Genomic DNA, 49,046 nt, shown 5'->3' with positions numbered 1-49,046 from the left:
CAGAGATCGATACGAACGAAATCACGCATCGGCTCACTCTCGTAAATCGCATCCTCAACGCCTTCATCAGCCAGGCCGTACCACTGCTGGAGGAAGTAGATTCGCAGGATCCGGTCTAGCGGAGTCGGTGGACGGTCACCCTTGCCGGCACCCTCTGGGTAATATGAGGGCCACAGGGCATCCAGCAGGCGCTGCCAGGACACCACTACATTCATCTCAGCCAGGAAGCGTTCCCGGCGGCTAACCTTTTTCTTGTTCTGATGCTCGGCTTGGGCGAAGTGATCTGCTTCATCGGGTGGCTTGGCTGAGGTAGTGGCAGTGTCTGGTGATTATACTCAGGGCTGCGTAATCAGGCAGAGGGCTGATTTGTGCAGCGTTTCCTTAGGCTTTTCGTATGGAGCTAAACCAAATATCCGTTCCGTCACTTGAAGATAGCCCTGTTCAGGGGATATCAAGAGGGTTAGTGTACTACGTCCATACGGGACGAAATGCTTGGCATAGTACATGGGTAACGCAGTATTACCCCGGGTGTATGCATTCGACATTAGAGTCAGCAAAGAACTACGCAGAAAAGCGAAGAACAAGAGGTACTGTTTTCTATATCAGACAACTGCCTTGCCTGATATTCCGAAGCCGCAAACAGACTATTTTGGTGACAGAAATTAACAATAGAAATCCTCTGTCTGGGTATTCCGTAAATGCAACAACAGAAGAAGTTGCTTATGGATATAAAAAAATTGAGGGTGCCTTAAATAATTATTTAAAAGTAGGCTCCCCCTTAAATGGAGTGGCAATGTCATTCTTACCCAATAGTCGTTTCTGGAATGTGAGACCTAGCCCTAGAGACTCTATCATAATCTTAGGTTCAACTGATCCGTCTATTCCCATAGAGAAGGTGAGTTCAGATAATCTGCATGCTTACAAGTCGTTCTCACATGGGGGTAATTACTATTTAGGTTGGTCATCAATCGAATCAGAGATAAAAAGACTGGCCGTTTTACAGCTCTACCGAATGGCCAAGCCTAACAAATCAAGCAAGAAGGACGCGCAAAAAGTGCGCGCCTCTTCTTGAGGCGTTATACAGACAATTTGTCGTTCAAAACTTATACAGATCACCTACTCACCTGACACCCGCCCCACCGGCTGGTGAATTCATCCACCTTAGCGCGCGGGTGCACCATGGCCGTTACGCTTCATCTTATTGCTGCACTCTGGGCGTTGCTCGCCGGGGGCTTTCAGTTGCTGACCCGCAAGGGGACGCGGTTGCATAGGGTTGTGGGCTGGTCGTGGATGACGGCGATGGTGATTGTGGCCGTGTCTTCGTTCTGGCTGACCGGCTTTATGGATGTGTTCCATGGTTACAGCCCTATCCATCTGCTGTCGGTCTGGGTGCTGGTGTGTGTGGCGGTGTCGGTGTACTCAGCCCGAGCCGGCCATATCAGGCGGCATCGCGCCTTTGCGGTCGGTGCCTTTATCGGCGTTATCGGAGCCGGGCTGGGTGCATTGGCGCCGGGGCGGCTGATTTATCAGTGGCTGGTCGGTTGATCTGTGAGCCTTCGCCGACTAGCGCCAGCTCACTGCGTTGGCGACAGGCTTTCCCTTGCGATGCAGGCGCGCAGGTCGTCGAGAGCGAGTGGTCTGGCGAACAGGTAGCCCTGGAAATGGTCGCAGCCGCAGGTGATCAGGCACTGCAGCTGCTCCTCGGTTTCAACGCCTTCTGCCAGCACGGTCATGCCGTAGTTCTGGCCGATGGCAATGATGTTCTGCACCATGGCCAGGGCGGTCTTGTCGTCGGTGACGTGATCGACAAAGCTTTTGTCGATCTTGACCTCGTGAAACGGCAGCGAGCGTAGGGTGCTCAGCGAGGAATAGCCGGTACCAAAGTCATCGAGTGACATCCGCACGCCGGCGTCCTTGGCGCGGGTCAGGATATGGTGGATCTGCTCGATGTCTTCAATCAGCAGATTTTCCGTGACTTCGATACATATCTGCTCAAAGCCCAGCAGGCTGCTGTCGATTCGTTCCAGCAGCTGATCGATAAAGCCGTTTTCCATCAACTGCCGGGCGGAGACGTTGATCGACAGGCTGAAGGTCTGGCCGGTTTGCTGTTGCAGCCCTGCGATGTCGGCCAGCGCCCGGTCAATGATGTGGTAACCAAGGGTGGTGATCAGCCCAGAGTGCTCGGCAATCGGGATGAAGGCGTCCGGCGGCACACTGCCCAGAACCGGGCTTTGCCAGCGTACCAGTGCTTCCACTCCATACATGCGGCCATGCTGGTCAGCCTGAGGCTGATAGACCAGGAAGATCTCGCCGCGGGTTTCGGCGCCACGCAGATGTTGTTCGATCCTGACCCGGTACAGGTATTGCTCTTCCAGATCGGTACGGAAGAAGCGCAGGGTGTTGCGCTCCTTCTTGGCCTCATACATGGCCACATCCGCCGCGCGCAGCAGCTCGTCGAGGGTGGTGCCATGCTCCGGGTAGCGCGCCACACCGATACTGCAGCCGGGGGAGAAGGTCATATTGGAGAAGGGAATATTGGCGCAAATGGCGTTAATTTGCCGGCCGACTCGCTCCTCGGCGGCGGTACTGTCGGCATGGGTGGCAATCAACAGCACAAACTCGTCACCGCCATGCCGCACCAGCAGGGTGTCTTCACGCAGGGCCTGCTCGAAGCGGCGTGCCAGCTCTACCAGGATCTGATCACCAATGCTGTGGCCGAAATGGTCGTTGATGCCCTTGAAGTGGTCGAGGTCGATGAACAGCTGTGAGAAGTTCTGTTTTCCTGTCTGCCACTGGTCAAAGGCCTCCAGCAGAAAGTTGCGATTGGGCAGGCCGGTCAGAGTGTCGTGATCGGCCTGATATTGCAGCTGCTGGCGGCGGTGCTGCTGCTCCCGGTCGATAAAGCGAAACAGGTAGAACATGCTGATCAGAAACGCCGCGGCCAACGCAATATAAAGCGTTGCAGTCTTGAGGAATTGATTGATCAGATAGCCTTCTTCAACTTCAGACAGCAGCCAGAATTCGTAGCGGGGGTTGTAGAGTGCGACGCCACGGACGTGCTCTCTGTCCGAATTGGTATCCCATCTGAAGGTGATGGTGGCCTGACGCTCTGAGGGATGCTCAGGTTCGCGCTGGCCCTGTTGAAGGGCCTGCATGAGCTGCCGATACTGCGTTTCCGGCAGGGGCTGGACGAAGAAGTCAGGGATCAGCTCCCCGTTAGTCGCGTACTGGATATAGCGATCACGGGTGCGAAGAATGGTGATGCGGTTATGTGGACCGAGGACGGCCGCATGGGCGAAATGACCGCTGTCCGCCTGGATTTTCAGTGCGCCGGTCATGATGCCCAGCAACTGCCCGTCAGTATCGCGAATGGCCTTTCTGGCCGGGATTACCAGTCTGGGAGCGTTGTAGGTTCGCCCGAGGACCATTTTGTCGCTTTCGATGGCGTATACGAAGGATTCTTTCGATTCGGGCTGTTGCAGCAGGTTTGGCGGGTCGGGCCTGACCAGATTGGAGGTTGTGTCCAGCACCTCGCCTGCGGTGGAAAACAGGGCAAAGCCGGCAAAGAATTCCGGATTGATGTTCATCAGCCGGTCCAGCTCGGATCGAATATCCGGGTTGCCTTCGCGCTGGCGCAGGAGGATGTCCTGACCAATCAGGGTGATGATGGTTTCCTGCTGCTCCAGCAGCGATGAAAAACTGCCGAACCACTGCTTGACCAGGCTGCGTTGGGAGGCCTCGGTCTGCGCAGTCAGATACTGCCAGTGGGTATACGTAAGGCCGGCCAGCGCAATGACCGCAGTAGCACACAGCAGCTTGTACAGTAGCCAGATATTGCGCCTGATAGACAGCGGTCTGAATCCGATTCAGCTTCTCTTTGTTGAGCGCGGTTTAACTCGATTACGACATAATAGTTCTGATAATCCAGTCAGGGAGCCAGCTAGCGTTCAGGCCGTGGATAACTTCAATACTAGTTGAGTTATCGGCAGAGCTCGCTTCAGGGTGGACAGTGATATACGCGCCTGTCGCTACATACAATGCCACATTTTTTTTATGGTCTTTACCGCTAAATGGCATTAGGCCATGTTGGCGTGCGACTGGCAATGGGGGCTGGTCGGGCTGGGGGAGAGGCGGGGTTGGCAGGCAGCCCGAATAGTCTCATTCGGGCGGGGGCGCGCGATCTGGTGGCTGACCGCGGTGCTGTCAGTTGGCGAACTTGTCTTTCATCAGATAGGCGAATGCGGTGTTGAAGGCGGGTTCCTGATAGGCCTTCAGCCCGGTTTCAGAGAACAGGACCGGAATGGGGTTGCGCTTGATCGACTCCTTGATATCGGTCGGTGACATGATCACCACGTCCAGATCGGCAATCAGCTCGATCGCGGCTTCCAGTTTGAAGCCCACGGCACCGCCGGCAAACTTGCCCTTCATCGGCCGCTGGCGGATAACGACCTTGTCGACCTTGTAGTCGTGCATCAGCTTGGCAAAAGTCTGCTGAAAATGGCGCAGCGCGCCGGTGCTGTTGCTATCGGTCAGGCTGATCCGGCGTGCGCGGAAATCAGGCAGCTGGAACAGCTCGTCATCGAGTGCCAGCAGGCAGACATTGGCATCGTTACTGTTGAGGTCAACACCACACACTTTCATAAAAAATCCAATCCCGTTCGTTCGGCGCAGTATAGCGCACGACAGGTTGCTCGCGTGTGTTCGCGCAGCAGTCCGGGAGTCAGCCCCGCAGATGTTTGTCGGGACGGGCCCTGCTATAGTGCCGGCCTCTCCCGGGGGCTGCCGGCGTTCTGCCGGGGCGCGCCCCTGCTGTTGCCCAGGATGTGATGTGATGAGCCATTTGGTAGTGATTTCGGCTATGCCGCTTGCCCTGTCGCTGCACGCTGTTGCTTGGCAGGTGGAGTTCAGCTGACATGCTTCAACCCGTGATTCAGCAGGAATCCACCGGCTGCGGGATTGCCTCGGCCGCCGTTTTGCTCGGCTGCAGCTATCCGCAGATGAAGGCCGTTGCCAATGCGATGGGCATTTATGCCGATGACAAGGCACTCTGGTCGGACACCCAATACGTGCGTCGATTGCTGGAAAACGGCGGCTTGCAGGTGTCGGCCACCGAGGAGCCTTTCGTTTCCTGGCAGGCGCTGCCTGATCTGGCGTTGCTGGCGATCAAATATCACTGGGACGGTGAGCGGCCGTTCTGGCATTGGGTGGTGTTTGAACGTTTTGCGGGCGCAATGCGGGTACTGGACTCGGCCAGCTATCTGCCCGCGAACGTGCGCACCGACTTCGAGGCCATGACGCCGCGCTGGTCGATCGCGGTCAGTAGGCCTGAGGCTGCGTCCTGATCGTTGCGCTGCTGTGACGGGGTTCTAACCTCTCGTCCCGGCTGCTTGTTCGCCCCCTTGGTATTGCTAGCCTGTGGCGGCGCACGCGATGCCGGCGGCTGTGCGCTTTCTGCCCGACTGTCTGCCGGTCTTACCTGCAACAGGGAGGTTGCCGTGTTCGTCTGGATACGCCGAGCGTTGCTCTTTTGCGCCTTGCTGCACCTGCCGGCGAGCGCCGACAGCGGTTTGATGCTTGCCGAGGTTTATCGTGGTGAAGGGGCGGTTGCGGACTACTGGGTCAGCGAGAAGCTCGACGGCGTTCGCGCGCGCTGGGACGGTCGGCAGTTGCTGAGTCGTGGCGGTTACCGCATCAATGCGCCGGCGGAGTTCACCCTCGGTTGGCCGGCACTGCCGATGGATGGTGAGTTGTGGCTCGGACGTGGGCGGTTTGATGAGGTCAGCGCACTGGCTCGCCGCCAGCAGGCGAGCGTCGCTGACTGGCAGGGGGTGCGCTTTATGGTGTTTGACCTGCCCGAGCACGGCGGTGACTTCAGCGCCCGGGTGCTGGCGATGCGCGAGCTGGCCGGTTTGCAGCTCGCTTCACTGCAGCCGGTGGCGCAGCAGCGGCTGGGAAGCGCCGACGAACTGGATGCGCTGCTTGAGCGTACGGTGGCTGGTGGCGGCGAGGGGTTGATGCTCCACCACGCCAGCGCGCGCTACCGCGCCGGGCGTCATCCGCTGTTGCTCAAATACAAGCCGTTCGAGGATGCCGAGGCACGTGTTGTCGGTTATACCGCTGGCCTCGGCAAATACCGGGGACAGGTGGGGGCGCTGCTGGTCGCTGATGGGGTCGGGCGGCGATTTCGGCTGGGCAGCGGCCTGAGTGATGCGCAGCGCCAGTCGCCACCGGCCATTGGTACGCTGGTGACCTATCGCTTTAATGGCCTGACCTCTGGCGGTCTGCCGCGTTTTGCCCGCTTTCTGCGGGTCAGGACGGATGCCGGGTTGAATGAGCCTGCCGCAACGCCCTGACCGGGTGTGATGCCGTGCGCACGTCAGTGCCGGTTATCGGGCGCATGCTCTTGCCGTGAACCCGACGCTGATAGCGCGGTCTATCCGACCACCGCCTCCGCCCCGGAGGTACTGGCTTCGTATTGCAAAAGGTGTGTCGTATTGAACGGACGTGTTCTGTTTCTGGGTCTGATTATGCTGGCGCTGGCCGGTTGCAGTCATCTGGGCGGCGGCAAGCTCGGAGGCGCGGCCGAGACCGGGCAGGCGTCTTATTACGCGGACAAGTTCGAGCAGCGCAAGACCGCCAATGGCGAGCGCTATCGTCACGATGCGCTGACCGCAGCCCATCGCACCTTACCCTTCGGCACCCGGGTGCAGGTGACCAATCTGGATAACGGCCGATCGGTTGTGGTGCGCATCAATGACCGAGGCCCCTTCGTTCGTGGCCGGGTGATTGACCTGTCGAAGTCGGCGTTTACCCGCATCGGCCAGGTTTCGAGCGGGCTGTTGCCGGTGAAAGTGGTCGTGCTGAGCCTGCCTCCACGCTAGGCCGTCCGGCCTCGGGATGCCCTAGCCCTGCAGCGGGCGTGGGTGGGGCATGTGCAGGGACGCGACAGGTCGCGTCCGCAATGGGGGCGGCAGGTGCACGACGCCCTGGCCGGGTCGCTGGCTTAGTCGAGGACGACTGCGTGGCCATCCTTGGGATCGATACGCCCGCCGACCAGATCCTCTACCAGTGTCTTTGCCTGCTCCAGACCGGCGTGCTCGATGACGTTCAGCCACGGTGCAGCCGGGTTCTGTACTCGCTCGATAAACGCCAGCTGGGCGGCGTTGAAGCGGCGGGTCACTTCTGCCGCGCCCCAGTCGGCGTTACGCTTCTTGATCTGGTAGGGCGCAAAGTACGGCTGCGGTGCCGGGCCGTGCACAGGCGTTTCGGCGGCGCTGAGGTGTTCGTGGTTCTGTGCTGATCCTGCGTAGCAGTCGTAGGCCAGGCTGTCCTTGAAGTGCTCGTGAATGCGGTTGCGCAGCGCCACGTTGCCTGAGAAGTCGACATACAGCGTGGGGATGCTGGCATCGAGTTGTTCAACGTCTTCGTAGGCGACAGCCTGCTGGTAGCAGCCGAGCTGGGCGACGAAGTCGGTGTTGCCGCCAGAGGTCAGGCCAATCAGCGCCACGCTGTCGTTCTGCTCCAGGCAGAAGGCGGTGCCGTAGGCGGTCTTGCTGGAGGCGCTGGAGACGATGATCTGGCGGGCGCCGAAGAAGTTGTTGTCTTCCAGGAAGTCGGCCAGCATGAACGAGGTGATAAACAGCGGGCGCAGCAGCATCTGATAGTTCTCATCAGCGGCGCGGTAGGCGGCATCGGTGCTGATGCGCTGGTACTGGTTATAGGCCGACGTCAGCTCCAGACGGTGCGGGATGCCGTCGTAAAAGCCGCGTTCGGAAACACGTACCGGATTCATGACCACGTGCGACGCAATCGGCCAGTAGCCGTAGAAGCGTTCACCCACCGCCAGACCCTCAACTGTACTCTCGACGATCTCGGCAAAGCCCCAGGCCGGCATGTGGAACCACTCGGCCGCACCGGTGGGGAAAAAGTCCCAGTAGCGCAGGTGCGGGGTTTCGCCGAAGGCGGCGTAGGTAATGTTGTTGGTGGTCAGCGCCAGGCGGCTGATGCGCAGCAGTGCTTCGCCCGGCTTCAGCTCCGGCATCGGCTGGGTGACGACGCGAACCTGATTAAGGTCCTTCTTGTTATTTTGCAGTTGGCTGATCACAGTCATGGGCGCTCCTGAAAAGGGGTGATTCGACAGTAGGATGACTGTAGCCTGTCAGCGTGTTTACCGGGTTCGGATTCCATGACCAGCAAGAACAGCCCCGCTCAGTCTCGCAACAAGCCGCTCAAGCGCCCGACCCAGGGGCGCGCCAAGATGACGGTGCAGGCGATTTTCGATACCTATGTTCGGATTTGGCAGCGCGATGGCTGGGAGCGCGTGACGACCCGCGCGGTGGCGCTGGAGGCCGGGGTCGCGGTGGGCACCCTGTACGATTACTTTCCCAGCAAGCAGGCGCTGCACTCGGGGTATGTGCGCCACTGCATCGAGCGCCTGTTGCAGGCAATTGAACAGCAGGCCATCGAGCCCGTCGGGCTGGTGTGGCAGGAGCGTGTCGGTCGGCTGGTGCGATTGCTTGGCGGCGTGGCTGGTGAGGCGGCCTGGTTTCATCCGCAGATGCTGGAGCTGGAGCCGGTGATTGCCGAGCAGAAGCACCAGCAGCGTGCCTATACCGAGCTGATGAGTATCTGGCAGCGGGTGCTGGAGGCCTGCCCGGACCTGCCGGTCAAGCCTTCGGTGTCACGCCTTGAGGCGCTGCATCTGATGGTCTGGGGCGCCCGGCGCTACGGGTTGCTGGTGCAGCTGTCGGGCGAGCGGCTGGCCGAGCTGGTCGCCGAGCAGGAACAGCTGTGCCTGCAGGTGCTGGCGTCGCTCAGCGCCGGCTCGGAATGACGTCCAGATAGTCGCGCTGGATGGCCGTTTCCAGTGCGTTGGCGGCGCTGACCAGCTCTTCGTAGGTCATTCGGAGTTTGCGCAGCGTCTCGACCTGCTCATCGGACGGCGCGCGTCCGCCGGCTTTGCCTGCGATATCAAGCAGACCGCACAGATAGGCCTTGCGGGCCTGGGCGACCATGTTGAGCATGGGGGTCAGCGCATCCAGACTGAGCTGCGGAATAGCCGGGTTGATGATATTGCGGTTGACTTCGCGGCGCTGCTTTTCCAGCTCAAGCAGCAGGCGGTTGCTGTCGATTGTCATGGCGTCGTGATCCTTGTTGCGGACTTTTTGTGATTCTAATGTGCCGTCATTTGATGGCCGGGTGCTAGAGGACAATAGCATGTACAAGTTATGTTTCTTTGTGCCTGCCAGCCATGTCGAGCAGGTCAAGCAGGCAGTCTTTGCCGCGGGTGCCGGCCGGCTTGGCAATTATGACAGCTGCAGCTGGCAGGTGCTGGGGCAGGGCCAGTTCAGGCCGCTGTCGGGAAGTGAGCCCTATCTCGGCCAGACCGGCGTCGTTGAGCAGGTATCAGAGTACCGCGTGGAAACCCTGTGCGCCGGTGATTGTATCGAGGCGGTCATCGAGGCGCTGCGCCATGCTCATCCCTACGAGGAGCCGGCGTTTGACGTCTGGCGCCTGGAGGCCCATCTGATGCAGCGGCGCTAGTTGCTGTTCAGGGCACGATCTCGACCAGCGTACCGTCGGGCACCAGCTCCCATAGTTCGCGCATTTCAGCGTTGCCAAGGGCGATGCAGCCGTTGGTCCAGTCCAGGCCCTTGAAGAACCACTCCGGGTATTCCTCGTCGATTGGCGTGCCATGAATCATGATCATGCTGCCGGGGTCGTCTATACCGGCCTCAAAGGCTGCCATGCGGTCCTTGAGGTTGGGGTAGTCCAGATGCAGGCTGAGATTGTATTGCGGGCTCTCATGGCGCCAGTCGATCGTATAGATGCCCTCCGGCGTGCGCTGGTCGCCCTGCTGGCGCTTGGGGCCCACCGGCTGGCGGCCAAGGGAGATGCGGTATTCATGCAGCACGCGGCCGTCGCTGATGATCTGCAGGCTGCGCTCGGCCTTCCTGATCAGTATCCGGTCGATCGGTGGCTGGCCGGCCCAGGCGCAGGAGGCAGCCAGCAGAATGCAGCCGAGGAACAGGGTGCTCAGCTTCATCGGCGGTGCTGTCCCGGGCGGTAGAGGATGTCGCGGATGCGTACCGGAAAGGCCTGCTCCTGGCGGTCAAGGAAGTACTGCTTGAGGGTCTTGCCCACGGTCGGAAAGGCCAGTTTGTCCCAGGGAATCTCGTGCTCGTGGAACAGGCGCACTTCCAGGCTTTCTTCGCCGGCGCTGAACTCCAGATCGGCCAGCTCGCCGCGGAAGAACATGTAGACCTGATTGATATGCGGCAGGTTGAACAGCATATACAACTCTTGTTGCTGAAGTCTGGCGCGGGCCTCTTCCCAGGTTTCGCGCAGGGCTGCCTCTTCGGTGGTTTCGCCGTTTTCCATGAAGCCTGCGGGCAGGGTCCAGAAACCGCGACGCGGCTCGATGGCCCGGCGACAGAGTAGTACCTGCTGGCCGTGCACCGCGAGACAGCCAGCGACGATGCGCGGGTTCTGATAATGGATGGTCTGGCAATGGTCGCAGACGAACCGTGAACGGGTGTCCCCGTCGGGGACGCGTGCGGTGACGCCTTGACCGCACTCGCTACAGAACTTCATGACTGGCTTCCGGCTGGCTGCTGGGTAATTGGGCTCTATCTTGCTGATCGTGCGGCCTGCGGGCAAGAGCTCAGGTGGAGAAATCAGCTTGTCGATCAGCTACCTATCGCATGGTATTTACGCCATGGTGCGGCTGGTTCTGCCCTGGTGATCATGCCATCATTGACGAAATAAACGAGGATGTATGCATGCTAGACGAAATGCGCATGCGGGTGATGCAGCACACCCCTCGACAGATAACAGCGCCCGGACTGCCCGAGGCTGGTGTGCTGATTGCAATCACCTCGCAACCGCAGCCGGAAATTATTCTGACCCTGCGTTCGCAGCGCCTGTCGACCCATTCAGGCGAAGTTGCCTTCCCCGGCGGACGGCGTGACCCGGGCGATGTGGACCTGTGCTATACCGCTTTGCGCGAGGCGCATGAGGAAATCGGCCTGCTGCCGGAGCTGGTGGATGTGGTCGGCCCCATGGATTCGCTGGTCTCGCGTTTTGGTATCAAGGTCACGCCCTATGTGGGCGTCGTGCCCGACCAGTTCGAGATCATTCCCAACGCCAGTGAGATTGAAGAGGTGTTTCGCGTGCCGGTCGAGTTCTTTATGTCTGATCCGCGCGAAATGACCCACCGTATCGACTATGAAGGGCGTAGCTGGTACGTCCCCAGCTACCGTTTCAACGGCTTCAAGATCTGGGGGCTGACGGCGCTGATGCTGGTTGAATTGATGAATACCGGCTTTGACGCGGGTATCACCTTGCATACGCCCTACGACGGGCACAACAAGAATTAGGAGCACGAAGCATGAAGTACAGCCTGGGCAGGGATCGGGTAGAAATGGCGGCTGACGCCTGGATTGCCGACACCGCAGCGGTCATCGGCAAGGTCAAGCTGGAGGCTGGCGCCAACGTCTGGTTTGGCGCGGTGATTCGCGGTGATGTCGAGCAGATTACCGTCGGCGAACACAGCAATGTGCAGGACGGCGCGGTAATGCATGCCGATAGTGGCGTGCCGCTGACCCTCGGCAAAGGCATCACAGTCGGCCATAATGCGATGCTGCACGGGTGCACGGTCGGTGATTACAGCCTGATCGGCATCAACGCGGTGGTGCTCAATGGCGCGAAGATCGGTAAACATTGCATCATCGGCGCCAACAGCCTGATTCCTGAAGGCAAGGAGATCCCGGACGGTTCACTGGTCATGGGCTCCCCCGGCAAGGTGGTCAAGACGCTGAGCGATCAGCAGAAGAAGATGCTGGAACTGAGCGCCGCCCATTACGTGCAGAACGCCAAACGCTTCCGTGACGAACTCAAGATACAGGAAGACTGATGACCCGCTCTGCCCCCGTTCGCTCGCCTTGTGTCAGCATTTGTGCGCTGGACGATAACGACATCTGCACCGGGTGTCAGCGCACCGGCATGGAAATAGCCCGCTGGGGCCGGATGACCGACGAGCAGCGTCTTGAGGTGCTGGCGCGCTGCGAGGAGCGTGCGCGCGGGCAGGGGCTGTGGATCGGCACGGCGACTCAATCAACTATCCAAGGTAGACAGGCATGACGGTAATCGGGACCCCCTACGCAGAAAGCGCGACGCGGGTATTGCTGCTGGGCTCGGGCGAACTGGGCAAGGAAGTGGCCATTGAGCTGCAGCGGCTGGGCTGTGAGGTTATCGCGGTAGACCGCTATGAGCACGCCCCGGCGATGCAGGTCGCGCACCGCAGCCATGTGATCAGCATGCTGGACGGTCAGGCGCTGCGCGAGGTTATCGAAGCCGAGCAGCCCGATTACATCGTGCCGGAAATTGAAGCCATTGCGACCGCGACGCTGGTCGAGCTGGAAGCGGAAGGCTACAACGTCGTGCCGACCGCCGAGGCAGCGCGCCTGACCATGGATCGCGAGGGCATCCGCCGTCTGGCTGCGGAAACGCTGGGCCTGCCGACCTCTGCCTACCGGTTCGCGGACACGCTGGATGAATACCGTGCCGCGGTCGCTGCCATTGGCATGCCCTGCGTAGTCAAGCCGGTGATGAGTTCATCGGGCAAGGGGCAGAGTCTGGTGCGCGAGCAGGCCGATATCGACAAGGCCTGGGAGTATGCCCAGTCCGGCGGTCGTGCCGGTCAGGGCCGGGTGATCGTCGAGGGGTTTGTCGACTTTGATTATGAAATTACCTTGCTGACCGTGCGGCACATTGACGGCACCTCCTTCTGCGAACCTATCGGCCACCGTCAGGAGGCCGGCGATTACCGCGAGTCCTGGCAGCCGCAGGTGATGAGCGAAGGGGCGCTGGCTGAGGCCAAACGGGTTGCCTCAACCATCACCGAGGCGCTTGGTGGCCGTGGTGTGTTTGGTGTGGAGCTGTTCGTCAAGGGCGATCAGGTGTGGTTCAGCGAAGTCTCTCCGCGCCCGCACGACACCGGGCTGGTAACCCTGATTTCGCAGGACCTGTCCGAGTTTGCATTGCATGCGCGGGCCATTCTGGGACTGCCGATTCCGGTAATCCGTCAAGTCGGTCCATCGGCATCCGCCGTCGTGCTGGTGCAGGGGCAATCAGCCAATGTCAGCTTCGGCAATCTGGGCGCGGCACTCAAGGAACCGGACACCCAGCTGCGGCTGTTCGGCAAGCCCGAGGTTGATGGGCAGCGTCGTATGGGGGTCGCGCTGGCGCGTGATGAGTCCATTGAGGCGGCTGTTGCCAAGGCGGTGCGCGCGGCATCGGCGGTTGAGGTCACGCTCTGAGCCGGTGGTGGTATCTGGCGGCACCGGCCTTGCCGCTGTTGCTGCCTCAGGCAATGTGGGTCAAGCGCACGGCGCTGCGCCTGCCGGACGCGCAGCAGCCCTGGCAGGGGCTGGTGGCGGCGCCGGATGGTGCTCGGGAAAGGCCGCTGCGGTTGTTGCTGGTTGGCGAGTCCACCGTTGCCGGCGTCGGGGTCGAGTGTCAGCAGCAGGCCCTTGTCGGGCAGTTGGCCAGTCAGTTGGCTGAACAGCTTGGGCGCCCGGTGCAGTGGCAGGCGGCCGGTCGCAACGGCGCGGTGGCCGGAGACTGTCTGCAAGACCTGCTGCCTGCGGTTACCGGGCAGCAGTGGGACCTGGCGCTGATCGTGCTGGGCGTCAACGATACCACCCACCTCACTCCACGGCCGCGCTGGCGGCGTAATCTGCGGGGCCTGATCGAGCAGCTGCAAGTCTGTTCGGGGCGGGTGATGCTGACCGGCGTGCCGCCGCTGGGGCATTTCCGGGCGTTGCCGCAACCGCTGCGCGGCTGGTTCGGGCTACGCGCCGGGCTGATGGACGCCGATCTTCAGGCTGTCGCCCGGGACTCGGGCGCCCACTACCTGTCACTGGATCTGCCATTCGAGCCGGTTTATCTGGCCCGCGACGGCTATCACCCTTCGGCGGCCGGGTATCGGCAGTGGGCGGCGGGTATCGTCCGTCAGCTGGCGCCGTCGGTGGTCTGATCCGCTTCGTCTGAGGGGCGCGGGTCGACCTGGTTCAAGGCCCGATCCCATATCCGAACGCTTTTCACCATGTTGTCCTTGGTCTGCAGAATCTCCATCCGGTAGTGGCCGGTGGTCAGGCAGACCGAGGTTTCCGGAATGGTTTCCAGCTGCTCGGTGATCACGCCGTTGAGGGTCTTGGGGCCGTCGGCAGGCAGCTTCCAGTGCAGGTGACGGTTGATGTCGCGAATCGACGCGCTGCCATCGATCACATAGGTACCATCGGCCTGCGGATGGATGTCCTGGCTCAGGCTGAGCATCTCGGTGGTGAAGTCGCCGACAATTTCTTCCAGGATGTCTTCCAGCGTCACCAGGCCGATGACGTCGCCGTACTCGTCGACGACGATGGCAATCCGGCGCTTCTGTTTCTGAAAGTTGAACAGCTGGGTGTGCAGCGGTGTGCTTTCCGGGATGAAGTAGGGCTCCTTGCAGGCGCCGATCAGGGCTTCCTTGGTCAGTTCGCCGCGGCTCAGCAGGCGCGCGATCGAGCGCATGTGGACGATGCCGGTGACGTTGTTGATATCGCCCTGGTAGACCGGCAGCCGGGTGTAGTGACAGCTGCGCAGCTGGTGATTGATCGCGGCCATGTCGCTGTCCAGATCAATACCGACAGCCTCGTTGCGCGGGATCATGATGTCGTTGACCGTCATCTTCTCCAGATCAAGGATGCCCAGCAGCATGTTCTGGCGGCTGCGGGTAATGCCGAGCCCGGCTTCACGCACCACCGTGCGCAGCTCCTCGGTGGTCAGCTGATCGCCATCCTTGCTGTGCGGGTTGACCCCGAGCATGCGCAAAAGCAGGTTGCTGATGGCGCTGCACACCCACACCACCGGATAGAGCAGGCGCTGCAGGCCGGACAGGATCACGCTGGCCGGGAAGGCAATCAGCTCCGGGCGCAGGGCTGCCAGGGTCTTGGGTGTGATCTCGCCGAAGATCAGCACGACCACGGTCAGGATCATGGTGGCAATCGCGATACCGGCTTCGCCCCAGACGTCCACCGCGATCACGGTGGCGATGGAGGCGGCGAGGATGTTGACGATATTGTTACCGACCAGAATGGTGCCGAGCAGTCGGTCGGGGCGCTCCAGCAGACGGGAGGCGCGGCGCGCCGCCCGGTGGCCTTCCTTGCTCAGGTGCTTCAGCCGGTAGCGATTGAGGCTCATCATGCTGGTTTCGGAGCTGGAGAAGAACGCTGACAGCACGATCAGCACCACCAGCAGAATCAGCAGCAGGCCAGTATGGGATTCGTTCAAGGGCTAGCCTCAGGCAGGTCGTAGTATGGGTCAGGCGGCCAGCAGCAGTTCGCGTACCAGCTTGCTGCCGAAATAGGCCAGCATCAGCAACAGGAAGCCCGCCAGTGTCCAGCGGATCGCATTGCTGCCGCGCCAGCCGCGGAAGTGCCGGCCCCACAGCAGAATGCCGAACACCACCCAGGCCAGGCAGGACAGCAGAGTCTTGTGGGCCACATGCTGGGCGAACATGTTCTCCAGGAAGACAAAACCTGAGATCAGCGCCAGCGTCAGCAGCACTTCACCGCACAGCAGAAACTGGAACAGCAGCTGTTCCATGGTCTGCAGCGGCGGGAAGGTGCGAATGAAACGGGTAGGGTGCTTGTGCTTGAGCTGATAGTCCTGAACAGCCAGCAGGGTGGCCTGGAAGGCGGCAATGGTAAAAATGCCGTAGGCCAGCACCGACAGCAGAATATGCACCAGCAAGCCGTCCTGGTCGGTTGCCAGTGTCGTGCCCTGTTCGGGGAAGAAGCCCGCCAGCAGGGCGGTGATCAGTGCCAGCGGATAAAGCCCCAGCAGCAGACTGGTGACTGGCGCGCGGAAACTCGACACCAGCGTGACCGCAACTACCAGCCAGGAAATCAGCGAGCCGATATTGAACAGGCCCAGGGCAAAGCCCTGCGGTGTGGTGAGCTGAATATACAGACTGACGGCGTGGGCCAGCAGGGCAACCAGCCCGATGGCGCGCAACAGGCTGGCGTTGACGGCCAGACGTTTGCCGAGGCAGTGCATCTGATACAGGATGCCGCTGATATAGAAACCGGCGGCCAGCAGACTGGGGGCGAGGGCTGTCATACGTCCTTGCGAGCGATTATCAACAAAGCCGCAGTGTGGCATAAGCCGCGTCCGGGTGAAAGCGTCTGCCGGTGCTTCCCTATCCTGTGCCGGGTGTGCGGGGTATACTGCGCCGCTGAAATGGCGGCCGGGCTGAAAACGGGCCCGCCCTGGGAGAAAGCACATGTTCGAGAATCTTACCGAGCGCCTGTCGCACAGTCTGCGCGGTGTGACAGGTCAGGCCAAGCTGACTGAAGACAACATCAAGGACACCCTGCGCGAAGTGCGCATGGCGCTGCTGGAGGCTGATGTCGCGCTGCCGGTAGTCAAGACCTTCGTTGACCAGGTGCGTGAGCGCGCGGTCGGCACCGAAGTGTCGCGCAGCCTGTCGCCGGGGCAGGTCTTCGTCAAGATCGTCAAGTCCGAGCTGGAAGCGGTCATGGGGCAGTCCGAAGGGCTGAACCTGGCGGTCAGCCCGCCAGCGGTGATCCTGATGGCCGGTCTGCAGGGCGCGGGTAAGACCACCAGCGTGGCCAAGCTGGCCAAGACGCTGCGTGAGCGCGAAAAGAAGAAGGTCATGGTGGTCAGCGCCGACGTCTACCGTCCGGCGGCGATCAAACAGCTGGAAACGCTGGCAGCCGACGTACAGGTCGAGTTCTTCCCGTCCTCCGCTGATCAGCAGCCGGTCGCCATCGTCGAGGCGGCGATGCGTGAGGCGAAGAACCGCTTCATGGACGTGCTGATCGTCGATACCGCTGGCCGTCTGCACGTCGACGACGAGATGATGGCCGAGATCAGGCAGGTGCACGCGGCAGCCAAGCCGGCGGAAACCCTGTTTGTGGTCGACGCCATGACCGGTCAGGATGCGGCCAACACCGCTCAGGCCTTCAACGAGGCGCTGCCGCTGACCGGTGTCATCCTGACCAAGGTCGACGGTGATGCCCGTGGCGGTGCGGCGCTGTCGGTGCGTCATATCACCGGCAAGCCGATCAAGTTTCTCGGTATGGGCGAGAAGATCGACGCCCTGGAAGTCTTCCACCCCGACCGGGTCGCCTCGCGCATCCTCGGTATGGGTGACGTGCTCAGCCTGATCGAGCAGGCCGAGCAGAAGATCGACAAGGACAAGGCCGAGAAACTGGCCAAGAAGCTGAAGAAGGGCAAGGGCTTTGATCTTGAGGACTTCCGTGATCAGCTGCAGCAGATGAACGCCATGGGCGGGCTCGGCTCGATGATGGAAAAGCTGCCGATGATGGGCGGCAAGATCAGTGCTGCGCAGATGGAAACCGCGCAGACCGAGGCGGCCAAGCAGTTCAAGCGCATGGAGGCGATCATCAATTCGATGACGCCGGCCGAGCGCCGTAATCCGGACCTCATCAGCGGCTCGCGCAAGCGCCGTATCGCGGCGGGCTCGGGTACCCAGATTCAGGACATCGGGCGCCTGCTCAAGCAACACAAGCAGATGCAGAAGATGATGAAGAAGGTCACCGGCAAGGGCGGTATGGCCAAGCTGATGCGCGGTATGGGTGGCATGGGTGGTGGCGGTGGCATGCTGCCCCCGGGTGGCGGGATGCCACGGTTCTGAGGGCTGCCCTGATCGCCGTTTTCCGGCGTTGGGGCAGGCAGCTGACCGGCGGTGCCGGTGGCTGCGGAAAAAAGAGTTTTCATTGGTCGGGATATTCCGTAGAATACGCGACCTTTCGGGCTATAGGTGTATGCGTTTTCAGCTGCACGCCCGCAAACGATTAAGTAGCGATACTCAAACACAGGAAACAATGTCGACATGGTAACCATTCGTCTTGCTCGTGGTGGATCCAAGAAGCGCCCCTTCTATCATCTGACCGTCACCAACAGCCGCAATGCTCGCGATGGCCGTTTTGTTGAGCGGGTAGGCTTCTTCAACCCGGTAGCCACCGGCGGTGAAGTGCGTCTGTCCGTGAACGATGAGCGCGTTCAATACTGGCTGAGCCAGGGTGCGCAGCCGTCTGATCGCGTTGCAGCTCTGCTGAAGGAAGCTGGTCAGGCTGCTGCCTGATATGGCCAATACTCCTGAGCCGGCCGGGGCCCATCGGGTTGTACTCGGCAAGATCGTTTCGGTTCATGGGGTGCGTGGGGCGGTAAAGGTCTATTCCCATACCGACCCGCTGGACAACGTGCTCGATTATGCCGAGTGGTCCCTTAACAGGGGTTCCGAGCAGCGCACGGTGTCCGTTCTCGGTGGTCGCGTCCAGGGACGCGTGCTGGTGGTCAACCTCAAGGGGATCGACGACCGCAACAAGGCCGAGGAACTGGTCGATTTCGAGATCAGCATTGCGTCCGACGCATTGCCCGAGCTTGAAGATGGCGATTTTTACTGGCATCAGCTGGAAGGCCTTCAGGTTGTAAACCAGGAAGGGCAGTTGCTCGGCAAGGTGGATCACCTGCTTGAGACCGGCTCCAACGATGTCATGGTGGTCAAGCCCTGCGCAGGCAGTGTTGATCAGCGTGAACGTCTGTTGCCTTATTTGCCGGGCCAGTTTGTAATCAAGGTCGATCTGGAGACGCAAGTCATGCAGGTTGACTGGGATGCGGAGTTCTGACCGGTGTGGGCCGGTGTAGTTACCCTGTTTCCCGAGATGTTCACGGCGCTGACCGAGTCCGGTGTTACCGGCAGGGCGGTCAAGCGGGGCCAGTTGGAAGTCGCTTTCAGCAACCCGCGTGAACACGCACATGACCGTCATCGCACGGTGGATGATCGCCCCTTCGGCGGTGGTCCCGGCATGTTGATGAAGGTTGAGCCGCTGCTGGAGGCGATTGACGCCATCCGCCAGCAGGCTCCCTCCACCCCGCGGGTGATTTACCTGTCTCCGCAGGGGCAGCCTCTGACGCAGAAACGCGTCGAACAGCTGGCGCAGCTGGACAGCCTTGTGCTGTTATGCGGGCGCTACGAGGGCATCGACGAGCGCATCATTGATCGCTGCGTAGATGAGGAAATCTCCATTGGCGACTACGTGTTGTCCGGTGGCGAACTGGGAGCCATGGTGCTCCTGGACGCGGTGACCCGCTTGATTCCCGGTGTATTGGGGCATGCGGATTCCGCGGTAGAAGATTCCTTTTCGGCGGGATGGCTCGATTGCCCACATTACACCCGGCCGGAAGAGTTTGATGGGCAGCGCGTTCCGGAGGTGCTGCTCAGCGGTAACCATGAACTGATCCGGCGCTGGCGCCTCAAACAGTCTTTGGGTCGAACCTGGCAACGTCGGCCAGAGTTGCTCGAAGAGCTGGAGTTGAGCAAAGAACAGCAACAGCTGTTGGCGGAATATATCCGCGAGCAGGCAACCGATAACCATTGATACAGGTCCGACGGCCTGTGCAGGAGAAGCAAGATGTCCAATATTATTGCCCAGCTTGAAGCTGAACAGATGTCCAAGGAAATCCCCGCGTTCGCACCGGGTGATACCGTAATCGTCCAGGTCAAGGTTAAGGAAGGCGATCGCTCCCGTCTGCAGGCCTTCGAAGGCGTGGTTATCGGCAAGCGTAACCGTGGTCTGAACTCGGCTTTCACCGTTCGCAAGATCTCCAGCGGTGTTGGCGTTGAGCGTACGTTCCAGACCTACTCTCCGCTGATCGACAGCATCTCTGTCAAGCGTCGCGGTGACGTTCGCAAGGCCAAGCTGTACTACCTGCGTGCTCTGTCTGGCAAGGCAGCTCGCATCAAGGAAAAGCTGTCCTGATCGGACAACTGACCAACAAAAAAGCAGCCTGAGGGCTGCTTTTTTGTGCCTGAGTGTTTTTAATCGACGAATCGCCCGTCCAGTCGAGTCAAATCCATGCCTGATGTTGCGCCGATGCCGGTCAGTGACGCGGATCAGCAGCTGATCGATCAATTCCTTGACAGTCTGTGGCTGGAAAAGGGGTTGTCGAAGCATACCTGCAGCGCCTATCGCACCGATCTGCGTACGCTGGCCGGTTGGCTGGGGCAGCGTCGCAGCCGGCTGCTGCAGCTGTCGCGCGCCGATCTGATGGCGCACCTGGGCTGGCGGCTTGGCGCCGGCTATCAGGTGCGTTCCAGTGCCCGGCTGCTGTCCTGTGTACGAAGTTTCTACCGCTACTTGCTGCGCCAGCAGTTGATCACTGACGACCCGACCCGGGATGTTGCCATGCCAAAGATCGGCAGGCCGCTGCCCAAGTCGCTCAGTGAGGCCGACGTTGAGCGCCTGCTGTCCGCTCCGGACAGCGAAGACAGCCTGGGGTTGCGGGACCGTTGCATGCTGGAAGTGCTGTATGCCACCGGATTGCGGGTCAGTGAGCTGGTCGGCTTGCGGCTCGATCAGTTGAACCTGCGTCAGGGTGTGGTGCGGGTGACTGGCAAGGGCAGCAAGGAACGTCTGGTCCCTTTGGGGGAAGAGGCGATGCGCTGGCTGGAGCAATATCTTGATACGGCCCGTGCGGCACTATTGGCAGGCAAGCCGAGTGATGTACTGTTTCCCAGCAGGCTGGGGCAGATGATGACGCGTCAGACATTCTGGCACAGAGTCAAGCTGCATGCTCTGACGGCCGGCATTCGCAGCGAACTGTCTCCGCACACCCTGCGCCACGCCTTTGCTACCCATCTGCTCAATCACGGGGCGGACCTGCGGGTGGTGCAGATGCTGCTGGGGCACAGTGATCTGTCGACAACCCAGATCTATACCCATATTGCCCGGCAGCGCCTGCATGATCTGCATGCCCAGCATCATCCCCGAGGGTGACAGCATCCGGGTTGCGCCGAACATCCCGCAGGGCGCGTGGAATTGGTCAGCGCTTCCTTTATTCGTGGTAAGCTTTGCGGTCTTCAAAAGGAGTGGACTATGCGACTGAAAATCGGCCTGGCCGCCATACTGGCCCTGGCGGCGACACAGGTCATGGCGAATCCGGATCAGGCTATTCGGGACGCTCTGAAGACAATGAATTTCAATGTGCCGGTCAAGGCGGTGAGCGAGTCTCCCGTGGCCGGTCTGTACAGTGTTGAGCTGGAAAGCGGTCGAGTGCTGTACGCCTCGGCGGACGGCAAGTACTTTGTCCAGGGCTCGCTGATCGAGGTCAACGACGGCAAGCCACGTAACCTTACCTCCATCGCCGAAGCGCGTAACATCGGCGCGGTCATCAACGGGCTGCCGCAGCAGGAGCTGATCGTGTTTGCGCCCGAGCAGCCCAAGACCCATATCACGGTATTTACCGATGTGGATTGCGGTTACTGCCGCAAGCTGCACAACGAGGTGCAGCAGCTCAATGATCTGGGTATCGAGGTGCGCTATGCTGCCTTCCCGCGCGGCGGAATGCAGTCCCGTGCTGCCAGTGTCATGCAGTCGGTCTGGTGTGCGGACGACCGCAAGGCGGCGCTGACGGCTGCCAAGCAGGGTGACGAGGTCGCGCCAGCCAGCTGTGAGAATCCTGTTGAGCGCCAGTTCGAGCTGGGTCAGCAGGTGGGTGTGCAGGGTACACCGGCCATTTTCATGGCCAACGGGGTGTTGATCCCGGGTTATCAGCCGGCGGCGCAGCTGGCCGCTATCGCGCTGGAGAATCAGTAACAGCCGTGCCGACGGGCAGATCGTCGGCGCGTTTTCATGTAATCGACTAACAACCAGGTAGGGACCAAAGTTTGAAACCGGTCAAAGTAGGTATTTGTGGATTGGGCACCGTCGGCGGTGGCACCTTCAATGTTCTGCAGCGCAACGCGACGGAAATTGCCCGGCGTGCTGGGCGCGGCATTGAGGTCGCCCAGATTGCAACCCGGCACCCCAACCCGGCCTGCAACCTGGGCATGACCCCGGTGACCGACGACGTTTTCGAGCTGGTCAACAATCCCGAGATCGACATCATCGTCGAACTGATCGGCGGCTACACCCTGGCCAAGGATGTGGTACTCAAGGCGATCGAGAACGGCAAACACGTGGTGACTGCCAACAAGGCGCTGATTGCCGTGCACGGCAACGAGATCTTCGCTGCTGCCAGCGCCAAGGGCGTGATGGTTGCGTTCGAGGCCTCGGTTGCCGGCGGTATTCCGATTATCAAGGCGCTGCGTGAAGGTCTGGCCGCCAACCGCATTGACTGGGTTGCCGGTATCATCAACGGCACTGGCAACTTCATCCTGACTGAAATGCGCGACAAGGGGCGTACCTTCGAGGACGTTCTGGCTGAAGCGCAGGCGCTGGGTTATGCCGAGGCTGATCCGACCTTCGACGTCGAGGGTATTGATGCCGCGCACAAGCTGACCATTCTGGCCTCCATCGCCTTTGGTATCCCGTTGCAGTTCGACAAGGCCTACACCGAAGGGATCACCAAGCTGACCACTGCCGACGTGAATTACGCCGAAGCGCTGGGCTACCGTATCAAGCATCTGGGCGTGGCGCGCCGCACCGAAAACGGCGTCGAGTTGCGCGTGCACCCGACCCTGATCCCGGCTGATCGCCTGATCGCCAACGTCAATGGCGTGATGAACGCTGTCATGGTTCACGGTGATGCTGTTGGTTCGACGCTGTACTACGGCGCCGGCGCCGGCGCCGAGCCGACTGCTTCCGCCGTTGTTGCCGACATCATCGACGTGGTCCGCACCCTGACCACCGACCCGACCAACCGCGTGCCGCACCTGGCGTTCCAGGCTGATGCGCTGTCGGATCTGCCGGTCCTGCCGGTTGACGAGGTCGAAACCGCCTACTACCTGCGCCTGCACGCGCAGGACCGCCCGGGCGTGCTGGCCAAGGTCGCGACCATCCTGTCCGAGCGTGGCATCAACATCGAATCGATCATGCAGAAGGACGTGGAAGAGCAGGACGGCCTGGTGCCGATGATTCTGCTGACTCACCGCGTACGCGAGCAGAACATGAACGATGCGATTGCCGCGCTGGAGTCGCTCGAGGATATCGCCGGCCCGCTGATGCGGATCCGCGTGGAACAACTGGACTAATCCAGCGGCAAGCGACAAGCGGCAAGCGGCAAGCAACCCAGGTGGTGCTTGCGGCTTGTTGCTTGCGGCTTGCAGCTCAAACCGAAGGTTTGCCGATATGCGTTATATCAGTACCCGTGGCCAGGCTCCGGCCCTGAATTTCGAAGACGTGCTGCTGGCCGGTCTGGCCTCTGACGGCGGTCTGTATGTGCCCGAGAACCTGCCGCGTTTCACCCAGGAGCAGATCGCATCCTGGGCCGGTCTGCCGTACCACGAGCTGGCGTTCAACGTGATGCGCCCGTTCGTCACTGGCAGCATTCCGGACGCCGATTTCAAACAGATTCTGCAGGACACCTACGGCGTCTTTGAGCACAAGGCAGTTGCCCCGCTGCGTCAGCTGGACAGCAACGAGTGGGTGATGGAGCTGTTCCACGGCCCGACCCTGGCGTTCAAGGACTTTGCCCTGCAGCTGCTGGGCCGTTTGCTCGACTATTTCCTGGTCAAGCGTGGCGAGCGCGTGGTGATCATGGGCGCCACCTCTGGTGATACCGGTTCGGCGGCTATTGAGGGATGCAAAGCCTGCGAGAACGTCGACATCTTCATCATGCACCCGCACAACCGGGTGTCCGAGGTGCAGCGTCGCCAGATGACCAGCATCCTTGGCGACAACATCCACAACATCGCCATCGAAGGCAACTTCGACGACTGTCAGGAGATGGTCAAGGCCAGTTTCGCCGACCAGGGTTTCCTCAAGGGCACCCGTCTGGTCGCGGTCAACTCGATCAACTGGGCGCGCATCATGGCGCAGATCGTCTACTACTTTCACGCTGCCCTGCAGCTCGGTGGGCCGGCGCGCTCGATGGCGTTCTCGGTGCCGACCGGCAACTTCGGCGACATCTTCGCCGGTTACCTGGCGCGCAATATGGGCCTGCCGATCAGCCAGTTGATCGTTGCTACCAATCGCAACGACATCCTGCACCGCTTCATGAGCGGCAATCACTACGACAAGGACACCCTGCACCCGTCGCTGTCGCCGTCGATGGACATCATGGTGTCGTCCAACTTCGAGCGCCTGCTGTTCGATCTGCACGGTCGTAACGGTGCGCTGGTAGCCAAGCTGATGGATGACTTCAAGGTCAGTGGCAAACTGTCTGTTGAAGATGATCGCTGGACCGAGGCGCGCAAGCTGTTTGATTCGCTGGCGGTTGACGACGAAGGCACTTGTGCAACCATCGCCGAGGTATTCGCGCAGTGCGGCGAAGTGCTGGACCCGCACACCGCCATCGGCGTGCGTGCAGCCCGCGAATGTCGTCGCTCGCTGTCGACGCCGATGATCACCCTTGGGACTGCGCACCCGGTCAAGTTCCCGGATGCGGTCCGTCAGGCTGGCGTTGGCGAAGCATTGCACCTGCCGGCGCATCTGAGCGATCTGTTCGAGCGCGAAGAGCGTTGCACCGTGTTGCCGAATAGTCTGGCTGACGTGCAGGCCTTTGTTGCCGCGCACGGGAATCGCGGCAAGCCGCTCTAAGCTGAGCTGCTGACACAACAACGGCGCCCGTGGGCGCCGTTGTTGTTTGTGCGTTACTCGACCCGGCTCAGGGTCACATCAATATTGCCGCGGGTGGCGTTGGAGTAGGGGCAGACCTGATGGGCGCGCTCGATCAGCTGCTCGGCTTGCTCTGCAGGCATGCCCGGCAGGCTGATGCGCAGTTCGACTTCAATGCCGAAGCCCTGCGGAATCTGACCGATACCGACCACCCCCTCAACCGACGCATCAGCCGGCATGGGCAGCTTGTCGCGGCCTGCGACAAACTTCATCGCACCAATGAAACAGGCCGAATAGCCTGCAGCAAACAGCTGCTCCGGGTTGGTGCCCTGACCACCTGCGCCGCCCAACTCCCTTGGCGTAGTCAATTCGATATCCAGTACACCGTCGGAGGAAATGGCACGACCGTCACGGCCACCGGTAGCTTCTGCAGAAGCGCGATAGATAACCTGTTCAATGGACATAAGGAGTCTCCGGTAATGAAAATATAGATTGCATACAATTAAGTTTTGCATGCTAACACAATGTAGATTGTGTGCAATGTTATTTTTGGCCGGTTTGTCCTCCGCCATATCGTGAAACATCCTCACCTGCTTTGTTGTAGGTGTGTTTTTTCATTTCTGGCATGCTGATTCACTTTGAAGTTGTCGGAGGCTCCTCCTGTGCTGCGCTCTGTCCTTGCTGTTTGCCTGCTGCTGCTGATGTCTCTGGCGCGTGCCGAGACCGCTGTGCCGGTGCGGGTTGCGACCACTACGCTGCAGCCGCTGGTGGAGGTGGTGCCGGTCAGCGGCAGTGTCTCCACGGCGCGGGTCGCTACGTTGTCTGCGGAAGTGGAGGGACGGGTTTCCGGGCTGCCGGTGGAGGAGGGCCAGCGGATTGAGAAGGGCGCGCTGTTGATGACGCTGGATGACGAGCTTGTACAGCGGGATCTGGATCGCGACCGGGCCGAGGTTGCGCGTCTGGGCAGCACGCTTGATGACGCGCAGCGGCGGCTCAGCGAGGCCAGTACGCTGGCAGAGCGCCGCAGTATTGCCGCCAGCGAGGTGCGCGGCCTGGAAGCCGCCGTTGCGCAGGCCGATGCGGCGTTGGCGGGGGCGCGTGCCGGCCTGCAACGGCGAGAGGCGCTGGCGCGCCGGCACCGGCTGGAGGCTCCCTTCAGTGGCGTGATCAGTCGACGCCTGACTGAGCTGGGCGAGTGGGTCGAGCCCGGGACCGGGGTGCTGGAGTTGATCACCCTGCAGCAGCTTCGCGCCGACCTTCAGGTGCCGCAGCGCTTCTATGCCCGTGCCGAGCCAGGCAGTCGGGTCGAGTTGCAGTTCGAGGGTCACCCCGGAGAAGATTTTGTGTTGCCGGTAACCGCGCGCATCCCGTTAAGCAGTCAGCAGGCGCGCACCTTTTTGCTGCGTATTGCTCTGCCCGACGATATTGCTGGCCTGATTCCCGGGATGTCGGTGCAGGGCGAGCTGTTGCTGGATCAGCAGCAACAGGGCGTCGTAGTCTCCCGCGATGCGCTGCTTAGGCAGGTTGACGGCCGCGTGGCTGTTTGGCGGGCCGTCAACGAAGCAGGCCAGTGGCGGGCCCGGGAGCAGCAGGTCCGGTCCGGACTGGCATTTGACGGGGTGGTCGAGGTGCGAGAGGGCCTGGAGGCCGGAGAGCTGGTAGTCGTTGAAGGTAACGAGAGCCTGCGCGAAGGGCAGTTGCTCAACCTGCTCAACCACGAGGCCGACTGACATGTTCCAGGCCATTACTCGCCACGGCATTCTGGTGACCGTCGCGCTGCTGATTCTCTGCGTGCTGGGTACTATGGCGGCGCTGCGGATTCCCGTGCAGATGATTCCGGACCTGGAAACCCGCACGGTGACTGTTGAAACCCGGTGGCCCGGTGCGACGCCGCAGGATATCGAGAAGGAAATTCTGGTCGAGCAGGAAGAGTTTTTGCGTAACCTGCCCAATCTCGAGCGAATAACGTCGGTTGCCGGGACCGGCTGGGCCGAGATCGAACTGGACTTTCCCTTTGGCGTTGATCTGAACGAGACGCTGATACGCGTCAACAATGCCCTCACGCAGGTGTCGGGTTACCCCGAGAATGTGGATCAGCCGTCGGTCAACGCGACGTCCTTCTCTGCCAATGCTTTCATGTACCTGGCGGTATCACCGCTGGAGGGTAATCCGCGTAACCTGGATATGGATATGGTGCGCGATTACATCGAAGACAACGTGCGTCCGAGACTATCGGCGGTCAACGGTGTCGCTCAGGTGGATGTGCGTGGTGGTGCGGCCCGTCAGGTACAGGTTCGCCTGTACCCCGAACGGCTGGCGTTGCACGGTCTGACGCCTGCCGCGGTGCGTGACGCGCTGCGGTCGCGAAACCGGGATGTTTCCGGTGGCGAGATTGATAGCGGCAAGCGACGGTTTTTGCTGCGTACCGTCGGCCGTTTCGAGAGCCTGGACGATATTCGCCAACTGGTGGTTGAGCGACGGGGAGACAGCCTGATTCGTCTGCAGGATCTGGCCGATGTCACGCTTGATCACGCGCGTATTGTTCAGCGCAGCTACGTCAATGGCGCCCCCGTTGTCAGTCTGGCTGTCAGGCGAGAAAGCGGCTCCAATGTGATTGCCATCAAGCAGGCCATGCTCGCCGAGATGGCGCTGGTCAATCAGGAGTTGCTTAACCCGCAGGGTATGCAGATCAGGCTGAATTCCGATGACGTGGTCTATGTCCGTGACTCGGTGGTCAATGTCTGGAAAAACCTGATCCTTGGCGCTTTGCTGGCGTCGGTGATCATGTATCTGTTTCTGCATTCCTGGCGGGTAACGCTGATTGGCGTCATGGGGATTCCGATCTGCACCATTGCCGCCTTTCTTGGCCTGATGCTGACCGGGCGTACGATCAACGTGATTTCCCTGGCCGGAGTCGCCTTCGCCATTGGCATGACGCTGGACAACAGTATTGTGGTGCTGGAGAGCATTGAACTGGAGCGCCGGCGCGGTCTGGATCGGCTGCGTGCTGCGGTAGCCGGGGTAAGCAGGGTCTGGCCCGCGATTCTGGCCTCGACACTGACGACGGTCATGGTGTTTCTGCCGGTGATGTTTATCCGTGAAGAGGCAGGGCAGCTGTATTCGGACATTGCCATCGCCATTACCTCGGCGATTCTGGTTTCCATGCTGGTTGCAATAACTGCCGTGCCTGCAGCCTGTGCGAGGCTGCGCGGCGGCGAGTTGGAGCCCGCCAGCGAACAGGGCCGGCTGGCCCGCCGCTGTGCTGATCTGGTGGGCTGGCTGCTGGCCAGCGCCCGGCGCCGCTTGCTTTGCGCCGCGGTAGTTATGGGGGGCAGCCTGCTGATTGTGCTGACGCTGACGCCGCCAGCCGAGTATCTGCCTGAAGGCGAGGAGGCCAAGACCTTCGCCATGATGAACGCGCCGCCCGGCTATAACCTGGCCAGCATGCAACAGATTGCGGATCAGGTTCAGGCGCACTTTCTGCCCTTTACCCAGGCCGCCGAGGCTGAGGACGCTGATAGTCCGGTGCCCCCAATCGCCATGCTGATGGTGAACGTTTCGACTGAAGGGTTGTGGATGATTGGTGTGCCTGCGGACCCGGCAGACATTGATGCGCTGATGCGTGCACTGGTCGAGCATTTTCGTACGTACCCGGGTATGCGCGCGTTCGCCACCCGGGGCTCGATTATCAGCAGCAATAACGGTGGTACGCGCAGCATCAACCTGGATATTTCCGGTCCGGATCTCGCCAGTCTCTACGAAGTGGCTCGTCTGGCCTACGACCGGGCTGGTGAAATCTTCGAGGATCCGTCGGTTCAGACCCAGCCCTCCAACCTCAGCCTGGCGCAGCCTCTGCTGCAGATTTATCCGGACTGGGAGCGCGCCGCCGAGCTGGGACTGGACGCCGAGCAAATGGGGTTTGCGGTGTCGGCCCTGACCAATGGCAGTTATGTCGGCGATTACTTTCAGGACGACGACAAGGTCGACATCTACTTCTACAACGCGATGGCTCTGCAGCCCGACCTGCAGACCCTGCGCGGTCTTACCTTATACACACCGAGCGGCCAGGTGCTGCCTCTGTCCTCGCTTGCGCGTATCGAAGAGGAGGTCGACACCAGCGTGGTGCGCCGGGTAGACGGCCGTCGCACCCTGACGCTGAATATCATCCCGCCGCGTTCTGTCCCTCTGGAGGCGGGAGTCGAGCAGGTGCGTACCGAGCTGGTCGAGTATCTGCGAGCCCAAGGGCAGGTACCGTTGGGGGTTAGCCTGTCGATCTCGGGTGCCGCCGACCAGCTGGATGCCACCCGCGAGTCGCTGGGCAGCAACTACCTGGCGGCGTTGTTGATTGTCTTTCTGCTGCTGGTGGCGATCTTCCGCCATTGGGGTTACCCGTTATTGATCATGGTCAGCATTCCGCTGGGCATGGCTGGCGGGCTGGCCGGGCTGGCGCTGCTGAATCTGGCCGGTTCCGCATTGGCAGCAGCGGGGCTGGGTGGCTTCAGTCAGCCGCTGGACATGATCACCATGCTGGGCTTTCTGATTCTGATGGGTACGGTCGTGAACAATCCGATCCTGATTGTGGATCGCGCCATCGATAATCTTGATCATCAGGGCATGACGCCGGTCGAGGCCGTTCGTGAGGCGGTTGAGGCGCGCCTGCGACCAATTGCCATTTCAACCTTGACCACCCTCTGCGGGATTGCGCCGCTGGTATTTCTGCCTGGCGCCGGTACCGAGCTCTATCGTGGTGTCGGTGTGATTGTCATGGCGGGCATACTCGGTGCCACCCTGGTTACCCTGACCCTGTTGCCAGTGATGCTGCATGGGGTGCTGAGCAGGCGCGTGAGGCAGCAGCCGTTGACCTGAAACCGCTATACTCCCCGCCCATCTGGCCTGTGTGGAGCGGTGATGCCTTATCTTGTTGCGGTAACCCTGTTATGGGCGGTTTCCTTCAGCCTCATCGGCGAGTATCTGGCCGGGCAGGTCGACAGCTATTTTGCCGTGCTGACGCGGGCCATGCTGGCCGGGCTGCTGTTTCTCCCGCTGCTGCGTATTCGATTGTTGCCGCGCCCGGTGGTGCCGGGGCTGCTGGTGGTTGGTGCGTTGCAGTTCGGTGTCACCTATATTTGCCTGTACCAGTCCTTCGAGTACATCTCTGTGCCCGAGGTGCTGCTGTTCACCATTTTTACGCCACTGCACGTGGCGCTGATTGATGATCTGCTGAACCGGCGTTTCAGTCTGGGGCCTCTGGTCGCCGCCGCGATTGCGGTGCTTGGTGCCGGAATCATGCGCTACGACGGGCTCAGCGACAGCTTTATCCGCGGCTTTCTGATTCTGCAGCTGGCCAACTTTACCTTCGCCGCCGGGCAGGTAGGCTATGCTCATCTGGTGCGTCGTTATGAGCTGACCTCAACCCAGCAGTGGCGCGGATTTGGCCTGTTCTTTATTGGCGCGCTGATGGTCATGCTGCCGGCCTGGCTGCTGCTCGGCAACCCGGAGCGCCTGCCGCACACCGCGCTGCAGTGGTCGGTGCTGGCCTGGCTGGGGCTGGTCGCTTCCGGACTTGGCTTTCTGTTCTGGAACCGGGGTGCAGCTCAGGTGGACGCCGGCACCCTGGGCATCATGAACAATGCGCTGGTGCCGGCGGGGCTGCTGGTCAATCTTCTGATCTGGAATCACGATGCTGACCTGCTGCGACTTGCAGCGGGCTCCGCGGTGATCGGGCTGTCGCTCTGGGTTAACGCCCGCTGGTCGCGCTGGTTCGGTTCTCGACCAGCACGGCCCTGACGACGATCAGGTCGGCCCGACAGGCAACGAAGCCAGTGAGGCCCTTGCTGGCGATTTCGCTCATCAGTCCCACTGGGATTTGGCGTAGCTGAACACCGGCAGCGACAGTTTCCAGCGAATCGCTGACATTCTCAGCAACAGGCCCACGCTGAAGGCAGCCAGCAGGTTGACGCTTTCGTTGACACCCTGATGTCGCAGGGCGAGATAGAGCAGAGCGACGACCAGCGAGACGCTGGCGTAGAGTTCATGACGCAACACCTGGGGCATTCTATTGCACATGATGTCGCGGATAATACCGCCGAAGATACCGGTGATGATGCCGGCCATAACCACCACTACTGTGTCGTAGCCGAGTCTCAGCGCGACATTGCAGCCAATGACGGTGAAGGCGACAAGGCCGATGGCGTCGAGCACCAGAAAAAGCTGGTGGAGGTGACGCATGAAGCGCGCCAGCACTATGGTTGCCAGGCCACCGGTGATGGTGATGTAGATGTAAAGGGGATGCTGGGTCCAGGTGATCGGGAAGTTGCCGAGCAGAATGTCCCGGACGGTACCACCACCCAGGGCGGTTAAAAAGGCGATAACGGCGACACCGAAAAAGTCCATGTTGCGTCTGCCCGCGGCAAGGGCTCCGGACATGGCTTCGGCGGTGATGGCGATGATATAGACAGAGGTCAGCACACAGTTCTCCTGCGTTTGCGTAGCCTCTCCCCCTGTCCTTGATACCTGAGAGTTTACAGGGTCATGCCCTGCTTGCCCCTTCGGTGGGCTGCCATGCAGCCTCTCTCCAGACGGCGTTAATCGTGTCCACAGTGCCTGTGCCTGAGCGTTTATGGGAGTTTGCGCCTTCGGCGGGGCTGAGCCCTCTCTCCTGCGGGGTGGCGATTGTACATCCGGAATGGCGGCGGGTCTTGTGTCTTTGTGTGACTCCGATCGATTGGAAGCCAGGCGCAGGGTTGTCGTCTGTGCCGGTCGGATTGCAGAGTGCTGGCTGGCTGGCCGGGCGGCCATGCGCGACTCGGTGCAGTCGCAACCGGGCTCAGATCGGCCCGGCGAAGGTGTCGCAGGCGGTGATGTCGCCGCTGTCGAAGCCGCGCTTGAACCATTTCACCCGCTGCGCCGAGGTGCCATGGGTGAAGCTGTCCGGCACCACATCCTGACCCGCCTGGCGCTGCAGGCGGTCATCGCCGATGGCACTGGCGGCGGTCAGGGCTTCATCCAGATCATCCGGGTCCAGCAGCTGGCGTTCGCGGTTGGCGGCGTGGCCCCAGAGGCCGGCAAAGCAATCGGCCTGCAGCTCCTGACGGACTGACAGCGCATTTACCTCGGCCTGGCTGCGGCCGGCGCCTGCCTGACGCACCTTCTGGCTGATGCCCAGCAGGGTTTGCACGTGGTGGCCCACTTCATGGGCGATGACGTAGGCCTGAGCGAAGTCGCCGGGGGCGCCGAGCTGCTGTTTCATGTCGTTGAAGAACGCCAGATCCAGATAGACCTGCTGATCGCCCGGGCAGTAAAACGGGCCAACAGCCGAACTGGCGCTGCCGCAGGCGGACTGCACGCGGTTGGAAAACAGCACCAGCTTGGGCTCCTGATACTGCCGGCCGATGCGCTGGAAAACCTGATGCCACGTGGTCTCGGTGTCGGCCAGCACCACGCTGACGAATTCGGTCAGCTCCTGCTCGGCGGGGGAGAGCGGTTGCTGGCCCTGTTGCGTCACCGGCTGGCCGCCACCGAGCAGCAGGGGCAGCAGGTCGATACCGAGCATCTTGCCGCCGATGATGGCGACTGCGCCAATGGCGAGAATCCAGCGGCCGCCGCGGGTGCCGATCAGCATGGGAATCAAGCGCAGCAGCAGCGCACCGCCGGCACCGGCGCTGGAGATGCTATCGCCTCTGCGGTCTTCGATATTGCTGCTTCGCCGTCTGCCTCGCCAATTCATCAGGGTCTCCTTGAATAACAGCTTACCGGATCAGCAGCGGAACCCGCCGCGACCGAATGTCCGTATAAACAGCCGGATAATACGGCGTTTGCAGTGATGCTTGCGCTGTTCCAGTCGAGCGGCCAGCGCATCTCTGTCTGTCGAGGCGGGGGAGCGCTGGAGCTGTGCTTCCAGGTTGCAAAGATCCTGCAGCTCGCCCAGTCGCTCACCCAGGCGCGTCAGCAGTGTCATCTGGCGATCGGCCGGCAGGCGCGCATCGTGCAGTTGTTCGCGCTGATACAGCGCGTATTTGATCCATTTGCGACAGCGGTGATAAAGCGCATCCTGATCACTGTTGCAGGCGCTGCGAGCAAGTTTGCGCGCGCGTTTGATGGTGCGCTGCAGGCCAATCTGCCAATGGTCGGCTGCGCCAGTGGCCGAATGGGGCCAGTCGGCCAGAACGGCGGCGAAGGCAGCGATCAGATGCTCGCTGTCGGTGCTGCTCGGCGCACGGGCATGTGATGCCTGCAGCAGCCGGCTGTTGAGTGCGGGGCTCAGCGGTGTGTCCAGCGTGCTGGCAAGTTGTTTGATCAGTTGCTGCTGTACGTGCAGATCGCGGCTGCCGGCCAGCGTTTTGGCGATCTGTCTGAGCTGCTGGTCCAACTGGCGCAACCGTTGGTGCCCTGCATACGGGCGGTACAGCTGCAGCAGCGCCCTCAAGCGCTTGCAGCAGACGCGTAACTGGTGAACTGCGTCGGCATCCGGTGCAGCTCCGTTGACGATTGGCAGCAGGGCGGCACGCACGCGGTTGCGGGCGGCTTGATAGAGCGGGTCAGCATCGGGTGTCAGAGCCATCAGTCGAGTGTAGGCCAGCGGCGCAGGGGCGAAAAGAGGGTGCTAGCCGAAAGCGGCAATGATGCTGTCTGCCAGTTCAGCCCGGCAGGCCAGCCCCAACTGGCGATGACGCAGCGTCTCGGGTACCAGTCCGCGCAGAGAGTGGCTGTCGATGGCCGGGCTCAGCAGGTCGATGTCGTCGCTGACCGCCATAACGGTTGCCCCCTGGCGGTGCTGCACCAGGCTCAGGGCCAGGTCTTCGGTATCCACCTGCAGGCTGGCATGGTCGGCCAACTCGGGCAGGCGCTCCAGGAAGGCGCTGCGCAGTTCGCAGTCGAGCCGGTCGATCCATGGATATTGGGTAGCCTGTTCCAGCTCAAGAGGCTGATTGAGGGACCAGCCGCGGGGCAGCAGCAGCCGGTACTCCTGTTCCATCAGCGCAATAAAGTGGTAGCCGGCTGGCACCTGCCGTTCACTCAGCAGCCAGAGGTCTGCACTTTGAGCAGGCTGGCTGCGTACCTGCAGGCGATAGTCCGTGAGCCTGCCGGCGGTCAGCTGCAGCAGGTAGCCGCTGTCGCGACTGGCCAGGCTGGCGTTGATACCGACCGACAGGGTGGGGCGCTCGACGCGCTTGAAGCGTTGCTCCATTTCGCCGGCGCTGCCAAGCAGGCGCGCGGCCTCCTGATAGAAGGCCTCACCCTCGGGCGTGAGCGTCACGCCTCTCTTGCTGCGGCTGAACAGCCGCAGGGCAAACTCCTGTTCCAGCTGGGCTACGGCGTTGGAGATGGAAGGCTGGGCGACATGGCAGCGCTCGGCCGCCGCGGTGAGGCTGCCAGCTTCGGCAGCGGCGCAGAAGTAGCGCAGACTGCGCAGATCCATGGTTATTCCTCGAAGGCTGGAAACCGGGCCAGGCCAGCCGCAACGAACTCGTCGTGGGCCGGAATGATCAACAGCTCCGGATCGCGTTGATGCAGCTCATGCACGCGTTTGAGCTGCTGGCTATTGCGCTCGCGGTCGCTGTCGACGTGGGATAGCCATTGCACGAATACCGGCCGTGGCTTGTTCCGTTCAACGCCTCGTTCGGTCCAGCTGGTATCGCCGATCAGAAACAGGCGCTTGCCTGAGGGCAGATTGACGAACAGCCCGGCCTGGCCGGCGGTATGGCCGCTCAGATCGACCAGAATCAGCTGACCGTCGTCAAACAGGTCGAGGCTTTGTTCAAAGCCCTGATAGGGCGTGTTGTCCAGTTCGATCTGTTGCCACTCGCGTTGGCCCTCCAACTGCTCGGCCAAAAAGGCTGGCGGCTCGCCGTGGTCGCGGGCTTCTTCCAGTGCGCCGGGCAGCACTTTTACTGGAATGCCGGGGAAGTCCGGCAACCCGCCGAGGTGATCCCAGTGCAGGTGGCTGGGCAGAATGAAGTCGATATCGTCAGCGCTGTAGCCGGCCGCTTCCAGCTGGTCGCGAGCCGGGTTCAGCTGCTCGTAGGCCAGCAGCGTGCGGTTGATCCAGTTGTTGCGGGCAAAGGCCTCGGCGGTCTGACGGCCCAGCCCGGTGTCGAACAGAAAGCGGCCTTTGGGGTGTTCGATCAGCACCGCGGCATGCACCAGATGGCGCTCGGTGGTCCAGCGTCCGCCACTGACCACCATCGCCTCGGCGGCGCCGCTGGACACGGCGGTGGGTATCACCGAAAGGCGCAGGTGTTCGACAGCCGGGGCGGCAAACAGCAGGCTGCTGCAAGCGAGCAAAATGGGGGCTAAAAGAGGGGCAAAGCGCTTCATGGGATGGCTCCGATGGGGTGAGAACCCACTGTGGCATCCGCTGAAGAATAGATTAAATATTCTTTATTGTTAGTTAAGGAATAAAAAAGTTATGGAAGGGCGACCGGTGTCGCCCTTCCTGATAGCGCTGCCTATTCGCTAGCGCTGGTGTTGCCCCGCAGTCTGGCGAGTACGCTGTTGGCGTCGGTCTTGCCGGTGGCAATACCGGCGCGTTGCAGGCGCTGGTCGAGTGCACTGCCGTCGTCCTCGTCCTGCAATTGCTGGAGGGCGGCGCCGACATCGCTGGCGTTGTCCTGACGGTGACGAATGCGCTCCAGAGAACTGGCCAGATCGCCCATGTGGGCCTGCAGGCCACGGGTCTGCTGACCGAGATTGCCCAGCAGGCGCTCGGCGCTGCGGTTCGCCCGTGCCAGCTGCAGTTCGCGGCGATACTGCTGGTGCATCTGCGCCGCGCGGCGCAGTTGTTCGCGCAGACTGGTTTCCTGCCGCTGCAGCTGCTCGGCCTGCTGGCGCTGTTGCTGCAACTGGTTCTCCTGCGCGGCGATCCACTCGGCCAGCTCGTAGGCCAGACCGGCTTCATCTCGCGCCAGTGCCTGCCGCGCCTGTTCTTCGCGCTGGGCCAGGTCGGTTCAGAGCTGCTCGTTGCTGCGCTGCAGTTGCTTGATGGTCGCCATCAGCCCGGCCAGCTCGCGCTTGGCCAGCAGCATGGCGTGCTCGGTGTCGCGCAGTTCCTGCTCCATGATGCGCAGGGCGTTGGCGTCGACCAGCTGTTCAAGCGGTTCATGGGCGCTGGCGCGGAACAGGGTGCCTACTTTTCTCCAGAGTGTCATGACGGTTACTCCGTATATTCTTTCAGCAGTTGCTGGGCGCGGGCTTCAGACAGGCGGTTGTGAATGCGCTTGCCTTCGTGTTCATCCCGCATGGTTTTCGACAGGGTGATGGTGGTGCTGACCAGAAACAGCGCACAGACCGACATGTAGCCCTTGACCAGCAGGTCGGTGGGCGCAAATACCACGCCCGCGCCGGTTGCCAGCAGGGCAATCGCGAATGACGCCTTGACGAAGAAAATCCAGCCTGAGGAGTTACTGTTGATCTCGGTATCCATGGTGTTGCCTCCAGAACGTGGGGTGCGCAGGGGGTTGTGGCTGCGTCTGGAGCGGACTGTGCACGGGCCTGATTGGCGGCGCCAGCGTTACCGAAAAGGTTGCGCAGAGGGGCGCTTAAGGTATTACATGGCGATACTTCTTGGTGGCCGGGCTCGGCCAGACTGGTAAAGGTATTGTCATATGGCGCAGACCGCAGCGATTGTCGCGGCCTTGAAAGGCGCGCTGAAAGAGCGTGGAATCACCTATCAGCAGGTTGCCGAGGCGCTTGAGTTGTCGGAGGCGAGCGTCAAGCGGCTGTTCTCCGAGCGGCAGTTTTCGCTGCAGCGGCTGGATCAGATCTGTGCGCTGCTGGGGCTGGAGATCACCGATCTGGTCCGCCGGCTGGATCAGGCCCAGCGCATCGATGCGCTGACTGCCGAGCAGGAGCAGGAACTGGTGGGCGATGACCGCCTGCTGCTGGTGGCGATCTGCGCGCTGAATCGCTGGAGTCTGGCGCAGATGCTCCATACCTATCAGCTCAGTGAGGTGGAAGCGGTGGGCCGCCTGGCGCGGCTGGATCGGATGGGGCTGATCGAGCTGCTGCCGGGCAACCGTATCAAGCCGCTGATCAGTCATGATTTTCGCTGGCAGCAGGGCGGGCCGATCCAGCGCTTCTTCGAGCAGCAGGTGCAGAGTGATTTCTTCCAGTGTCACTTCAACCGCCCGGGCGAGCTGCGCCTGTTCCTCAGCGGGATGCTGTCGCCGCAATCCACCGAGCAGATGCACCAGAAGCTGCAGCGTCTGGCCCAGGCGTTTCGGCATAGCCACCAGGAAGACCTGGTGCTGCCGCTGGAGCAGCGCTTTGGCGTCAGCATGATCATGGCGATTCGGCCTTGGGAGGTGGCGGCGTTTCAGCGCTTGCGCCGACCCGATGCGCTCAAGTTTTATCCGGGGCATCCGCGGGAGGTTCGTGCATGAGCCTGCGTCGACTGTTGGGGGATCGATTGTATCTGCTGCAATTGTGGCGTGACCGCTTCGAACTGCGTGATCTGCACTCAGGCGAGGTGATCAGTGAGCCGCCTCTGGTGGTGCTGGGTGATCAGGCTGGCAAGGTGGTGTTTGTCGCGGCGGGCCACGAGGCGCTGAGCATGGCGCTCGAAGAGGGCATGCGTCGGGTCAGCGTCACCGACCATCCTCGGGTGCTGATTGGCGACTTCGCACTGGCTGAAAAGTACCTGCAGTGGTTATTGCGCAAGGCCGCAGGCAACCGGTTGTTTCCAGCCGCGCCGCGTCTGGTGATGCAGCAGCGCGACTGCCTGGAAGGCGGCCTGACCGAGGTCGAGTTGCGGGTGTTGCGTGAACTGGCGTTGGGCGCCAGCGCTCGTGAGGTGCTGGTTGTGGAAGGTGCGCAGCAGCTGAGCCTGGAGCAGGTTGAACAGGCGTTTGCCGATCAGCGCAAGGGCGCAGGCAAGCGGGCGTCGTCACTGGTGAGCGGGGTGGTGACGCTGGTGGTGCTGGCTGCGTTTGCAGCTGCAGTCTTGCTGCGTAACGTGGGCAACTGACGGGCGCCCGCAGGCGCCCGCTGCGGGATCAGAACTCGGCGTTGTGGTAGATGTTCTGCACGTCGTCGAGATCGTTAAGCATGTCGGTGAACTTCTCGAACATGGCAACATCGTCGCCGCTGATTTCGGTGGTGGTCTGCGGCACGAACTGGATCAGGTCGGCCTCGAAATCGAGCTCACCGAAGGTATCGATCAACGCCTGTTTGGCCTTGAAGTATTCGGTATGCGGGGCGAATACGGTGATTACGCCGTCTTCGTTTTCGATGTCGGTGACGTCGACGTCGGCCATCATCAGGGCTTCCAGCGTGGCTTCCTCGTCGCCACCCCTGAAGGCCAGGATCGCGCAGTGATCGAACATGTGGCTGACGCTGCCTTCGGTGCCGATCTTGCTCTTGGTCTTGGTGAAGCAGTTGCGCACGTCGGCGAAGGTGCGGTTCGGGTTGTCGGTCAGGCAATCGACGATCACCATGCAGTTACCGGGGCCGAAGCCTTCATAGCGGGCCTTTGCGAAGTCCTCGCCACCGCCGCCCTTGGCCTTGTCGATGGCCTTGTCGATAACGTGGCCGGGGACCTGGTCCTTCTTGGCGCGATCAATCAGGCCGCGCAGCGCCAGGTTGCCATCGGGGTCGACGCCGCCGGACTTGGCGGTAACGTAGATCTCCCGTGCGTACTTGCTGTACAGCTTGGTTTTGGCGTCGGCCGTTTTGGCCATGGATTCCTTGCGGTTCTGATAAGCGCGACCCATGTGCGAGTGTCCTGTCGAAATTTCGAAAAACAGCGATTCTACTCGCAGTTGGCGACGGATATCCACGCTTGCGGTGTCCTCTGTTGACGAACTGAAGCGCTGCCGGGCCAACGGGGCCTATCGGGCGTATGATGGGCTTTTTGCCGGAGGAGGGGGGAGCGTGATTTCCAGATTGCCATCCTGGATTGAGGCGGGTGCCTTTACCCTTGCGTTGATGGCCGGCGTGGTCAACGCGGTCGGTCTGCTGGGTTCAGCCATCAGGCGGTGTCGCACCTGACCGGCACCTCGACGCTGCTCGGGGTTGGTCTGACGCACCTGCAGTCTGCCGAAGTGCTGCATCTGTTGCTGGTGCTGCTCAGTTTTGTGTTGGGGGCGGCGTTCAGCGGGTTGTTTATCGGCAGCAGTGCGCTGGAGCATGGCCGTCGCTATGGCGTTGCGTTGCTGGTGGAAGCGCTGTTGCTGGTGCTGGCGATGTTCGCTCTGCAGGGCAACAGTCTGGCCGGGCACTATCTGGCGTCGGCCGCCTGTGGGCTGCAGAACGCGATGGTTACTACCTACAGTGGAGCCATCATTCGCACCACCCACGTTTCAGGCATCTTCACTGATCTGGGCGTCATGCTGGGTGCGCGTCTGCGCGGGGTGCCTATGGACCGGCGCAAGGCAACCCTGTTTCTGCTGTTGATTGGCGGTTTTATTCTGGGCGGTACGATCGGCGCGCTGGGCTTTGACCAGTGGCAGTTCAGGGCGCTGTTGGTGCCGGCGGGGATGGCTGTGGTACTGGCGCTGGTGTATCAGGGGGCAGTGCTACGGCGGCAGTAGGCAAGCCTGGTCGAGCGGATATGATGTCCTACTGCAAGTTGTCCAGGGTAATGACAATCTCGCCGTCCATGTCCATGGGTGGCCGGATCGAATATCGGTCCCCGTCTTCGTCCTGTGCGGTCAGCTCCTCCAGCTGTCTATTTCCTGTCGGGCTTTGCAACAGGATACTGGCGCCGTCCGGGAGTACGTCGTTGCCCAGAATGTCGTCTGAGGGGCAGGAATCGCCTCGGTAAAGAACGTAGACGAACTGGATCTGATATCCCGTGTTGTTGGTGATTTTGATGGGGGCGTCTGCGGCGGCCGCTTTACCGCTTAGGAGCAGCACGAGCACAAGCATGCGGCAGAGTGTTCTGATCATGGGGGTGTCCAGGGCAGTGAGGTTATCGGGTGTCTACATCCAGGGGAGACACTGGGCCTCTCCCAGCAGCTGAGGTTGTTGACCTGGAGACAGGGCGGTCGGGGACCGCCCCGCGCTGACATCAGTCCATATCATCCAGAGTGAATACGACGTCGTGACGGGCGACGTCCAGATCCCAGATGGTATAGGTGTCGCCGTCTTCATCCTTGGCACGGATGTCAAAGATCGATGATTTGGCGTTACGCAGATTGACGCGCACGGTATGCCCATTGGGCAGAATGTCGTCATCCAGCACATCCTCTTCCCATGAGTCGGACTTGGCATGGCTGACATACAGGTAGTAGATGTCATAGCCGGTGTTGTTGGTTACCTCTACGTAGCCGTCAAAGCCAGCGGCCGCGTGACCACTGAACAAAAACAGAACGGCAAACAGTGCCAAGGCTTTCTTGATCATTTCTCTCTCCCTGAATGCGCCTTTGTGGCAGACGCAAAAGCTGGTCGGTCAAACCGAAAAAAGATACGGCAACGGCCTCGCGGCGACTCGGCCTACCGCAACAGTGGTAGATCGGGGCAGCTTGTCCGAACGGGTCGCCAGTGCATGGCTGGCTGATTAGAAGCATATCGCCATCTGCTTTTATGGCAAGTACCTGAATCGGGGTATTTCTCCGATCAGCTGTGGGAAGCCGCCTGGACGCCATCGTGGCGTTATTCTGGCGGCTTAGCCCAGAGTCGTCCCTCGAAGCAAGGAGCGAATGCCTTGCAATGGGTATCTGAAAGGTGGGTCCGCGAACGGGCGCTGCAGTTCCGCTGCTGTGCCCGCCCTCGCCGAGTTGGCAGTCAGGGCGGGTGGGTGGGACGGTTACTCGACGGTGATGGTGATGCGCTCGGAGGCGACCGAGGGTGACAGGGGGACGTGATTGTGGTCACCGACCACCAGTTGCAGGGTGTGCTTGCCCGGGGGCAGCTCGAGGCTGGTCTGGGTTTGGCCGCCGCCGAAGTGACGATGATGATCGTCGGCTGGAATCGGCTGACCGGCCGGAGGCAGTTGATCGGTATCGATCAGCAGATGGTGGTGGCCGGTTGCGGCGCGCTCGACGCCAGCAGGGGCAACGCCCATGCCACTGAGCCCGAACTGCACTGTGACCGGTGAGCTGACGGTGGCGCCGTCAGTTGGTGATATGAAGTAGACGCTGGCATCCTCCGGCGCGGCGGTCTCGGCCATGGTCACAGTGGCGGCACTGGCGAGCAGCAAGCCGGCTAGCGTGGGGAGTATCCGTTGCATGTGTTGCCTCCTCGGGTTGGGGGTCAGGCAGAGCGCGGAAAAGACACCCTGCAACTCACTCTAGACTGCCCGGCGTAGTCACGGTTCCTCAACTGCCGGAAGTTTGCTTCTCGCCTCGATCCTACCTACCCTGTGAGGAAACACGTTCCTGCCGGGAAGTCTTCGATATGGCTTTGCCGGTGCTTCTGCGCAGCCTGCTGCGTATCGGTTTTACTCAGTCAGCCAAGCGTCTCTGCGCTTGGCTTCATATTTTGCGGAATCCCTACAGGAGGCCACATGTCTGCTCTGTCCCGTCTCACCGAATCCCGCCTGTTTCGCCAGCAATGTCTGGTGGGCGGCCAATGGGTTGCTGCCAGTGATGGTGCGACGATCGAGGTGGATAATCCCGCCAGCGGCGAGATCATCGGCAGCGTGCCCAGCCTGAGCGAGGCGCAGCTCACCGAGTGTATCGCCCAGGCCGACCAGGCCTTTGCCGAGTGGCGAAAGACCACCGCGCTGGAACGTGCTGACCTGTTGATGCGCTGGTACGACCTGATGCTCAGGCACCGCGAGGACATTGCCAGCCTGATGACGCTGGAGCAGGGCAAGCCGCTGGTGGAATCCCGTGGTGAGGTGGACTACGCGGCGTCCTTCATTCGCTGGTTTGCCGAGGAAGCACGCCGTGTTTACGGCGAGACCATTCCCGGTGCCAAGCCCGGGCAGCATATTGTGGTGACCCGTCAGCCGATTGGGGTGACTGCAGCCATCACGCCCTGGAACTTCCCGGCGGCAATGATTACCCGTAAGGCCGGTGCCGCGCTGGCAGCGGGCTGCCCGATGATCGTCAAACCGGCCAGTGCCACGCCGTTCACCGCGTTGGCGCTCGGTGTGTTGGCGGAGGAAGCGGGCATTCCGGCGGGTGTGTTTAACGTAGTGACCGGCAAGGCGTCGATGATCAGTGAGGTGCTGACCGGCAGCGAGACGGTGCGCAAGCTGAGTTTTACCGGCTCGACCAGTGTCGGTAGTCAGCTGATGGCGCAGTGCGCCGAGCACGTGCAGAAAGTGTCGCTGGAGTTGGGCGGCAATGCGCCCTTTATCGTGTTTGACGATGCCGATCTGGATCGTGCGGTCGAGGGGGCCATGGTCTGCAAGTTCCGCAACACCGGGCAGACCTGCGTCTGCGCCAACCGTTTTCTGGTCCAGAGCGGCATTCATGACCAGTTTGTCGAGAAACTCGCCGAGGCGATGGGCAAGCTCAAGCTGGGTGACGGATTTGAAGAAGGCGTGACCCAGTCCGCGCTGATCAATCGGGCCGCGGTGAAAAAGGTACAGGAACACTTTGACGATGCATTGGCCAAAGGTGCTGAGCATGTTGCCGGCGCCTCACCTGGCGAGGCCAAAGGCAACTACGTTGAGCCCGTGCTGGTGACCGGTGTGACCCCGGACATGCAGGTCTGCGCCGATGAAACCTTCGGCCCGCTGGCCGCGGTGATGCGTTTCGACACCGAGGAGCAGGCCATCGCACTGGCCAACGATACGCCCTACGGGCTGGCTGCCTATTTCTACAGCACCAACATCCACCGCGTCTGGCGTGTTGCCGATGCGCTGGAGGCCGGCATTATCGGCATCAACGAAGGCGCGGTGTCCAACGCGGCGGCACCCTTTGGTGGCGTCAAGGCCAGCGGGCTGGGCCGTGAGGGCTCGCGGCACGGGCTGGATGAGTACACCGAGATCAAATACCTGTGCATGGGCGGGGCCTGACAGATGACCGAGCCAAGGCGCATCGCCCTGATGCCCGGCGATGGTATCGGCCCGGAGGTAATGGCGGCCGCGGCCGAGGTGCTTGCCGCGCTTGATCGCCAGACCCCGCTCGGTCTGACCTGGGACTGGCTGGACTGGCCGTCGACCGATTGGCACCGCCAGCACGGCGAGATGATGCCCGCCGATGCCCTGACCCGGGTGCAAGCCTATGACGCGCTGCTGATGGGCGCATTGGGCGATCCGGGGCCGCTGACTGATGCCGAACGCTACTGCCTGCCCGACAGCGTCTCGCTGGCACCGCTGCTGCAGTTTCGCAAGGGGCTGGACCTGTGGGCCTGCGAGCGGCCGGCGCGCTTGTTGCCTGGCGCACCGCAGTATCTGGCTGATCCCCGCGCGGCCGAGGTGGACATGCTGGTGATTCGCGAGAACAGTGAAGGCGAGTACGTCAATCAGGGCGGCAGGCTGCACCGCGGCAGCGCCGATGAGGTGGCGACGCAACTGGAAGTGTTTACCCGCCGGGCCACAGAGCGGCTGATTCGCCATGCCTTTGCCCGTGCCCGTGAGCGGTTGGCTGCACGGGGGCAGGGCAGTCGCGACTTCCATTGCGCGAATAGGGGACGGGCGGCGGCGCAGGTGTGCCTGATCACCAAGCGCAACGCCCAGCCGTTTTGGGGCGATCTGTACACCGAGGTGTTTGCCGAGGTTGCCGCCGAGTTCCCCGAGATAGGCGTTCATCACGAACTGGTCGACGCCGCCTGCATGAAGTTCGTGCAGTGCCCGTGGACCTTCGACGTGGTCGTGGCGAGCAACTTGCATGGAGACATTCTGACGGATCTGGCCGCCGTGCTTTCGGGCGGACTGGGGCTGGCGCCGTCGTGCAATATCAATCCGGACAGCCGGGCGATGCCCGCGCTGTTCGAACCCACACATGGCAGCGCGCCGGATATCGTCGGCCAGGGGCTCGCAAACCCTGCTGCCATGCTGCTCACCACAGCACTGATGCTGGATTGGGTGGGCTGCGCACAGGCTGCTGAACGGCTGCGTCTGGCGGTTGCCAAGGATCTGGCGACCACTGCAGGCCAACAGCGGACCTGTCGGGATGTGACTGCTGGCGTGATTGCCGCGCTGCACTGATCCCGCTCGCGTGTCAGGACACGCTCTGCGTGTCGCTGGCCGATCAGATACGGGCTCCGGCCCGCCGAAAGGACAGGAGAGATGGCTATGCACCATTTGTCACCGCTACTCAAGCAGGCCAGCCAGGTCTGTGTCGATCACGGCGAAGGCAGCTGGCTGGTTGATACCGACGGCCGCCGCTATCTGGACTTTACCTCCGGCATTGGTGTGACCAGCACCGGCCATTGTCATCCGACCGTGGTGGCGGCGGCGCAGGCGCAGGTCGGCCGCGTGATTCACGCCCAGTACACCACGGTGGCGCATCGGCCGATGCTGGAACTGACCGATGCGCTGGCCGAGCGCATGCCTGAGGGCATCGACTCGGTGGCGTTCAGCAACTCCGGCTCCGAGTCGGTCGAGGCGGCCCTGCGCCTGGCGCGGCAGGCCACCGGACGGGCCAATATCATCGTGTTTGACGGCGGCTTTCACGGTCGCACCATGGCCGCCGCCTCGCTGACCACTTCTGGCACCAAGGTGCGTACCGGTTTTCATCCGATGATGGCCGGGGTCGAGGTGTCGCCCTTCCCGCATGCCTATCGCTATGGCTGGACCGAGGAAGAGGCTACCGCGTTTGCCCTGCGCGAGCTGGACCACATTCTGAAAACCCGCACTGCGCCCAGCGACACCGCCGCCATGCTGATCGAGCCGGTGCAGGGCGAATTTGGTTACTACCCGGCCAACAAGGCGTTCATGCAGGGGCTGGCCGAACGCTGCCGGCAGCACGGCATTTTGCTGATCTGCGACGAGATTCAGGCCGGCTATGGGCGCACCGGACGGTTCTGGAGCCACAGTCACTTTGACGTCACCCCGGATATCGTGATCACCGCCAAGGGTCTGGCCAGCGGCTTCCCGCTGTCGGCCATTGCCGCTTCCGAAGCCCTGATGAGCAAGGGCCTGGCCGGTTCACAGGGCGGCACCTATGGCGCCAACGCGGTGGCCTGTGCGGCGGCGCTGGCGACGCTGGAGGTGATCGACAGTGAGCAGCTGGTCGAGAACGCCGCCCGCCAGGGCGAGCTGCTGAATGAGCGCCTGCACGGGCTGAAAGAACGCTTCCCGATGATCGACACCCTGCGCGGCAAGGGGCTGATGCTGGGGATGGAAATCGCCGATGACTTCCGCACCCCGCGCGGTGATCTGGCCGCTCGGCTGACCAGCGCGGCGGAAGCGCAGGGGCTGTTGCTGCTGCGCTGCGGCACCGAGGGGCAGATCGTTCGCTGGCTGCCGCCGCTGACGGTCAGCAGTGCCGAAGTAGATGAGGCGGTAGCCCGCTTCACCCGGGCAGCAGAGCAGGTGGCGGCATGACCCGCGTGCTGGTGCTGGTTGCGCCCGGCGAAGCGCCGCTGCCGGGGCTGGATGATCTGCCGACCACGGTAGAGCTGCGCACGGTCAGCAGCGAGTCTGATCTGCGCAGGCATTTGCCGCAGACCGATGTGCTGGTGGTGACGGATTTTCGCACCGACCTGCTTGAGCGCTGCTGGCCGGACGAGCACCGCATTCGCTGGGTCCACGCCACCAGTGCCGGCGTTGATGCGTTGATGTTCCCGGCGCTGCGGGACAGCGATGTGCTGCTGACCAACGCGCGCGGTGTGTTTGATCTGGGCATTGCCGAGTACGTGCTGGGTGCGGTGCTGATGCACGCCAAGGACAGCCTCGGCAATCTGGCGCTGCAACGCCAGCAGCGCTGGCAGCATCGCGAGACCGCGCTGGTGGCCCGGCAGCGGGCGCTGGTGATCGGCGCCGGGTCCATCGGCAGCGAGGTGGCGCGGCTGCTGTCGGCGCTGGATATCGAGGTGATCGGCATCGCACGGACCGCCCGCAGCGCCGAACACTTCAGCCGCGTACTGGCCAGTGAACAACTGGATGGCGCGTTGCCCGAGGCTGACATTGTGGTGATTACCGCACCGCTGACCGACGCCACGCGAGGCTTGATCAACCGCGACCGGTTGGCGCGCATGCGCTCCAATGCGCTGCTGGTCAACGTCGGCCGCGGTGCCATCGTGGTGACCGACGATCTGGTCGCGGCCCTGCAAGCCGGCCAGTTGGGGGGCGCCGTGCTGGATGTCGTGGACCCCGAGCCGCTGCCGGAAGGCCATCCGTTGTGGGATCTGCCCAATGTGATGCTGTCTGCGCACATGGCGGGCGACTTTATCGGCTGGCGCCGTGCGCTGGGCGAGCAGTTCATGGCCAACCTGCAGCGCTGGCTGGCCGATGAGCCCCTGCTCAATATCGTGAACAGGGGGAAATAGCGCCCGGCAATAAGGCGAAGTCCGGGCTCTCTGGCACTGAGGAGGCGAATATGTCCAACGACATTCTGGCAATGACGGCAACCCAGCTGCGTGCGCATTTTGTTGATCGACAGCTGTCACCGGTCGAGGTGGCCAATTGTCTGCTTGATCAGATTGAGCGTGTTGATGGGCAAACCAACGGCTTCTGTCTGGTAGACCGGGAGACCAGTGTGGCACTGGCACGTGCAGCGGAGCAGCGCTATGTCGATGGGTGCCCCAGCGGGCTGCTGGACGGCGTACCGGTGGCGGTCAAGGATGTTTTCCTGACGCCGATGTGGCCGACCCTGAAAGGCTCGCACACGGTCGACCCGCAAAGCACTCTCGGCAAGACTGGCGCCTGTACCGCGGCGCTGGCGCGCCACAACTATGTGCCGATCGGCAAGACCACAACGCCGGAGCTCGGCTGGAAAGGGGTGACCGACAACCCGGTTGACGGGGTCACCAACAACCCCTGGAATCCGGACAAAACCGCCGGCGGCTCCAGCGGCGGCAGCGGGGTGGCGGTTGCCCTGGGCATGGCGCCGTTGGCGCTGGGGACCGACGCCGGCGGCTCGATTCGGATTCCTGCCTCCTTCTGCGGCATTGTCGGTCTCAAACCCTCCTTTGGTGAAGTACCGCACTGGCCCTCCAGCCCTTTTGGCACCCTGGCCCATGCCGGGCCGATGACCTGGACGGTTGAAGACTGTGCGCTGATGATGAATGTGCTGGCCGAGCCCGATTACCGCGATACCCACGCTGTGCCGCGCCGCAATATCGACTATCTGGCTGAGTTGCGCAGCGGGGTAAAGGGTCTGAAGATCGCCTACAGCCCCAACCTGGGCTATGTGGATGTTGATCCCGAGGTGGAAGCAGCCGTGGCCGAGGCGGCCCGCGTGCTGGCCGAGCTGGGGGCCGAGGTAGTGCGGGTTGACCCCGGTTTCAGTGATCCGCTGGCTGCCTTTGGTCATCTGTTTTACGGCGGAGCGGCCAATGCCATTCGCGACCTGGGGCCGAAGAAACGGGCGGTGATGGATCCGGAACTGGTCAAGGTATCGGAAAAGGCCGCGCGCCTGAGCATGCTGGACTACATGGGGGCGGTGAACGAGTCGATGGCGCTGCGCGAGCGCATGGCGACCTTCCATCAGAAGTACGACCTGTTGCTCACCCCGACCCTGCCACTGACCGCCTTCAAGACCGGGCGCGAGGTGCCGGAGGACTGGCCAAGCACCCGCTGGCCGACCTGGACCCCCTTTACCTATCCGTTCAACATGACCGGCCAGCCGGCCATCTCTGTGCCCTGCGGCTTTGACAGCCAGGGGCTGCCGATTGGCCTGCAACTGGTGGGCGCGCGCTTCAATGATGCTCTGGTGCTTCGCGCGGGGTATGCGTATCAGCAGGCCGCTCCGTTGACCGACCGCCGTCCGGCGCTCTTTACCACCGTCAAGGAGTAATGCCATGCCGCTGGGAAACTCCGATATTGATCTGTATGAATCCGAAGACCCGATCTGGAATCCGGCGCTGCTGACCATTCCCATTCCGGGGATTCGCAAGATGGTCAATCTGGCCGCCAACATGGAGGATGTGATCCATCTGTCCATCGGTCAGCCGGATCTGCCGGCGCCGGATGTGGTGGTTGAAGCGTCGGTCGAGGCGCTGCGCGCCGGGCAGACCGGCTACACCATGGACGCCGGCCTGCCGGAGCTGCTGGAATCGCTGGCGGAGTACTACAGCGAGCGCTACCAGCGGCCGTTGACGCCGGACAACATCATGGTCACCACCGGCGCGACCGAGGCGCTCTATCTGGCGCTGACAGCGGTTGCAGCCCCAGGCCGTCACTTTATCGTGCCGGATCCGGCGTTCATGCTCTATGCACCGCTGATTCGCATGAACGGCGGCGAGGTGACCGAGATATCAACGCGTGCCGAGAATCATCACCAGCTTGATCCGCAGGAGGTGATCGATGCCATTGAGCCGCATACCTACGCGATCATTCTCAACTCGCCGAGTAACCCGACCGGCACGCTGTATCCGCGCGAGACGCTGGAGGCGATTCTGGAAGAGGCGGCCTACCGTGGTATCCATGTCATCAGCGATGAGGTGTACGACCACCTGATCTATGACGGGCGAGAATACCCGTCGGTGCTGTCGTGCTGCAGCGATCTGGATCACGTGATGGTAGTCAGCAGTTTTTCCAAGACCTACAGCATGGCCGGTATGCGCATCGGCTGGCTGATCGGCAGCCAGGCGGCAATCAAGAAGTTGCGGCGCTATCACATGTTCACCACCACGGTCGCCAATACCCCGTTCCAGTGGGCCGGGGTGGCTGCGCTGCGCAGCGGCGGTGCCTTCATCGAGCAGATGCTCAGCGAGTACACCCGCCGTCGCGACCGGCTGGTCGAGCTGGTGGAACAGACGCCGCACCTGACCGGCTACAAGCCCGAGGGCGCGTTTTATCTGTTTCCGTCGCTGCCGGAAGGGGTCAACGGCACCAACGTGGCGTTGCGGTTGCTGAAGGAAACCGGGGTCTGCACCATTCCCGGCGAGACCTTCGGAAACAGCTGCAGCAATGCCTTGCGGCTGAGCTATTCCACCTCGCTGGAGCGGATCGAGCAGGCATTCGAGCGGATTATTCCGTGGATGGAGAAGCAGGATTTTGATTAGGGCGGGGCCTTTATGGCTGGCAGTTGCGCGCTCAACCCTTTTGGCGCGGGCCGTTAATGGTTGGCCGTTTCATACGCTGCGTTGCTGCTGAAGCAGCTTTTCGCCTTGGCGATCCCCCGGGGCACCCGACTACGCGGCCCTTCGGGTTCGCTGCGTTGCTCGATTTATCGGGGAGTCATAAAACTCGTCGCTGCGCTCCTCAGACAGCCTATGACTCTTTTTCCCGATAAATCTGCGCTACTCGCCCGCGTAAACGGGACGAAACCCGGGTGCGCACTCCACCATTCGAGCACGTTGCAAGTTGCTGATCGCTCCCACGCTCTGCGTCACTAGTGTCCGGTAAAAAAACGCGGGGGCGGCTCCAGCCCCCGCAACCGCACATTATTCGTTGATAATCGGCCTTCAAGACTCGATTTGAACGGCCTGACATGTTTTCACAAACCCGGTTTTCCC

At 61.7% G+C, this 49,046-nt stretch carries 52 protein-coding genes, 2 pseudogenes and 1 riboswitch; of the genes and pseudogenes, 33 read left to right on the top strand and 21 right to left on the bottom strand.

Translation table 11 applies throughout. The features are described from left to right. Nucleotides 1-278: pseudogene (locus AC13EY_RS11930) on the bottom strand (transposase); the annotation flags it as partial. 374 nt (nt 279-652) lie between these two features. Between AC13EY_RS11930 and AC13EY_RS11925 the strand changes: the two are divergent. Both AC13EY_RS11925 and AC13EY_RS11920 read left to right on the top strand, forming a co-directional pair. Next, nucleotides 653-1,072 carry a hypothetical protein gene (locus AC13EY_RS11925; RefSeq protein ID WP_193075572.1) on the top strand — a complete coding sequence of 140 codons (420 nt, stop codon included), beginning with the start codon at nt 653-655 and terminating at the stop codon, nt 1,070-1,072. Nucleotides 1,073-1,179: 107 nt separating this feature from the next. After that, nucleotides 1,180-1,545 carry a DUF2306 domain-containing protein gene (locus AC13EY_RS11920; RefSeq protein WP_228247559.1) on the top strand — a complete coding sequence of 122 codons (366 nt, stop codon included), beginning with the start codon at nt 1,180-1,182 and terminating at the stop codon, nt 1,543-1,545. A gap of 29 nt (nt 1,546-1,574) precedes the next feature. Here the strand turns inward: AC13EY_RS11920 and AC13EY_RS11915 are convergent, their stop codons facing one another. Together AC13EY_RS11915 and AC13EY_RS11910 are read right to left on the bottom strand one after the other, a co-directional pair. After that, nucleotides 1,575-3,587 carry a putative bifunctional diguanylate cyclase/phosphodiesterase gene (locus AC13EY_RS11915; protein ID WP_233048335.1) on the bottom strand — a complete coding sequence of 671 codons (2,013 nt, stop codon included), beginning with the start codon at nt 3,585-3,587 and terminating at the stop codon, nt 1,575-1,577. Between the two features lie 616 nt (nt 3,588-4,203). Next, nucleotides 4,204-4,641, bottom strand: a complete 438-nt coding sequence (locus AC13EY_RS11910; protein WP_228245064.1) for a DUF3010 family protein — start codon at nt 4,639-4,641, stop codon at nt 4,204-4,206. A 272-nt stretch (nt 4,642-4,913) separates the two neighbouring features. On the opposite strand from AC13EY_RS11910, the gene AC13EY_RS11905 reads away from it, so the two are divergent. The 3 genes from AC13EY_RS11905 to AC13EY_RS11895 all read left to right on the top strand — a co-directional run bounded on the left by AC13EY_RS11905 (nt 4,914) and on the right by AC13EY_RS11895 (nt 6,881). Continuing rightward, complete coding sequence (locus AC13EY_RS11905; RefSeq protein ID WP_228245065.1) at nt 4,914-5,342, top strand: hypothetical protein; 429 nt, start codon at nt 4,914-4,916, stop codon at nt 5,340-5,342. A gap of 153 nt (nt 5,343-5,495) precedes the next feature. Then, nucleotides 5,496-6,353 carry a DNA ligase gene (locus AC13EY_RS11900; protein ID WP_228245066.1) on the top strand — a complete coding sequence of 286 codons (858 nt, stop codon included), beginning with the start codon at nt 5,496-5,498 and terminating at the stop codon, nt 6,351-6,353. A gap of 174 nt (nt 6,354-6,527) precedes the next feature. After that, nucleotides 6,528-6,881, top strand: coding sequence for a septal ring lytic transglycosylase RlpA family protein (locus tag AC13EY_RS11895; RefSeq protein ID WP_228245344.1), 354 nt, complete (start codon nt 6,528-6,530; stop codon nt 6,879-6,881). A gap of 122 nt (nt 6,882-7,003) precedes the next feature. On the opposite strand, the gene AC13EY_RS11890 is transcribed toward AC13EY_RS11895, so the two are convergent. Continuing rightward, the gene (locus AC13EY_RS11890) at nt 7,004-8,110 is read right to left on the bottom strand and encodes a DUF2855 family protein (RefSeq protein ID WP_228245067.1); all 1,107 of its coding nucleotides are present in this window, start codon (nt 8,108-8,110) and stop codon (nt 7,004-7,006) included. A 75-nt stretch (nt 8,111-8,185) separates the two neighbouring features. Here AC13EY_RS11890 and AC13EY_RS11885 point away from each other — a divergent pair, with 75 nt between their 5' ends. Further along, on the top strand, nt 8,186-8,833 hold the full coding sequence (locus AC13EY_RS11885; protein WP_228245068.1) for a TetR/AcrR family transcriptional regulator: 648 nt from the start codon (nt 8,186-8,188) through the stop codon (nt 8,831-8,833). Here AC13EY_RS11885 and AC13EY_RS11880 read toward each other — a convergent pair. Continuing rightward, entirely contained in the window at nt 8,814-9,137 is a 324-nt protein-coding gene (locus AC13EY_RS11880; protein ID WP_228245069.1) for a hypothetical protein, read from the bottom strand. The two genes, AC13EY_RS11885 and AC13EY_RS11880, sit on opposite strands and share 20 nt — an antisense overlap. 79 nt (nt 9,138-9,216) lie before the next feature. Here AC13EY_RS11880 and AC13EY_RS11875 point away from each other — a divergent pair, with 79 nt between their 5' ends. Then, nucleotides 9,217-9,543 (top strand): YqfO family protein, encoded by a 327-nt coding sequence (locus AC13EY_RS11875; RefSeq protein WP_228245070.1) that lies wholly within the window; start codon nt 9,217-9,219, stop codon nt 9,541-9,543. 7 nt (nt 9,544-9,550) lie between these two features. Here the strand turns inward: AC13EY_RS11875 and AC13EY_RS11870 are convergent, their stop codons facing one another. Together AC13EY_RS11870 and AC13EY_RS11865 are read right to left on the bottom strand one after the other, a co-directional pair. Beyond that, the gene (locus AC13EY_RS11870) at nt 9,551-10,045 is read right to left on the bottom strand and encodes a L,D-transpeptidase family protein (protein ID WP_308444259.1); all 495 of its coding nucleotides are present in this window, start codon (nt 10,043-10,045) and stop codon (nt 9,551-9,553) included. Then, nucleotides 10,042-10,593, bottom strand: a complete 552-nt coding sequence (locus AC13EY_RS11865; RefSeq protein ID WP_228245071.1) for an NUDIX hydrolase — start codon at nt 10,591-10,593, stop codon at nt 10,042-10,044. Before AC13EY_RS11865 ends, AC13EY_RS11870 begins: the two co-directional genes overlap by 4 nt. Before the next feature lie 188 nt (nt 10,594-10,781). Here AC13EY_RS11865 and AC13EY_RS11860 point away from each other — a divergent pair, with 188 nt between their 5' ends. Genes AC13EY_RS11860 through AC13EY_RS11840 form a run of 5 tightly spaced genes read left to right on the top strand, consistent with a single transcriptional unit; the run spans nt 10,782 to nt 14,038 of the window. Beyond that, nucleotides 10,782-11,378: an NUDIX hydrolase gene (locus AC13EY_RS11860; protein ID WP_228245072.1), complete on the top strand. Its 597-nt coding sequence runs from the start codon at nt 10,782-10,784 to the stop codon at nt 11,376-11,378. Between the two features lie 11 nt (nt 11,379-11,389). Then, a complete protein-coding gene (locus AC13EY_RS11855; RefSeq protein ID WP_228245073.1) occupies nt 11,390-11,914 on the top strand; it encodes a gamma carbonic anhydrase family protein in 525 nt (174 codons plus the stop codon). After that, the gene (locus AC13EY_RS11850) at nt 11,914-12,141 is read left to right on the top strand and encodes a DUF1289 domain-containing protein (RefSeq protein WP_228245074.1); all 228 of its coding nucleotides are present in this window, start codon (nt 11,914-11,916) and stop codon (nt 12,139-12,141) included. The genes AC13EY_RS11855 and AC13EY_RS11850 overlap by 1 nt, the downstream gene beginning before the upstream one ends. Beyond that, nucleotides 12,138-13,319: a formate-dependent phosphoribosylglycinamide formyltransferase gene (gene purT, locus AC13EY_RS11845; protein ID WP_228245075.1), complete on the top strand. Its 1,182-nt coding sequence runs from the start codon at nt 12,138-12,140 to the stop codon at nt 13,317-13,319. The genes AC13EY_RS11850 and purT overlap by 4 nt, the downstream gene beginning before the upstream one ends. Nucleotides 13,320-13,348: 29 nt before the next feature. Then, nucleotides 13,349-14,038 (top strand): SGNH/GDSL hydrolase family protein, encoded by a 690-nt coding sequence (locus AC13EY_RS11840; protein ID WP_373314998.1) that lies wholly within the window; start codon nt 13,349-13,351, stop codon nt 14,036-14,038. Here the strand turns inward: AC13EY_RS11840 and AC13EY_RS11835 are convergent. Both AC13EY_RS11835 and AC13EY_RS11830 read right to left on the bottom strand, forming a co-directional pair. After that, entirely contained in the window at nt 14,014-15,330 is a 1,317-nt protein-coding gene (locus AC13EY_RS11835) for an HlyC/CorC family transporter (RefSeq protein WP_228245076.1), read from the bottom strand. The two genes, AC13EY_RS11840 and AC13EY_RS11835, sit on opposite strands and share 25 nt — an antisense overlap. Before the next feature lie 30 nt (nt 15,331-15,360). Further along, entirely contained in the window at nt 15,361-16,161 is an 801-nt protein-coding gene (locus AC13EY_RS11830) for a cytochrome C assembly family protein (protein WP_373314997.1), read from the bottom strand. 163 nt (nt 16,162-16,324) lie between these two features. Between AC13EY_RS11830 and ffh the strand changes: the two genes are divergently transcribed. The 9 genes from ffh (at nt 16,325) to thrC (ending at nt 24,569) form a co-directional block, all read left to right on the top strand. Next, the gene (ffh, locus tag AC13EY_RS11825; protein WP_088273281.1) at nt 16,325-17,722 is read left to right on the top strand and encodes a signal recognition particle protein; all 1,398 of its coding nucleotides are present in this window, start codon (nt 16,325-16,327) and stop codon (nt 17,720-17,722) included. A 198-nt stretch (nt 17,723-17,920) separates the two neighbouring features. Next, nucleotides 17,921-18,172 (top strand): 30S ribosomal protein S16, encoded by a 252-nt coding sequence (gene rpsP, locus AC13EY_RS11820; protein ID WP_088273282.1) that lies wholly within the window; start codon nt 17,921-17,923, stop codon nt 18,170-18,172. A gap of 1 nt (nt 18,173) precedes the next feature. Next, nucleotides 18,174-18,716 carry a ribosome maturation factor RimM gene (gene rimM / locus AC13EY_RS11815; protein WP_228245077.1) on the top strand — a complete coding sequence of 181 codons (543 nt, stop codon included), beginning with the start codon at nt 18,174-18,176 and terminating at the stop codon, nt 18,714-18,716. A 3-nt stretch (nt 18,717-18,719) separates the two neighbouring features. Next, nucleotides 18,720-19,469: a tRNA (guanosine(37)-N1)-methyltransferase TrmD gene (gene trmD / locus AC13EY_RS11810; RefSeq protein WP_088273284.1), complete on the top strand. Its 750-nt coding sequence runs from the start codon at nt 18,720-18,722 to the stop codon at nt 19,467-19,469. A 33-nt stretch (nt 19,470-19,502) separates the two neighbouring features. Beyond that, nucleotides 19,503-19,850 (top strand): 50S ribosomal protein L19, encoded by a 348-nt coding sequence (gene rplS / locus AC13EY_RS11805; protein WP_088273285.1) that lies wholly within the window; start codon nt 19,503-19,505, stop codon nt 19,848-19,850. Between the two features lie 96 nt (nt 19,851-19,946). Beyond that, nucleotides 19,947-20,867: a site-specific tyrosine recombinase XerD gene (gene xerD, locus AC13EY_RS11800; RefSeq protein ID WP_228245078.1), complete on the top strand. Its 921-nt coding sequence runs from the start codon at nt 19,947-19,949 to the stop codon at nt 20,865-20,867. Nucleotides 20,868-20,966: 99 nt separating this feature from the next. Further along, a complete protein-coding gene (gene dsbC / locus AC13EY_RS11795; protein ID WP_228245079.1) occupies nt 20,967-21,686 on the top strand; it encodes a bifunctional protein-disulfide isomerase/oxidoreductase DsbC in 720 nt (239 codons plus the stop codon). Between the two features lie 71 nt (nt 21,687-21,757). Next, a complete protein-coding gene (locus tag AC13EY_RS11790; protein ID WP_228245080.1) occupies nt 21,758-23,062 on the top strand; it encodes a homoserine dehydrogenase in 1,305 nt (434 codons plus the stop codon). A 97-nt stretch (nt 23,063-23,159) separates the two neighbouring features. Then, complete coding sequence (gene thrC, locus AC13EY_RS11785; RefSeq protein ID WP_228245081.1) at nt 23,160-24,569, top strand: threonine synthase; 1,410 nt, start codon at nt 23,160-23,162, stop codon at nt 24,567-24,569. A gap of 53 nt (nt 24,570-24,622) precedes the next feature. Here thrC and AC13EY_RS11780 read toward each other — a convergent pair whose 3' ends face one another. Further along, on the bottom strand, nt 24,623-25,051 hold the full coding sequence (locus AC13EY_RS11780) for an organic hydroperoxide resistance protein (protein WP_228245082.1): 429 nt from the start codon (nt 25,049-25,051) through the stop codon (nt 24,623-24,625). Between the two features lie 198 nt (nt 25,052-25,249). Between AC13EY_RS11780 and AC13EY_RS11775 the strand changes: the two genes are divergently transcribed. The 3 genes from AC13EY_RS11775 to AC13EY_RS11765 are packed head-to-tail and all read left to right on the top strand — an operon-like array spanning nt 25,250 to nt 30,374. Further along, the gene (locus AC13EY_RS11775) at nt 25,250-26,317 is read left to right on the top strand and encodes an efflux RND transporter periplasmic adaptor subunit (protein ID WP_228245083.1); all 1,068 of its coding nucleotides are present in this window, start codon (nt 25,250-25,252) and stop codon (nt 26,315-26,317) included. 1 nt (nt 26,318) lies between these two features. After that, the gene (locus AC13EY_RS11770; RefSeq protein WP_228245084.1) at nt 26,319-29,453 is read left to right on the top strand and encodes an efflux RND transporter permease subunit; all 3,135 of its coding nucleotides are present in this window, start codon (nt 26,319-26,321) and stop codon (nt 29,451-29,453) included. Between the two features lie 42 nt (nt 29,454-29,495). Further along, nucleotides 29,496-30,374 (top strand): carboxylate/amino acid/amine transporter, encoded by an 879-nt coding sequence (locus tag AC13EY_RS11765; protein WP_228245085.1) that lies wholly within the window; start codon nt 29,496-29,498, stop codon nt 30,372-30,374. 63 nt (nt 30,375-30,437) lie between these two features. Here the strand turns inward: AC13EY_RS11765 and AC13EY_RS11760 are convergent, their stop codons facing one another. The 7 genes and pseudogenes from AC13EY_RS11760 to AC13EY_RS11730 form a co-directional block, all read right to left on the bottom strand. Further along, on the bottom strand, nt 30,438-31,055 hold the full coding sequence (locus AC13EY_RS11760; protein WP_096003102.1) for a trimeric intracellular cation channel family protein: 618 nt from the start codon (nt 31,053-31,055) through the stop codon (nt 30,438-30,440). A gap of 22 nt (nt 31,056-31,077) precedes the next feature. Then, nucleotides 31,078-31,175: riboswitch (glycine riboswitch) on the bottom strand. Nucleotides 31,176-31,413: 238 nt separating this feature from the next. Further along, entirely contained in the window at nt 31,414-32,313 is a 900-nt protein-coding gene (gene ypfJ, locus AC13EY_RS11755; protein ID WP_228245086.1) for a KPN_02809 family neutral zinc metallopeptidase, read from the bottom strand. A gap of 30 nt (nt 32,314-32,343) precedes the next feature. Beyond that, complete coding sequence (locus tag AC13EY_RS11750; RefSeq protein WP_088273296.1) at nt 32,344-33,147, bottom strand: CHAD domain-containing protein; 804 nt, start codon at nt 33,145-33,147, stop codon at nt 32,344-32,346. 42 nt (nt 33,148-33,189) lie between these two features. Beyond that, a complete protein-coding gene (locus tag AC13EY_RS11745) occupies nt 33,190-34,005 on the bottom strand; it encodes a LysR family transcriptional regulator (protein ID WP_228245087.1) in 816 nt (271 codons plus the stop codon). A gap of 2 nt (nt 34,006-34,007) precedes the next feature. Then, nucleotides 34,008-34,904 (bottom strand): MBL fold metallo-hydrolase, encoded by an 897-nt coding sequence (locus AC13EY_RS11740; protein ID WP_228245088.1) that lies wholly within the window; start codon nt 34,902-34,904, stop codon nt 34,008-34,010. 131 nt (nt 34,905-35,035) lie between these two features. Continuing rightward, a pseudogene (locus AC13EY_RS11735) lies at nt 35,036-35,734 on the bottom strand (PspA/IM30 family protein). Between the two features lie 5 nt (nt 35,735-35,739). Next, nucleotides 35,740-36,009: a YiaA/YiaB family inner membrane protein gene (locus AC13EY_RS11730; RefSeq protein WP_088273300.1), complete on the bottom strand. Its 270-nt coding sequence runs from the start codon at nt 36,007-36,009 to the stop codon at nt 35,740-35,742. Between the two features lie 181 nt (nt 36,010-36,190). On the opposite strand from AC13EY_RS11730, the gene AC13EY_RS11725 reads away from it, so the two are divergent. Then, nucleotides 36,191-36,967: a helix-turn-helix domain-containing protein gene (locus AC13EY_RS11725; RefSeq protein ID WP_228245090.1), complete on the top strand. Its 777-nt coding sequence runs from the start codon at nt 36,191-36,193 to the stop codon at nt 36,965-36,967. Continuing rightward, nucleotides 36,964-37,551 carry an acetate and sugar kinases/Hsc70/actin family protein gene (locus tag AC13EY_RS11720; protein WP_228245091.1) on the top strand — a complete coding sequence of 196 codons (588 nt, stop codon included), beginning with the start codon at nt 36,964-36,966 and terminating at the stop codon, nt 37,549-37,551. Before AC13EY_RS11725 ends, AC13EY_RS11720 begins: the two co-directional genes overlap by 4 nt. 28 nt (nt 37,552-37,579) lie before the next feature. Here AC13EY_RS11720 and AC13EY_RS11715 read toward each other — a convergent pair whose 3' ends face one another. After that, on the bottom strand, nt 37,580-38,296 hold the full coding sequence (locus tag AC13EY_RS11715) for a YebC/PmpR family DNA-binding transcriptional regulator (protein ID WP_228245092.1): 717 nt from the start codon (nt 38,294-38,296) through the stop codon (nt 37,580-37,582). Nucleotides 38,297-38,560: 264 nt separating this feature from the next. On the opposite strand from AC13EY_RS11715, the gene AC13EY_RS11710 reads away from it, so the two are divergent. Next, nucleotides 38,561-39,115: a YoaK family protein gene (locus AC13EY_RS11710; RefSeq protein ID WP_228245093.1), complete on the top strand. Its 555-nt coding sequence runs from the start codon at nt 38,561-38,563 to the stop codon at nt 39,113-39,115. Between the two features lie 28 nt (nt 39,116-39,143). Here the strand turns inward: AC13EY_RS11710 and AC13EY_RS11705 are convergent, their stop codons facing one another. The 3 genes from AC13EY_RS11705 to AC13EY_RS11695 all read right to left on the bottom strand — a co-directional run bounded on the left by AC13EY_RS11705 (nt 39,144) and on the right by AC13EY_RS11695 (nt 40,755). Further along, a complete protein-coding gene (locus AC13EY_RS11705) occupies nt 39,144-39,473 on the bottom strand; it encodes a hypothetical protein (protein WP_228245094.1) in 330 nt (109 codons plus the stop codon). Nucleotides 39,474-39,594: 121 nt separating this feature from the next. Continuing rightward, entirely contained in the window at nt 39,595-39,927 is a 333-nt protein-coding gene (locus AC13EY_RS11700; RefSeq protein WP_088273305.1) for a hypothetical protein, read from the bottom strand. A gap of 405 nt (nt 39,928-40,332) precedes the next feature. Continuing rightward, nucleotides 40,333-40,755, bottom strand: a complete 423-nt coding sequence (locus tag AC13EY_RS11695; RefSeq protein ID WP_228245095.1) for a DUF4399 domain-containing protein — start codon at nt 40,753-40,755, stop codon at nt 40,333-40,335. 276 nt (nt 40,756-41,031) lie between these two features. Between AC13EY_RS11695 and AC13EY_RS11690 the strand changes: the two genes are divergently transcribed. The 6 genes from AC13EY_RS11690 (at nt 41,032) to AC13EY_RS11665 (ending at nt 48,593) form a co-directional block, all read left to right on the top strand. Further along, nucleotides 41,032-42,495: an NAD-dependent succinate-semialdehyde dehydrogenase gene (locus AC13EY_RS11690; protein ID WP_228245096.1), complete on the top strand. Its 1,464-nt coding sequence runs from the start codon at nt 41,032-41,034 to the stop codon at nt 42,493-42,495. A 3-nt stretch (nt 42,496-42,498) separates the two neighbouring features. Next, nucleotides 42,499-43,629 carry an isocitrate/isopropylmalate dehydrogenase family protein gene (locus tag AC13EY_RS11685; RefSeq protein WP_228245097.1) on the top strand — a complete coding sequence of 377 codons (1,131 nt, stop codon included), beginning with the start codon at nt 42,499-42,501 and terminating at the stop codon, nt 43,627-43,629. An 81-nt stretch (nt 43,630-43,710) separates the two neighbouring features. After that, nucleotides 43,711-44,970, top strand: a complete 1,260-nt coding sequence (locus AC13EY_RS11680) for an aspartate aminotransferase family protein (protein ID WP_233048333.1) — start codon at nt 43,711-43,713, stop codon at nt 44,968-44,970. After that, complete coding sequence (locus AC13EY_RS11675; RefSeq protein ID WP_228245099.1) at nt 44,967-45,914, top strand: D-2-hydroxyacid dehydrogenase; 948 nt, start codon at nt 44,967-44,969, stop codon at nt 45,912-45,914. Before AC13EY_RS11680 ends, AC13EY_RS11675 begins: the two co-directional genes overlap by 4 nt. Nucleotides 45,915-45,964: 50 nt before the next feature. Beyond that, nucleotides 45,965-47,383, top strand: coding sequence for an amidase (locus tag AC13EY_RS11670; protein WP_228245100.1), 1,419 nt, complete (start codon nt 45,965-45,967; stop codon nt 47,381-47,383). Between the two features lie 4 nt (nt 47,384-47,387). Then, nucleotides 47,388-48,593 carry a pyridoxal phosphate-dependent aminotransferase gene (locus AC13EY_RS11665; RefSeq protein WP_228245101.1) on the top strand — a complete coding sequence of 402 codons (1,206 nt, stop codon included), beginning with the start codon at nt 47,388-47,390 and terminating at the stop codon, nt 48,591-48,593. The last annotated feature ends 453 nt before the right edge of the window (nt 48,594-49,046 follow it).

This window comes from Halopseudomonas sp. L-58, from assembly GCF_056859475.1.
This window is presented reverse-complemented; position numbering and strand designations above follow the sequence as displayed.

Excerpts from the sequence above, each read along its gene's own strand:
- AC13EY_RS11920 (WP_228247559.1), top strand. The coding sequence starts at position 1,180 with ATGGCCGTTACGCTTCATCTTATTGCTGCACTCTGGGCGTTGCTCGCC.
- AC13EY_RS11915 (WP_233048335.1), bottom strand. The coding sequence starts at position 3,587 with ATGAACATCAATCCGGAATTCTTTGCCGGCTTTGCCCTGTTTTCCACC.
- AC13EY_RS11910 (WP_228245064.1), bottom strand. The coding sequence starts at position 4,641 with ATGAAAGTGTGTGGTGTTGACCTCAACAGTAACGATGCCAATGTCTGC.
- AC13EY_RS11905 (WP_228245065.1), top strand. The coding sequence starts at position 4,914 with ATGCTTCAACCCGTGATTCAGCAGGAATCCACCGGCTGCGGGATTGCC.
- AC13EY_RS11895 (WP_228245344.1), top strand. The coding sequence starts at position 6,528 with ATGCTGGCGCTGGCCGGTTGCAGTCATCTGGGCGGCGGCAAGCTCGGA.
- AC13EY_RS11890 (WP_228245067.1), bottom strand. The coding sequence starts at position 8,110 with ATGACTGTGATCAGCCAACTGCAAAATAACAAGAAGGACCTTAATCAG.
- AC13EY_RS11885 (WP_228245068.1), top strand. The coding sequence starts at position 8,186 with ATGACCAGCAAGAACAGCCCCGCTCAGTCTCGCAACAAGCCGCTCAAG.
- AC13EY_RS11880 (WP_228245069.1), bottom strand. The coding sequence starts at position 9,137 with ATGACAATCGACAGCAACCGCCTGCTGCTTGAGCTGGAAAAGCAGCGC.
- AC13EY_RS11875 (WP_228245070.1), top strand. The coding sequence starts at position 9,217 with ATGTACAAGTTATGTTTCTTTGTGCCTGCCAGCCATGTCGAGCAGGTC.
- AC13EY_RS11870 (WP_308444259.1), bottom strand. The coding sequence starts at position 10,045 with ATGAAGCTGAGCACCCTGTTCCTCGGCTGCATTCTGCTGGCTGCCTCC.
- AC13EY_RS11865 (WP_228245071.1), bottom strand. The coding sequence starts at position 10,593 with ATGAAGTTCTGTAGCGAGTGCGGTCAAGGCGTCACCGCACGCGTCCCC.
- AC13EY_RS11860 (WP_228245072.1), top strand. The coding sequence starts at position 10,782 with ATGCTAGACGAAATGCGCATGCGGGTGATGCAGCACACCCCTCGACAG.
- AC13EY_RS11855 (WP_228245073.1), top strand. The coding sequence starts at position 11,390 with ATGAAGTACAGCCTGGGCAGGGATCGGGTAGAAATGGCGGCTGACGCC.
- AC13EY_RS11850 (WP_228245074.1), top strand. The coding sequence starts at position 11,914 with ATGACCCGCTCTGCCCCCGTTCGCTCGCCTTGTGTCAGCATTTGTGCG.
- purT (WP_228245075.1), top strand. The coding sequence starts at position 12,138 with ATGACGGTAATCGGGACCCCCTACGCAGAAAGCGCGACGCGGGTATTG.
- AC13EY_RS11830 (WP_373314997.1), bottom strand. The coding sequence starts at position 16,161 with ATGACAGCCCTCGCCCCCAGTCTGCTGGCCGCCGGTTTCTATATCAGC.
- ffh (WP_088273281.1), top strand. The coding sequence starts at position 16,325 with ATGTTCGAGAATCTTACCGAGCGCCTGTCGCACAGTCTGCGCGGTGTG.
- rpsP (WP_088273282.1), top strand. The coding sequence starts at position 17,921 with ATGGTAACCATTCGTCTTGCTCGTGGTGGATCCAAGAAGCGCCCCTTC.
- rimM (WP_228245077.1), top strand. The coding sequence starts at position 18,174 with ATGGCCAATACTCCTGAGCCGGCCGGGGCCCATCGGGTTGTACTCGGC.
- rplS (WP_088273285.1), top strand. The coding sequence starts at position 19,503 with ATGTCCAATATTATTGCCCAGCTTGAAGCTGAACAGATGTCCAAGGAA.
- xerD (WP_228245078.1), top strand. The coding sequence starts at position 19,947 with ATGCCTGATGTTGCGCCGATGCCGGTCAGTGACGCGGATCAGCAGCTG.
- dsbC (WP_228245079.1), top strand. The coding sequence starts at position 20,967 with ATGCGACTGAAAATCGGCCTGGCCGCCATACTGGCCCTGGCGGCGACA.
- thrC (WP_228245081.1), top strand. The coding sequence starts at position 23,160 with ATGCGTTATATCAGTACCCGTGGCCAGGCTCCGGCCCTGAATTTCGAA.
- AC13EY_RS11780 (WP_228245082.1), bottom strand. The coding sequence starts at position 25,051 with ATGTCCATTGAACAGGTTATCTATCGCGCTTCTGCAGAAGCTACCGGT.
- AC13EY_RS11770 (WP_228245084.1), top strand. The coding sequence starts at position 26,319 with ATGTTCCAGGCCATTACTCGCCACGGCATTCTGGTGACCGTCGCGCTG.
- AC13EY_RS11765 (WP_228245085.1), top strand. The coding sequence starts at position 29,496 with ATGCCTTATCTTGTTGCGGTAACCCTGTTATGGGCGGTTTCCTTCAGC.
- ypfJ (WP_228245086.1), bottom strand. The coding sequence starts at position 32,313 with ATGAATTGGCGAGGCAGACGGCGAAGCAGCAATATCGAAGACCGCAGA.
- AC13EY_RS11750 (WP_088273296.1), bottom strand. The coding sequence starts at position 33,147 with ATGGCTCTGACACCCGATGCTGACCCGCTCTATCAAGCCGCCCGCAAC.
- AC13EY_RS11745 (WP_228245087.1), bottom strand. The coding sequence starts at position 34,005 with ATGGATCTGCGCAGTCTGCGCTACTTCTGCGCCGCTGCCGAAGCTGGC.
- AC13EY_RS11740 (WP_228245088.1), bottom strand. The coding sequence starts at position 34,904 with ATGAAGCGCTTTGCCCCTCTTTTAGCCCCCATTTTGCTCGCTTGCAGC.
- AC13EY_RS11730 (WP_088273300.1), bottom strand. The coding sequence starts at position 36,009 with ATGGATACCGAGATCAACAGTAACTCCTCAGGCTGGATTTTCTTCGTC.
- AC13EY_RS11725 (WP_228245090.1), top strand. The coding sequence starts at position 36,191 with ATGGCGCAGACCGCAGCGATTGTCGCGGCCTTGAAAGGCGCGCTGAAA.
- AC13EY_RS11720 (WP_228245091.1), top strand. The coding sequence starts at position 36,964 with ATGAGCCTGCGTCGACTGTTGGGGGATCGATTGTATCTGCTGCAATTG.
- AC13EY_RS11715 (WP_228245092.1), bottom strand. The coding sequence starts at position 38,296 with ATGGGTCGCGCTTATCAGAACCGCAAGGAATCCATGGCCAAAACGGCC.
- AC13EY_RS11705 (WP_228245094.1), bottom strand. The coding sequence starts at position 39,473 with ATGATCAGAACACTCTGCCGCATGCTTGTGCTCGTGCTGCTCCTAAGC.
- AC13EY_RS11700 (WP_088273305.1), bottom strand. The coding sequence starts at position 39,927 with ATGATCAAGAAAGCCTTGGCACTGTTTGCCGTTCTGTTTTTGTTCAGT.
- AC13EY_RS11695 (WP_228245095.1), bottom strand. The coding sequence starts at position 40,755 with ATGCAACGGATACTCCCCACGCTAGCCGGCTTGCTGCTCGCCAGTGCC.
- AC13EY_RS11690 (WP_228245096.1), top strand. The coding sequence starts at position 41,032 with ATGTCTGCTCTGTCCCGTCTCACCGAATCCCGCCTGTTTCGCCAGCAA.
- AC13EY_RS11685 (WP_228245097.1), top strand. The coding sequence starts at position 42,499 with ATGACCGAGCCAAGGCGCATCGCCCTGATGCCCGGCGATGGTATCGGC.
- AC13EY_RS11680 (WP_233048333.1), top strand. The coding sequence starts at position 43,711 with ATGGCTATGCACCATTTGTCACCGCTACTCAAGCAGGCCAGCCAGGTC.
- AC13EY_RS11675 (WP_228245099.1), top strand. The coding sequence starts at position 44,967 with ATGACCCGCGTGCTGGTGCTGGTTGCGCCCGGCGAAGCGCCGCTGCCG.
- AC13EY_RS11670 (WP_228245100.1), top strand. The coding sequence starts at position 45,965 with ATGTCCAACGACATTCTGGCAATGACGGCAACCCAGCTGCGTGCGCAT.
- AC13EY_RS11665 (WP_228245101.1), top strand. The coding sequence starts at position 47,388 with ATGCCGCTGGGAAACTCCGATATTGATCTGTATGAATCCGAAGACCCG.